The sequence below is a fragment of the Methanosarcina sp. KYL-1 genome, assembly GCF_024372725.1.
In the GTDB taxonomy this organism is placed as follows: domain Archaea; phylum Halobacteriota; class Methanosarcinia; order Methanosarcinales; family Methanosarcinaceae; genus Methanosarcina.
On sequence record NZ_VOUA01000031.1, the window covers coordinates 1 to 46,244 of the forward strand.

The 46,244-nt window shown below is 47.8% G+C and carries 40 protein-coding genes and 3 tRNA genes; 25 read left to right on the plus strand and 18 right to left on the minus strand.

What is annotated here, in order from left to right:
* Positions 1 to 1,306 (minus strand): PAS domain-containing protein (locus tag FTO70_RS15430; protein WP_255336659.1); only part of this gene is annotated, 1,306 nt, incomplete at its 3' end.
* Positions 1,307 to 1,891: 585 nt separating this feature from the next.
* Between FTO70_RS15430 and FTO70_RS15435 the strand changes: the two genes are divergently transcribed.
* Positions 1,892 to 2,260, plus strand: a complete 369-nt coding sequence (locus tag FTO70_RS15435) for a DsrE family protein (RefSeq protein ID WP_255336660.1) — start codon at positions 1,892 to 1,894, stop codon at positions 2,258 to 2,260.
* A 207-nt stretch (positions 2,261 to 2,467) separates the two neighbouring features.
* Here FTO70_RS15435 and FTO70_RS15440 read toward each other — a convergent pair whose 3' ends face one another.
* Positions 2,468 to 2,656 (minus strand): hypothetical protein, encoded by a 189-nt coding sequence (locus FTO70_RS15440; RefSeq protein ID WP_255336661.1) that lies wholly within the window; start codon positions 2,654 to 2,656, stop codon positions 2,468 to 2,470.
* A gap of 175 nt (positions 2,657 to 2,831) precedes the next feature.
* Between FTO70_RS15440 and hmgA the strand changes: the two genes are divergently transcribed.
* Entirely contained in the window at positions 2,832 to 4,088 is a 1,257-nt protein-coding gene (gene hmgA, locus FTO70_RS15445) for a hydroxymethylglutaryl-CoA reductase (NADPH) (RefSeq protein WP_255336662.1), read from the plus strand.
* A 467-nt stretch (positions 4,089 to 4,555) separates the two neighbouring features.
* Positions 4,556 to 4,717, plus strand: a complete 162-nt coding sequence (locus FTO70_RS15450; RefSeq protein WP_255336663.1) for a hypothetical protein — start codon at positions 4,556 to 4,558, stop codon at positions 4,715 to 4,717.
* 156 nt (positions 4,718 to 4,873) lie between these two features.
* On the opposite strand, the gene FTO70_RS15455 is transcribed toward FTO70_RS15450, so the two are convergent.
* On the minus strand, positions 4,874 to 5,068 hold the full coding sequence (locus tag FTO70_RS15455; protein WP_255336664.1) for a hypothetical protein: 195 nt from the start codon (positions 5,066 to 5,068) through the stop codon (positions 4,874 to 4,876).
* 487 nt (positions 5,069 to 5,555) lie between these two features.
* Here FTO70_RS15455 and FTO70_RS15460 point away from each other — a divergent pair, with 487 nt between their 5' ends.
* From FTO70_RS15460 to FTO70_RS15505, 10 genes are all read left to right on the plus strand, one after another.
* Positions 5,556 to 7,295, plus strand: a complete 1,740-nt coding sequence (locus tag FTO70_RS15460) for a 2-oxoacid:acceptor oxidoreductase subunit alpha (protein ID WP_255336696.1) — start codon at positions 5,556 to 5,558, stop codon at positions 7,293 to 7,295.
* The gene (locus FTO70_RS15465) at positions 7,282 to 8,133 is read left to right on the plus strand and encodes a 2-oxoacid:ferredoxin oxidoreductase subunit beta (RefSeq protein ID WP_255336665.1); all 852 of its coding nucleotides are present in this window, start codon (positions 7,282 to 7,284) and stop codon (positions 8,131 to 8,133) included. The genes FTO70_RS15460 and FTO70_RS15465 overlap by 14 nt, the downstream gene beginning before the upstream one ends.
* 480 nt (positions 8,134 to 8,613) lie before the next feature.
* The gene (locus FTO70_RS15470; RefSeq protein WP_255336666.1) at positions 8,614 to 9,201 is read left to right on the plus strand and encodes an archaellin/type IV pilin N-terminal domain-containing protein; all 588 of its coding nucleotides are present in this window, start codon (positions 8,614 to 8,616) and stop codon (positions 9,199 to 9,201) included.
* 101 nt (positions 9,202 to 9,302) lie between these two features.
* Entirely contained in the window at positions 9,303 to 9,941 is a 639-nt protein-coding gene (locus FTO70_RS15475) for a FlaD/FlaE family flagellar protein (RefSeq protein ID WP_255336667.1), read from the plus strand.
* Positions 9,942 to 10,021: 80 nt separating this feature from the next.
* Entirely contained in the window at positions 10,022 to 10,516 is a 495-nt protein-coding gene (locus FTO70_RS15480) for a flagellin (protein WP_255336668.1), read from the plus strand.
* Positions 10,516 to 11,031 (plus strand): hypothetical protein, encoded by a 516-nt coding sequence (locus FTO70_RS15485; protein WP_255336669.1) that lies wholly within the window; start codon positions 10,516 to 10,518, stop codon positions 11,029 to 11,031. The genes FTO70_RS15480 and FTO70_RS15485 overlap by 1 nt, the downstream gene beginning before the upstream one ends.
* 88 nt (positions 11,032 to 11,119) lie before the next feature.
* Positions 11,120 to 11,896: an ATPase domain-containing protein gene (locus FTO70_RS15490; protein WP_255336670.1), complete on the plus strand. Its 777-nt coding sequence runs from the start codon at positions 11,120 to 11,122 to the stop codon at positions 11,894 to 11,896.
* Positions 11,897 to 12,113: 217 nt separating this feature from the next.
* Entirely contained in the window at positions 12,114 to 13,919 is a 1,806-nt protein-coding gene (locus FTO70_RS15495) for a type II/IV secretion system ATPase subunit (RefSeq protein WP_255336671.1), read from the plus strand.
* Positions 13,916 to 15,478 (plus strand): archaellar assembly protein FlaJ, encoded by a 1,563-nt coding sequence (flaJ, locus tag FTO70_RS15500; RefSeq protein ID WP_255336672.1) that lies wholly within the window; start codon positions 13,916 to 13,918, stop codon positions 15,476 to 15,478. The genes FTO70_RS15495 and flaJ overlap by 4 nt, the downstream gene beginning before the upstream one ends.
* 90 nt (positions 15,479 to 15,568) lie before the next feature.
* The gene (locus tag FTO70_RS15505) at positions 15,569 to 16,312 is read left to right on the plus strand and encodes a hypothetical protein (protein WP_255336673.1); all 744 of its coding nucleotides are present in this window, start codon (positions 15,569 to 15,571) and stop codon (positions 16,310 to 16,312) included.
* A gap of 259 nt (positions 16,313 to 16,571) precedes the next feature.
* On the opposite strand, the gene FTO70_RS15510 is transcribed toward FTO70_RS15505, so the two are convergent.
* Both FTO70_RS15510 and hacA read right to left on the minus strand, forming a co-directional pair.
* On the minus strand, positions 16,572 to 16,790 hold the full coding sequence (locus FTO70_RS15510) for a hypothetical protein (RefSeq protein ID WP_255336674.1): 219 nt from the start codon (positions 16,788 to 16,790) through the stop codon (positions 16,572 to 16,574).
* Positions 16,791 to 17,026: 236 nt separating this feature from the next.
* Positions 17,027 to 18,259 carry a homoaconitase large subunit gene (gene hacA, locus FTO70_RS15515; RefSeq protein WP_255336697.1) on the minus strand — a complete coding sequence of 411 codons (1,233 nt, stop codon included), beginning with the start codon at positions 18,257 to 18,259 and terminating at the stop codon, positions 17,027 to 17,029.
* A 943-nt stretch (positions 18,260 to 19,202) separates the two neighbouring features.
* On the opposite strand from hacA, the gene FTO70_RS15520 reads away from it, so the two are divergent.
* Positions 19,203 to 19,613 (plus strand): pyridoxamine 5'-phosphate oxidase family protein, encoded by a 411-nt coding sequence (locus FTO70_RS15520; RefSeq protein WP_255336675.1) that lies wholly within the window; start codon positions 19,203 to 19,205, stop codon positions 19,611 to 19,613.
* 146 nt (positions 19,614 to 19,759) lie between these two features.
* Here the strand turns inward: FTO70_RS15520 and tnpB are convergent, their stop codons facing one another.
* The 4 genes from tnpB to hdrA form a co-directional block, all read right to left on the minus strand.
* The gene (gene tnpB, locus FTO70_RS15525) at positions 19,760 to 20,872 is read right to left on the minus strand and encodes an IS200/IS605 family element RNA-guided endonuclease TnpB (protein ID WP_255336676.1); all 1,113 of its coding nucleotides are present in this window, start codon (positions 20,870 to 20,872) and stop codon (positions 19,760 to 19,762) included.
* A gap of 229 nt (positions 20,873 to 21,101) precedes the next feature.
* The gene (gene hdrB / locus FTO70_RS15530; protein ID WP_255336677.1) at positions 21,102 to 22,046 is read right to left on the minus strand and encodes a ferredoxin:CoB-CoM heterodisulfide reductase subunit HdrB; all 945 of its coding nucleotides are present in this window, start codon (positions 22,044 to 22,046) and stop codon (positions 21,102 to 21,104) included.
* The gene (gene hdrC / locus FTO70_RS15535) at positions 22,000 to 22,716 is read right to left on the minus strand and encodes a ferredoxin:CoB-CoM heterodisulfide reductase subunit HdrC (RefSeq protein ID WP_255336678.1); all 717 of its coding nucleotides are present in this window, start codon (positions 22,714 to 22,716) and stop codon (positions 22,000 to 22,002) included. Before hdrC ends, hdrB begins: the two co-directional genes overlap by 47 nt.
* Positions 22,716 to 25,184: a ferredoxin:CoB-CoM heterodisulfide reductase subunit HdrA gene (gene hdrA, locus FTO70_RS15540; protein WP_255336698.1), complete on the minus strand. Its 2,469-nt coding sequence runs from the start codon at positions 25,182 to 25,184 to the stop codon at positions 22,716 to 22,718. The genes hdrC and hdrA overlap by 1 nt, the downstream gene beginning before the upstream one ends.
* Positions 25,185 to 25,734: 550 nt before the next feature.
* Between hdrA and FTO70_RS15545 the strand changes: the two genes are divergently transcribed.
* A complete protein-coding gene (locus FTO70_RS15545; protein WP_255336679.1) occupies positions 25,735 to 26,136 on the plus strand; it encodes a transcriptional regulator in 402 nt (133 codons plus the stop codon).
* 745 nt (positions 26,137 to 26,881) lie between these two features.
* On the plus strand, positions 26,882 to 27,295 hold the full coding sequence (locus FTO70_RS15550; protein ID WP_255336680.1) for a transcriptional regulator: 414 nt from the start codon (positions 26,882 to 26,884) through the stop codon (positions 27,293 to 27,295).
* Between the two features lie 455 nt (positions 27,296 to 27,750).
* Here FTO70_RS15550 and FTO70_RS15555 read toward each other — a convergent pair.
* Positions 27,751 to 27,827 (minus strand) — tRNA-Ile (locus FTO70_RS15555).
* Positions 27,828 to 27,896: 69 nt separating this feature from the next.
* Positions 27,897 to 27,973: transfer RNA gene (locus FTO70_RS15560), tRNA-Ile, on the minus strand.
* A gap of 226 nt (positions 27,974 to 28,199) precedes the next feature.
* Here FTO70_RS15560 and FTO70_RS15565 point away from each other — a divergent pair.
* The 9 genes from FTO70_RS15565 to FTO70_RS15605 all read left to right on the plus strand — a co-directional run bounded on the left by FTO70_RS15565 (position 28,200) and on the right by FTO70_RS15605 (position 34,763).
* Positions 28,200 to 28,271 (plus strand) — tRNA-Ala (locus tag FTO70_RS15565).
* Positions 28,272 to 28,517: 246 nt separating this feature from the next.
* Positions 28,518 to 29,180, plus strand: a complete 663-nt coding sequence (locus tag FTO70_RS15570) for an SdpI family protein (RefSeq protein WP_255336681.1) — start codon at positions 28,518 to 28,520, stop codon at positions 29,178 to 29,180.
* A gap of 229 nt (positions 29,181 to 29,409) precedes the next feature.
* Positions 29,410 to 29,892: a peptidylprolyl isomerase gene (locus FTO70_RS15575; RefSeq protein ID WP_255336682.1), complete on the plus strand. Its 483-nt coding sequence runs from the start codon at positions 29,410 to 29,412 to the stop codon at positions 29,890 to 29,892.
* Between the two features lie 41 nt (positions 29,893 to 29,933).
* Positions 29,934 to 30,470, plus strand: a complete 537-nt coding sequence (locus FTO70_RS15580; RefSeq protein WP_255336683.1) for a peptidylprolyl isomerase — start codon at positions 29,934 to 29,936, stop codon at positions 30,468 to 30,470.
* A gap of 212 nt (positions 30,471 to 30,682) precedes the next feature.
* Positions 30,683 to 31,153 carry a peptidylprolyl isomerase gene (locus FTO70_RS15585; RefSeq protein ID WP_255336684.1) on the plus strand — a complete coding sequence of 157 codons (471 nt, stop codon included), beginning with the start codon at positions 30,683 to 30,685 and terminating at the stop codon, positions 31,151 to 31,153.
* Between the two features lie 66 nt (positions 31,154 to 31,219).
* On the plus strand, positions 31,220 to 31,651 hold the full coding sequence (locus FTO70_RS15590; protein ID WP_255336685.1) for an OB-fold nucleic acid binding domain-containing protein: 432 nt from the start codon (positions 31,220 to 31,222) through the stop codon (positions 31,649 to 31,651).
* A gap of 39 nt (positions 31,652 to 31,690) precedes the next feature.
* Positions 31,691 to 32,869, plus strand: a complete 1,179-nt coding sequence (locus FTO70_RS15595; RefSeq protein ID WP_255336686.1) for an NDP-sugar synthase — start codon at positions 31,691 to 31,693, stop codon at positions 32,867 to 32,869.
* 135 nt (positions 32,870 to 33,004) lie between these two features.
* A complete protein-coding gene (locus tag FTO70_RS15600) occupies positions 33,005 to 34,060 on the plus strand; it encodes a flippase-like domain-containing protein (protein WP_255336687.1) in 1,056 nt (351 codons plus the stop codon).
* Positions 34,061 to 34,166: 106 nt separating this feature from the next.
* Positions 34,167 to 34,763 (plus strand): diacylglycerol/polyprenol kinase family protein, encoded by a 597-nt coding sequence (locus FTO70_RS15605; RefSeq protein ID WP_255336688.1) that lies wholly within the window; start codon positions 34,167 to 34,169, stop codon positions 34,761 to 34,763.
* Positions 34,764 to 35,646: 883 nt separating this feature from the next.
* On the opposite strand, the gene FTO70_RS15610 is transcribed toward FTO70_RS15605, so the two are convergent.
* The 7 genes from FTO70_RS15610 to FTO70_RS15640 form a co-directional block, all read right to left on the minus strand.
* A complete protein-coding gene (locus FTO70_RS15610) occupies positions 35,647 to 38,163 on the minus strand; it encodes a VWA domain-containing protein (RefSeq protein WP_255336689.1) in 2,517 nt (838 codons plus the stop codon).
* Positions 38,160 to 40,037, minus strand: a complete 1,878-nt coding sequence (locus FTO70_RS15615) for a VWA domain-containing protein (protein ID WP_255336690.1) — start codon at positions 40,035 to 40,037, stop codon at positions 38,160 to 38,162. Before FTO70_RS15615 ends, FTO70_RS15610 begins: the two co-directional genes overlap by 4 nt.
* 3 nt (positions 40,038 to 40,040) lie before the next feature.
* On the minus strand, positions 40,041 to 40,922 hold the full coding sequence (locus FTO70_RS15620) for a DUF58 domain-containing protein (RefSeq protein ID WP_255336691.1): 882 nt from the start codon (positions 40,920 to 40,922) through the stop codon (positions 40,041 to 40,043).
* Positions 40,923 to 41,141: 219 nt separating this feature from the next.
* Positions 41,142 to 42,116, minus strand: a complete 975-nt coding sequence (locus tag FTO70_RS15625) for a MoxR family ATPase (RefSeq protein WP_255336692.1) — start codon at positions 42,114 to 42,116, stop codon at positions 41,142 to 41,144.
* A gap of 344 nt (positions 42,117 to 42,460) precedes the next feature.
* The gene (locus FTO70_RS15630) at positions 42,461 to 43,351 is read right to left on the minus strand and encodes a hypothetical protein (protein WP_255336693.1); all 891 of its coding nucleotides are present in this window, start codon (positions 43,349 to 43,351) and stop codon (positions 42,461 to 42,463) included.
* Between the two features lie 328 nt (positions 43,352 to 43,679).
* Complete coding sequence (gene pheA, locus FTO70_RS15635) at positions 43,680 to 44,654, minus strand: prephenate dehydratase (RefSeq protein WP_255336694.1); 975 nt, start codon at positions 44,652 to 44,654, stop codon at positions 43,680 to 43,682.
* A 180-nt stretch (positions 44,655 to 44,834) separates the two neighbouring features.
* Positions 44,835 to 46,028, minus strand: a complete 1,194-nt coding sequence (locus FTO70_RS15640) for a TrmB family transcriptional regulator (RefSeq protein ID WP_255336695.1) — start codon at positions 46,026 to 46,028, stop codon at positions 44,835 to 44,837.
* Positions 46,029 to 46,244 lie beyond the last annotated feature (216 nt).

Genomic DNA, 46,244 nt, shown 5'->3' on the forward strand with positions numbered 1-46,244 from the left:
CCATATTGTCAAGACTCTGGGCTTCCTCACTGGTCTTACCTGCCTGGGAAGCATAGTCGGCAGACTTATGGGAAGACTCACTGAGTTTTTTGAAAATTTCAGCAGAAGCTTTTACATCGGAAGCTGCCGTACCTGCATGCCTGGAAAGGTTCTCGGAACCGGTGGCGATCTGCTCTGCAGCTGTTGAAATTTGCTGCATGCCAGTATTCATCTGGGAGACGGCTTCTTCGGACTGACGGGCTTCTTCCAGAGTTGTAAGCATGTCTGCTATAGTATTTTCAATGATTGACTTCAGCTTAATTACAAGCTCATTTAACTCATCGAAAGTATTTCCAAATTCGTCATCCTTGATTTTTTCCAGATTAACGTCAAGATCCCCCTCCCCAATTCTTCTGATGCCTTCTCCAAGCTCTTTCAGGCAACTGTTAGTGTAATCTAAAAGGCCCTGAATTTCATCTTCTTTCTCTTTCATCTCGGTCATATCAGTTAAAACCGTGAGACTACCGATAATGACGCCATCCTCATCTTTTATCGGTACTGAAGAACATACTACAAATAGCGCTTTATCTGCACCCGTAAGTTTAACAGATCCTTCAAGGTTATAAACTGCTTCTCCGGTTTCCAACACTTTTTCAGCAAGAGATTTAGTTTTATTAGTACCTTTGGTATTATCTACTAAAGTACTACTTTCTACGATTTCAGAAGGGGACAGGCCGATGAAGTCATCCGCACTTTTAAGGTTGCAGACTTCTACAAAATAATCATTGAGATGTTTTATCTTTCTAGATGAATCTACAAAATATGCAAATGATGGCTTTGGTATGCCATTAACAATCAACCGTTGAGATTCTTCTCGTTGTTTTACATGCCGAGTTGCGTCTAAAAACACCCCATCAATATAAGCCAGGTTTCCGTTATCATCATTCACTAAATGAGCCTGTTCATGAATGAATACTGTATTACCGTCTGATCTTTTGATTCTATATTCAACTTGATAGGAAGTGTTGCTTTTCTTTGCTTTCTGCACAACCTTATCGATTATTGGGACATCCTCCGGAAAAATAAGATCGGACCATGATAATTTTTGGGCAATAAAATCCATTTTAGAATAACCGGTTAGCCTCTCCACATTTTTACTTATATAAAGTATAGCCCATGACGACTCATTCGATACTCTAAAAATAGTTACCGGAAGGCTATCTATTAGCCAGCTTACTTCTTTTGCCTTTGAATCCATATCCTCAATCAGATTTTGGGATGATTTTTTTTGCTCCCTCTTTTCTACATCAGAACCCATTGAAACCATTTTTGATACATCTCCAGATTATTATTATAATCATCGTAATAATAATTAGAATAAATATATAAATGTGTAGGTGATGTGAAAAAACTTCCAACAAGTTGGCATCTCAGATACTATCGGATCAATTCTTCAATTTGTTATGAAAAAAACAAACGAATGAATTCATTCATCTTCTATTGACATGAACAACTCTTATTTATGGAAAACAATTAAAAAGGAAAACAATTAAAAAAACACTAAATACTTATGTGAATTTTTTAGTGATACTGTTCCAAGTTATTCAGAAAAGATTAACCTAATAACTAACCCAATAACTTCAATAATTAGTAAATTTTTATACACATTAGTGGCATAGAAATTAATTGTGTTTAATTTGCCGCCCTACAACATTCAGGTTTCTATAACATTCAAGATATAATTTGTATATAACTCGCATAAAGTAATTTCAGCTTTAATTTTATAGCTGCATACTACCCATTCCTCTATACGATTACAAGAAAATTATACAATTATATATTCCCAATGTGAAACTTTATATACATCCAGGTAATCTGTTTCAGAAAAGTATTATTCGGACCTGGGGTTCTTATGACAAAAGTCGAAAAGGTATTGCTGCTACTCAAAAACATGGTATATGAAAGCACAAGCCCGCAGGAAACTCTCAAATTTGCAAAATATTACCGGAGTAAGGGGCTTGACGTTCTGGTCATCCTCTGGGGGCCAATGGGGGTACTGCTTGCAAAGAAAGACAAGACCAGAGGGTCACCAAAATACGACGCCATGATTCAGGAATGTATAGAGATTGGGGTCGAATTCCGCTGCTGCCAGCTTGCCTCGGACATGATAGGCCTCAAGAAAGAAGAACTGATTCCAGGGATTGAATTCATCTGCTCCAAGGACGTAGCCGAACTTTTCCTTACATACCAGGAAGAAAACCAGTTGATCATAAACTTCTGAGCTTTCGGAACAAAACTCAATATTTTAACTAAAGCCAATAAAACTCAATAATTCACTGGAACTTAAAATTCACTGGAACTTAAAATCTACATTACCCCCTTATTTCCCCTCATCCCTAATTCAGCCCCCTAATTTTCGGGAGAGAATTCCCATCCTTTTAAAACTTTTCAGTACATTGCAGCAACAAATTCCATCAATAGATTCCTATCAATAGATTCTTATCAACAGGTCCCCCAAATGTTGGCCAGGCTTTTCAGCACATTGAATCAACAAGTTTATCAAATTCTTCCCAACGTTTATGTTACATTCAGCCCTTGTCGGGGAAGAGACCTTCTTGCTTCTCCACCAGCACTCTGCTTTTTCCAAACCGATAAAGTTTTTTATGTTTGCGGGCAACTCTTCATTCCCGGTGCAAAAACCAGCCAGAAAATCCGCTTTTAAGGAATAAATTATATGCCAATATGTATATAATTAGCATAAAAGCACCATATTTGAATTCTTGTGCCTTATTTTAGCATTAGAAGGTAATTTATAACTGAAACAAGCAAAGGACCAAAATCTCGGTGATTCCATGTCTTTAGAAGCCTATGAACTAAATGATGAGGAAAAACTTCTTTTACAGAAAATCCTGGCCGGAGAAATCGCTTTTCGCAAAATTGAAGAGGTTTCCGACCCTGAAACTGCCGTAAAGCTCCGGAGGCTTGCCATCCAGGAGTTTGCAAAACTTGAGTTTGAGCACATCCAGAATTTTTCCCTCGATGTGGAAGCTGCAACAAAGAAAAATATAGAAAACATGATAGGAGCCGTGCAGATCCCGCTGGGGGTTGCCGGGCTTCTAAAGGTAAACGGGGAATATGCGGACTCCGAGTACTATATCCCTCTGGCCACAACGGAGGGAGCCCTTGTAGCCAGCGTAAACCGCGGATGTTCAGTCATCACAAGATCAGGGGGAGCAAACGTCCGGATTTTCGAGGATGAAATGACCAGGGCACCCGTATTCAAACTTGAGAGCCTGGACCGCACCAAAAAGTTTTATGACTGGGTCAAAAACCCCGAGACTTTCGAACAGATGAAAGAAGTCGCCGAAAAGACAACCCGTTTCGGAAAACTGCTTGGCGTGCAGCCCTTCGTGGCCGGGACCTACGTATACCTCAGGTTTTCCTATGACACTAAAGATGCAATGGGCATGAACATGGTCACCATAGCCACGGACGCCGTGCTCCACCTGATAGCCGACGAGTTCGGCGCCCAGCCGATTACCCTTTCAGGGAACATGTGCACCGACAAAAAACCGGCTTCCATAAGCACCATCCTCGGGAGGGGAAAGACCGTCGTCGCCGAAGTCACCATCCCTGCGGAAATCGTCAAGGAAACCCTGAAGTGCACCCCTGAGACCATGGTTGAGGTTAACTACAGCAAGAACCTGCTGGGCTCGGCAAGGGCAGGAGCACTCGGTTTCAACGCCCACGCAGCAAACATCATTGCAGCTGTCTACCTGGCCTGCGGACAGGACGCGGCCCATGTTGTCGAAGGCAGCACCGCGATCACAAGCATGGAGCTTACAAAATACGAGGAAGTTCACTGTTCGGTCACCCTGCCAGCCCTGCCGGTGGGGACCGTAGGAGGGGGCACCACCCTTGGGACCCAGAGGGACTGCCTGAACCTCCTGGGCGTTGCAGGCGCAGGAGATGTCCCCGGGACAAACGCCCGGAAGTTTGCAGAAATCGTAGCCTCTGCCGTGCTTGCAGGAGAGATCTCCCTGATCGGGGCCCAGGCCGCCGGACATCTCGCCCGCGCCCATGCCCAGCTCGGCCGCGGGAAGTTCTGAAACCGCCGGAAAATGCCGGGTAAATGCCAGAACCCGGCATCCGGAGAAAAGTAAGAATACAAATTTTTCCCTTTTTTGCATTATTTTTTCCTTTTTCATATCACTTTCTTTCTTTTTTGCATACAGCAATTTCTTTTGATGGTTTCTTTTGACAGTTCATGACCAATCGGGTGGTATTAGTCCAGAATATCCGAAAAAGGAACTGTAAACTCATCGTTCGGACATGAAAACCTTTTTTGATATATTTTTCAGGTACCTTCGTTCTCACCGGGGCCTTCACAGTCTGGATTCTCCATAAATTGAATTGGAATGACAAAAAAGATCCAAAAAAGAATATTCCTGCATCGATATTCTTTGACATTACCGTCAGGAATTATGAAAAATATAGAAGTTATTATACGCCCGTTATTATTAAATTTTTGTACAAAGTAGAAACGCTTATTATTGCCTACACTTCTAAACTTAATATGGTGCCATGCATGAGCAACCCCGTGGACATTCTGGCCTGTGCGGTTACTTCCGCAATTTGCTTTTTAATCCTGTATACCATCCTTCAGATGGATATACTGATACTTGGGATTGTGCTGGTAGGCTGCATACTTTTTGGAAAGACCCTTTACCTTTTCTAAGATTTTTTTATTTTGATTCATTGAGGCCTTTTCAACCTATTTTATAGTCAGCTCACCGTATTTGTCGTCGGTTTTCCTGAACGGATTCCGTAAATACAGAGATCGTCCGGATAGGAAGACTTCCGTGTAAAAGGGAATTTCTCCCGCACAAATTACTTAAAACTCATCTTCGTCCTCGTTTTCAAGGAAATAATCACTTATTGTAAGGAAAAATATTCCTATCACGACCGTGACTCCACCCAGTACTTTATTAATCGCAAACAGGAAAGCTCCTAAAAATATAAGAGGGAAACCTAACAATACCCCCCTGCCTTTAAGAAAGAAATTTTTTATTGACTCGTGAAGTGACATTATGACTCATCTCCTCTCTGCCCGGATAGCCGTGTTAACACCGTTAAGACAATTCTCCGATAAAAACATTCCTTTATTTTACGGGTCAGGAAACCTGAGCAAAAACGCGGATTTTATCCCGTCTGCTATTCCACTGACCCTTATTTTCTCTTATGATTGAGAGTTATTCCTCAACTCAGGTATTTGAATATCACATTTTTTCCGGAATTATTTCCTAATTCAATACCGGGAGCAAGATTATATAAACTTTGATTTTAATATATGATTGGGGAGAATATAAGCTTTTTACGTGTGTAAGTTTTTCCGGAACCTTATCAGTACAAGGATATTGATATGGATGAAAAACTGAAGGAAATAAGCTGAACTCAACTCAAGAAGAGAACTCAGCGAAGGAGAAGAGTACGCATACCGCACGCATATCTTCAGGGTTTCTGAATTCCAATCATAGAAACCTCCGGACCTGAATGAAATATAGTGCCAAAAAATACTGGGGGAAAAATTTCTGGACTATACACTTCGAATAGGGGGAGAAGCCGGACAGGGGCTGCAGACCATAGGAGGAGCACTCGCAAAGGCTTTTTCACGTAAAGGTTTTCACGTATTTACGCACCAGGACTATATGTCCAGGATCCGCGGCGGGCACAATTTTTACCAGATCCGCTACTCCGACCGCAGGGTGACGGCTTCTAAGGATTCAGTGGACATCCTTGTTGCCCTTGACCTGAACACAATCGAAATCCACAGGAAAAACCTCGGGGAAGAGGGGATCATCATCTATGATTCCGAGAGCATAAAAAAGACATTCGAAAGCCCGGAATTCATAGATGTCCCCTTCAAGAAAATAGCCCTTGATGTAGGGAAAAACAGGGTCATGGAAAACACCGTGGCAACGGGAGCCGTGCTCGGCATGCTGGGGACGGGGTTGGACGCCCTTGAGGAAATCCTGAGAACGGCTTTCAAGAAGAAAGGGGAAGAAGTAATCGAAAAAAACATCGCCTGTGCGCATGCAGGCTACGATTATGCCAGGGAGCACTGCCCAGGCTGCGAAAAATCAGGGCTTTCAGAGCCGCAAGACAGGAAACTCATGCTCATAAACGGGCTCCAGGCAATAGGGCTCGGAGCCCTTATGTCAGGCTGCAAGTTCTATTCAGCCTACCCGATGACCCCGTCGACTGGGGTAATGAACTTCCTGGCATCAAAGGCAGAAGAATACGGGATAATCGTCGAACAGGCCGAAGACGAGGTTGCAGCCATAAATATGGCAATAGGAGCCTCCTTTGCAGGGGTGCGGGCCATGACCGGGACTTCAGGCGGGGGGTTTGCCCTGATGGTAGAAGGCCTCTCCCTGGCCGGGATGACCGAGACCCCGATCGTAATTGCAGAAGTGCAGCGCCCCGGGCCGGCTACGGGCCTTCCCACCAGGACGGAACAGGCGGACCTCCTCTTCATCCTCTACTCAGGGCACGGGGAGTTCCCAAGGGTGATTTTCGAGCCGGGAAGCCCGAAACAGGCCTTTTACCTCACAAACAGGGCTTTTGAGATTGCGGAAAAGTACCAGGTCCCGGTGTTTATCCAGTCCGACCAGTACCTGGGAGACTCCCAGTGGACCTTTGAGGACTTCGACCCCGAAAAGCTGCTCTACAACGATTATAGGCTGCGGGAAAAAGACCTTAAAGGGGTTGAGGAGTACAGGCGCCATGCCCTCTCGGAAACCGGCATTTCCCTCCTTGCAGTCCCCGGGGAGGCAGGAAAGCACCTGGTAGTAACCGACAGCGACGAGCATGATGAAGAGGGCCACATCATAGAAGATGCCGAGACCCGGATAGAAATGGTAAGGAAGAGGCTCCTTAAAAAAATGCCCCTTATTAGAAAAGAAATCGAAGCCCCACTGCTCTACGGAGCCCCCTCTCCAAAGGTCGTGCTCGTGGGCCACGGCTCGACCTACGGCGTTATGAAAGAGGTTGTGGACCTCTTTTCGGGGGAGCAGGAGATTGCCATGCTGCATTTCAGCCAGGTCTATCCCCTTCCAGAAAGGGACAGGTTCGATTACATCGAACTCCTGGAAAAAGCAGACCTTGCCATCTGCATAGAAAACAACGCAACAGGGCAGTTTGCAAAACTTATCAGGGCCGAGACAGGCTTCGGTTTCGTACACCTGGTATCGAGATACGACGGGAGGCCCTTTACAGTTGAAAACCTGAAGGAGGAACTGCATGCCTACATTTGAAGCCTATGAAGGCCAGACCCCTACCTGGTGTCCGGGCTGCGGGAACTTCCAGATCCTCTCAAGCCTCAAAAAAGCCCTTGTCGAACTCGGGATCGAACCCTGGGAAGTCCTCCTGGTCTCCGGGATAGGGCAGAGCGGAAAACTGCCCCATTACATGAAGTGCCACACCTTCAACGGGCTGCACGGGAGGACGCTTCCCGTTGCCACGGCTGCCAAACTTGCCAACCATTCCCTTCACGTGATCGCAGTTGCCGGGGACGGGGACTGCTACGGGGAAGGCGGAAACCATTTCCTCCATGCCATCCGGAGGAACCCGAACATCACCCTGCTGGTCCACAACAACCAGATCTACGGGCTGACCAAAGGACAGGCATCCCCCACCTCAGCCCGGGGCACCCGCTCAAAAGCCCAGCCATTCGGCGCCGTTTCGGAACCCATGAACCCTCTTGCCCTGGCAGTCTCCCAGGACTGCAGTTTTGTTGCCCGGGGCTTTTCAGGGGACCAGGAATACCTCAAAGAGCTGATGAAAGCTGCAATCACCCACAAGGGCTTTGCCCTCCTGGACATCCTCCAGCCCTGCGTAAGCTTCAACAAGATAAATACTTTCAAATGGTACCGGGACAGGGTTTACAGGCTCGAAGAAGACTACGACCCCTCAAACCGCCTTAAAGCATTCGAAAAGGCCCTTGAATGGGGAGAAAGGATCCCTAACGGCATTTTCTACAAAAACAACCGGGAAACCCTTGAAGAACTGATCCCGGTCATCCGGGAACAGCCCCTCGTCAGGCAGAAGTTTTCGGTTGAAGAAGTAAAGCGGGAACTTGAAAAGTTTTATTAAACCTTCAACCTCCCCTCACCTTCATTTTTAGCTAATGTATATGAATATAAAAGGAGTTATAATATAGATAAGCCCTTATCTTTTTTAAGAGATGAATAACCGCACGAAAATATTAAAACCCGGATAAAATTTGGATACCCGGGTCAGGAACCAAAAACCTGCTCCTCAAAACCATCCCGGGAATAATTGACCCCTGGCAAGGACATAATTCCCAAATAATTTTTCACAGAAAATTTAAACTCTTTTTAAAAATGTACATTAATAAAAACTTGGTAATTTTTTGGGAAAAGTTAATAAATTAGAAGAGTTATACTATCTCTTGTAAGATTATGGGTAGGTATAGAGGGGTCATTAAATTAGAAACTGCATTAGATTAGCTTTCAGGTTAGATTTCCAGACAGCTACAGCTATATGGGGTTCTTTTGACTTTTCTATAGACATTTTAAGAAAATTAAAAAAGAATATGAGGAGTGAAGCAAAATGAAAGGAATTTTCAGTACATTCAAAAAAGACGAAAAAGCCTTCACAGGGCTTGAATCCGCAATCGTGCTGACTGCCTTCGTAGTGGTGGCAGCAGTATTCTCTTACGTTGTCCTCGGGGCAGGGTTTACCACTTCCGACACTGCCAAGAAAACTATTGATGAGGGTGTCAAACAGACAACTTCCTCCGTTGAACTTTGTGGAGACGTGATCGCAAAAGGAACTGGTTCGACAGATATAGATTATATTCTTGTTACCCTCCAACTTACTGCCGGTCAAGCCCCCGTGGACATTGGAGCAAGTAGTACTGCGGGACTGATGGTGGTATCTTATACTGATAACGCCACCTATGTAAATTCAACAACCTGGACCCAGCACTTTATAGGAGCTGGCGATGGGGACAACGTACTTGAGCAACATGAGAAAGTAGAGCTTAATGTTACCGTTCCTGCTGGCTCAATGCTGAAAACTGCGGCTACTGCAGTTAACAAGGAATTCAGGATTGAGATCAAGCCATCAGTTGGTGCAATCGTTCCGGTATCAAGAGTAACCCCACCACAGATTGACGCTGTGATGTGCCTGAAATAATCTCTAAATAGGGGAAATTATCCCCACCCCCTCTCTTTTTATTACTTTCATTAACTTGAGGGACCGGATGAGGGATAATTACCTTTTTTCAGGTGTTTAGCATGGAACTGGATCGAAGAGTAAACGACCTTGAAATCGAACTCAAAATAGTAAAAGGAGAAGTAAAAGAGTTACTCGTGGATATCAGGGACCTGATGAACAGGACGGAAAACCCGTTCTGCAGCATCCAGAACCAGGGAGCACCGGGGATAAAGGCAGTAAAAAAAGAAGCTTCAGCGGGTAAGGATACTGCTGAAAAGGAAACTGAAAAACCTGACACACCTCCCGAAAATGTTCCGGAACGGATTTCCCCTAAGCCGGAAATGCCTCCGTGTGAACCTCCTTTGTCTTTCAGGAACGGGATAGATACTTTCATGCTTGTGGAACTGATGCGCTGGGTGGACTATTCGGTAAGGACAATCGGGCACGATAACCTGAATGAACTTCTTAAGCTCTATACAATTACAGGACAGCTTTCCGACAACGTAAGGGACGTGATCCAGAATATCGCAGAGCTTTCCACTGAAGAGCCTGCCGAGGAAAAAAAAGTCAGCATGAAAGACAACATAACGGTACTTTCACAGTTGAGTGCAATCCTGAATCCGGGAGAATCCAGGAAGAGAATCCAGCAACTCTATGAAGATGATGCAGGCTGGAACGGGGAAGAAAAAGAGATGAAAAAGGGAATTACTTTCAGCTGAATTAAAAACTGGAATTAACCGAATTTCTGGAATTAACCGAATTTGGGAGAAAACAGAAAAATAAAGCGGGGGGTCGCTAATTGAGTGGGGATTCAATAAGCGCTGCAATTCTAACAACAGCGTCTGTAATCTGTGCTTGTGCATTTATTTCAGCGGTATACCCTTCCGTCATTGCTGCCGGGGACCCGATAATGAGCCGCACGGATGTGATGGGGGACCAGATCCTGACCGACACGAAGATCCTGCATGAAGCGGCCAGTGCTAACGATACGGAGCTTTACGTCTGGGTCAAGAACGTGGGATGCAACCGGATATCCTCGGGTCTGATCCCTGAATCGGACCTTTTTTTCGGGACGTCGGATAACTTTGAATGGATACCCTATGACGAAAGCGGGAGTTTGTCCCCTGGCTGGAGTTATTCCATAGAGCAAAGTGAAGATGGGGACTGGGACAAAGGGGAAACGCTGAGAATCAAAATCAAACCTGTAGAGGCGCTTGTAAGCAGGGAGAAGTACTTCTTCAAGTTCAACGCATACAACGGGGTTTCGGAAGAGGCCTATTTCACGGTGTCATAATGGGGTTCGGGTCGATAATTTCAGCAATGGTTTCGGTTGCAGCCATCCTTCTGGCATCCTACGTCTGCTCAAAAGGAGGTTTTTACATGACAGACGTGCTTGCAGATTCGGTAATGGAAATGCAGGACAACAAAAACGAGATGCTGAAAACGGAAATCGAAATAACGAACATCACAACGGATGGAGTCGACATCCTGGTATCCCTCAACAACACGGGATCAGTAAAAATCGGGGACTTCGCTTATATGGATGTAATCGTCCGGTACTGTAACGCCTCCGGTACAACAAAAACCTTCTGGGTCCCTTACCTGGAAGGCAATGACCCTGCAACGAACAGATGGATTGTAAAGGACATTAATCCTGACCTGGTAAACCCCGACATCCTTGACCCGGACGAGGAGATGGAACTGCAGATCCGGCTGAGTGCCGAAGACTCTCTGGAAAGCTCGAGCACGAACTGGCTTCAGGTAACTGCTCCGAATGGGGTCACGGATTCAGGATATTTCAAAGGATGATTCAGGCATATCTGAAGAAATTAGAGAAATTCAGGCAATTTAGAGAATTTCAGGCAATTTAGAGAAAAAAATGTAGGGTGGAGAAAGTATGAGTGAGGGGGCATTGATTGAAAGCGAAGAGTTCTATGGGGAAATATTCAGTGACCTGGAAATAGAAGAGAAGGTCTCTGTTGAGGTCATATCTTCCGGAAACCTGGAAATTGACCGAAAACTGGAAGGGGGAATCCCTGTTGGCTCCCTTGGGCTGCTAGAGGGAGGAAATGACAGCGGGAAATCTATTTTTCTGCAGCAGATCATGTATGGAGCCCTGGAAAGGGACAAAAAGGTATTCACTTTTACTACAGAAAAATCGGCTAAAGACCTGCTGAAGGGTATGGAAGAGCTGAGCTTCAACATTTCAGATTATTTCATCATCGGAAGGTCCAGGATATTCGAAATTAATGCAAATTATATTGAGGAGAACCCCAGGCTGAGCGAAAACCTGCTCCAGGTACTCCTCGAATGCATCAAAAAGAGTGAAGAAGAACTTATACTCATTGATTCCCTGACAGTTTTCGTTGTGAATTCCTCGGAAAATGCCGTGCTAAACTTTTTTACTGAATGTATTAAGCTCTGCGACGGGGGAAAGACCATTCTCATAAGCGTGCACGGATACGCATTCTCCCAGGCACTGCTCCACAGGATCCGGTCAATCTGCGATACCTATCTTGAACTCAGGATCGAATACGTAGGAGATAAGTGGATAAAGACCATGGAAATCCAGAAACTGAGAGGTGCAAAGAAAATTACCGGAAACGTGCTGAGTTTTGATGTGGACAACGAAGTCGGGCTGAAAATCATCCCGGTTTCAAATGTAAAAGCCTGATTCCGGGAAAAACGGGAATCCGTGGAAAACCAGAAAGATACCCGGGAAAAAATGTGGGACCCTGGAAAGGAAAACGGAGCCCTGGAAAGGAGAAGGGATCCTGGAAAAGAGAAGGGACCCGGAAAACAGGAATGAATAGAAGAAAAGTGAAAGTTCCGGAAGAAGCGAATGAAGCATTTCGGCAGCCAGAAAATGAAAAACCGGATGGGGAATTGAGATGGAAGCTCTGCCTTTTGACCCGCTACCTGATCCGGACAACGGCGGGCGTTCCCGAAAGGAAGTATACGCCAGACTTTCAACTGAAATGCAAGAGTTCGTGGACCGGGAGGAAAACAAGCATATCCTTGACTACGTCTGCAGGCTTCCGCTCGAAGAAATAGGGATTCCGGAATTCCACCCATATATTTCAAGAGCCCTTAAAGGCATGAAACACCCGAATCTCATATATCCCATAGGGGGAGGACTTGCCGTCCACATCTATCCTGACAACGATGATTTAAGAGACTATTACATCCCCATCGAACCCTGTATTTTCCAGGACCTGGAGAGCACCCTTGAAGAAGTGGAATGGCTGCTTGTAGACGTTGTACAGGGCCTGGAAGTTAACACAAAAAATCCGGAAGAAAGGAAAGAACTGTTAGAAAAAGTGCTTGAAAAAATCTGCATCATAAAGAAGAATGCGGAAAGAAAGAAGAAAAAAGGCACAGAGACAAATGAGGAAGATCAGGAAGAGGCCGACTCAGGCCGATTTAAAATCCTCAGCCGGCATTTAAAAGGAATTAATAAAATCTACAAAAATTCAAACATGCCGAAAATTTTGATAACTCCTGAGGAATTCAGGGCTATCAAATACATCATGGTCAGGGACAAGGTAGGGATGGGGGTGTTGCAACCGCTGTTAATGGACAGCAATATAGAAGACATAAGCTGCAGCGGGCTTGGCCGGACCTTTGTCGAACACAAGGTATTTTCCGCCCTGAAGACAACAATCTCATTCCAGGAGATGGAGGAACTTAACTCTTTTGTCATACAGATGTCCGAAAAGGTTGGAAAGCCCATTACCTACCGGGACCCGATAGTAGACACGGCGCTGCCGGACGGGTCCAGGATCAATATCGTCTTCGGGGAAGACGTTTCCAAACGCGGGAGCAATTTCACCATAAGGAAGTTCATGGGAATCCCCATTTCCATCCTCGAACTGATCGAATTCGGAACGCTTGACTACACCATGGCGGCGTATATGTGGATGATGATGAAGGCCGGGATGAACTGCTTCATCTCCGGGGAGACCGCATCCGGCAAGACCACCATGATGAACGCAGTGACCACTTTTCTCCCTCCGAATTCCAAGATTGTTTCCATCGAGGATACGCCTGAACTGCAGGTCCCCCACAAGAACTGGACCAGGGAAGTTACGAGGACCACGCGGGAAGACAGCGGGTCCGATGTTTCAATGTTCGACCTGCTGAAGGCAGCCCTGCGCCAGCGCCCCAACGAGATAATGATAGGAGAAATCCGTGGTGTGGAGGGAAACATAGCTTTCCAGGCCATGCAGACAGGGCACCCTGTCATGTCCACCTTCCACGCTGCCTCCGTTGAGAAGTTGATCCAGAGGCTTACCGGAGACCCGATAAGCGTTCCGAAGAATTATGTGGACAACCTGAACGTGGTCCTTATCCAGAGTGCGGTAAACATCCCTGGAAAGGGGTTCGGAAGAAGGGTCCTGAGCATAAACGAGATCGTAGGCTATGACCCCATTAACCATTCTTTCAATTTTATGGATATCTTCAAGTGGGACCCTGCAACGGACACGTTCAAATTCACGGGAAAGAACAACTCCTACCTGCTGGAACAAAAGATTGCACCCAGCATGGGCATTCCGGAAAAACAGGCCCGGAAAATCTACGTAGAACTTGACAAAAGGGCAAAAATCCTCAAGAAAATTCACCAGGCAAGAGTCATTAATTTCTATGAACTGTTTGAGATGCTGATCCGGGTGGAGGAGGCAGGGGTGATCCCATGAAGCTTATGGAGAATATAAGGGGTGCAAGGCTGGGGGATCTGAAGCCCGAAACGATGAGATGCCTGGAGCTGATAGGGAAACTAAGGGACGTGAAGGTAGTTGAAAGGATCAGCGATGACATGCTATTCATGCTCACGTATATGGCAGCTGTCTCCACCGCGGATATCGAGAGGGATAGAATCTTTGATTACGCCGGGTCCCAGAAGGAATATGAAGCCTCTGCATATTTCAAGCAGATCCACAACCTCGCCTCAAAATGGGGTTATGAATACTCAAAGGCCTGCAAGTACATCTCCCGGAAAGTGACGGACTCGTACCTATCGAAATTCTTCGGAAGAATGGCAAACACCCTCTCCTCCGGAGAGCCGGAAAAAAGGTTCCTTAAACACGAAAAAATCACACGGGAGGAAATATACTCCAACGAATATGAACGCGGCGTGGAATCCCTGAAGAAATGGACCGACGGCTACACTGCCCTGATGGTATCTGTTACTCTCGTTGTCACGATCCTCCTGGTGTCTGTCATGATCTACAATATAAGAAACCTGGAGACCATCGCTTCCATGACAGTCCTGTTAGTCTTATTTGTCTGCGGGCTCGCACTATTTATAATATATAAGGCAGCTCCTGCCGAAAAGAAGGTCCACGGTCTCTACCATAAATCAAAGGAACAGAAGAGAATAGAGGCCTTGAGCCGGGTTTTGCTCCCTCTCGGCGCAGTTACACTCACGTTTCTCATTTCACTTGAAACAGAACTGGAAATCCTCCTGCTGATAGTACCCCTCTTTACGCTTCCCCTCGGGGTCCTTGCAATGATCGATGACCAGAAAATCGATGAGAGGGACAGCTGTTTCCCTGCCTTTGTGAAAACCCTGGGCACTCTTGCCGGGACGACCGGGATTACTATCAGCAGTGCAATGGAGAGCCTGGACAAGGAAACAGTGGGCTGTCTCGAACCGGTAGTTGAGAAACTGTACGTGAGCCTTTCCCTGGGGCTCAAGGCAAGACTCTGCTGGGAAAAGTTTATAGGGGAAACCGGGTCCGAACTGATCAACAGGTGCTCAAAGATCTTTACCGATGCTGTAGAACTTGGAGGGGACCCGGCTGAAATCGGGAGCATTGTCTCGGCTTCAAGCCTGGTAATCGTCCTGCTCCGGATGAAAAGAAAACTGGTAAGTTCCGGTTTCCGGGGGCTTGCCATAATCCTGCACGGGGTTATGGTGGGGCTCCTTATCTTTGTCCTGGAGATAATCACCAAATTCAGCGGCCTCATAGACAGGATGGCAGAGTCACATTCCGCGCTGCAGGGGGGAATGAACGGCATGTCAGGCATGGGGATGAGCATGTTCAACGTAGGGGAGAGCTTACCCTTTCTCTGCAAATTCACCTTTGCCGTGGTAATTATCCTCACTATTTCAAACACCCTGGTCGTGAAGATCGTAGAAGGGGGGGGAAATTACAAGTTATTTTTCTATGGGGGAGTGATGTCGGGGATTTCAGGAATTTGCATGATTATTATTCCGCCGATAGTGTCAAATGTATTCTCATTTCAGATATGAAAAAGAAGAATTTGGGGCCTGAAAAAGAAGCTTTCGGAATCATGAGAAACATAAAACATCTGAGAGGATGAAATGAGAGGATGAAATCAAATGAATGCGCTAAAGAACCTTATATTCGGGGTAAAGCAGAAGAATGATAGTGAAATTGGGAAGTTGATTCAAAGGAAAAAAGAGATCCAGGTAGAGATAAGGGGACTGATGAAGGACAGAAGGGAAATCGAAGTTACCATTGAGAAAGCTCTTATAAACAGGGAAGAAACAGGACAAAAAGGGCAAAACGAGGGAAAGTTGCAAGATAAGAAAGAAGAGATCACAGGAACTGCAGGCACCCTCCGAAAAGAAGGAACTGTCTCCTCAATTCCCACTACCGGGGAACCAGGCCCTTTCAACACCGCTGAAAAAGAAAAGATCTTCCATTTAGGCAAAGGGCTGGAACTTTCTGGAAAAGAAGGAAAAGAAGGAAAAGAAGGAAAAGAAGGGAAGATAGCAATAGCAAAAGAAGGGAAAATAGGGAGAACGGGAACTGGAGTGAAATTGGAAGGAGAAAAAGAACTTATCTCCACGACCATGGAAAAAACAAAGCTTCCAAATACCTTTTTATCAGGGACTGCCGCCGAAAACAATCACTCTCTTCAGAAGAAGGGCAAACCTGAAGAAGAAAAATCTGCAGGAAGCCTTTTTGGGAATAACCTTCTCGAAGAGCTCCTGAACGATGAGGACCTGTATACTGAAGAAGAACAGAGTATTCTGAAGTTTCTTGAAGACGCGGAGGCTTCCGAACTGGTGGAGGACTTAAAAGAGGTAAAGAAATTCCTTGCAGGAGAATGTCTCTGAAATTGCTCCAGAAACAATGAAAAAAATTACAAAGTGATGATTACAAAGTGAGGAAAAGAGATTGTGAACTACCCCTCCCTAAAACCTTCGCCTGATGGCTAAGGCTTTTGAGAAAGGCTTCCTGCCTGTGGAGATCAAAAGCAGGGATGTGAAGGGAAAAGTTCCTCTAAAGAAAAAAGAAAAAACAGGGGGTGTGAAGGGAAAAAGTTCCTAAAGAAAAAGTAAAGGACTAATATCAGATTCGTTGATACTTTCGTTTTTAGTCAAGGTGGAAAAGCCCTTCTTTCGCCTTTCTCAGGTGTTCGTTCGCCTCATCAACTTTTTTGGAGGCCTCAAGGATTTCCTCAGCAGCGTCAAGGAAGCCATCCTTCTTGGCTTTCTGGGCCCATTCTACGAAACTTTTATTGTGGCTTTCGTTGTGCTCGATCCAGTGTTCAATCAGATGTGAAAGCTTCTTTGTATTCAGCTCTTGAGACATATCTATTCCCTCAGAACTTATTATGCAGTTCATTGTATAAATTCCCGCTGGATGTGAGTCAGATCTTCACGCTGTTAACTTTAAACGAAAAGCACGATACAGAAAATGGGAACTGGTTTTCAAAGAAAAAACCTCGGGACTTGACGTCCACCCTGGAAAAAAGGAAAAAGAAGAGAAAGAGGGAAAAAAGAGGGAAAAAAGAGGGAAAAAAGAAAATGAAAAAATCAGGAGGGATTTCAAGCCTTCCTGGGATCCGTAATTTCTCCCGTAAGTGCGGAAGCTGCAGCTGTTGCAGGGGATGCGAGGTAGATGAAGCCGTCTTTTCCCATCCTGCCCTTGAAGTTCCTGTTTGCGGTAGAGACGCAAACTTCTCCTTCCCCGAGCACGCCCTGGTGGGCGCCGAGGCAGGGCCCGCAGCCCGGAGTCGCAAGAGTAACCCCTGCTTTCAGGAGGATCTGCATGGTCCCGTTTTCGATTGCCGAAAGCAGGGTAGTACGGGATGCAGGGATTACGATGGTCCGGACTGCAACCTTTTTTCCTTTAAGGATTGAGGCTGCCACCTCCAGGTCTTCGAGCCTCCCGTTCGTGCAGGTCCCGATAAAGACCTGGTCCACGTGCGTACCTTCAACCTCGCCCACGGGCTTTACGTTATCAACCTGGTGCGGGCAGGCTACCTGGGGCTCGATATCCCCGGCGTCATAGGTGAACTCTTTTGCATAAGCAGCGTCCTGGTCGGCGTAGACCGGCTCATAGGGAGCAGCTGCCCTGTTTCTCAGGAACTCAAAGGTCTTTCCGTCCGGGGGGACGATTCCCGTCTTTGCTCCCATCTCGATTGCCATATTGCAGAGCGTCATCCTCCCTGCAACCGAGAGCCTGGAAATCGCAGGCCCGTAAAACTCGACAGCCTTGTAAGTGGCCCCTGCAATCCCGGTCTTTCCGATCAGGTAGAGGGTCAGGTCTTTTGCATAAACCCCTTCTCCAAGCTCCCCTTCCACGGTCATCCTGAAGCTTTCCGGAACCTTAAACCAGAGCTTGCCCGTGGCAAAGATCTCGGCCATATCGGTTGCCCCGACCCCGGTTGCAAATGCCCCGAAAGCCCCGTAGGTGCAGGAATGGGAGTCAGCCCCCACGACCAGCTTTCCCGGCAGGGCAAACCCGTTTTCAGGCAGCACCTGGTGGCAGATGCCCTCCCCCACCTCGTAAAAGTTGGGGATCCCCTGTTCCTTTACCCATTCCCGGATCTCTTTCTGGAGGGTGGCCGAAGTTTCAGTATTTGCCGGCGAGATGTGGTCGAAGGGGATGACGATCTTTGACGGGTCCCAGACCTTTTCCAGTTCCATTTCCTTAAAAGCGTTTACCGCCAGCACGGAAGTGCCGTCGTGGGCCATTGCATAATCCACGTCCGCCAGCACGAAGTCGTTAGCCTTTGCCTCTGTTCCCGCTGCCCGGGAAAAGATCTTTTCGCTGATTGTTCCCAAAAGTGAATCTCCTCTATAATGAATGGATGATTTGAGTGAGAGTATTGAAGTGAAATTAAGATTCATTTCGAATCGTAAATAAGGTTTCCTGAACTCACAGTAACGGAATATAAATAATTAATGGATTTTTGTGCTGGAAATCAGGCTTACAAAAAACAATGAAAAAATGGGCTCCCCAGAAATCCGGCCCGATCGCCGGAAAAGCCCGGAGTGGGATAGATTCCGGACCCCGATTAAGGCAGGTCTTTATCTTCATATCGTCCCCCGCATTCTCATCATCCGCATCAGCGGGCGGCCTTTTCCGAAATCACTGAAAAAAGTTGCATGCAAAATGAACTGATGAAGAGGAAGCCTTTCACTCCGATTTTTTCTGTCTTGCTTTCTATATCCTGCATTCTACACCTTAATATTCAGCCACCGGAAGGAACTTTTTAGGGATCTAGCTGTACTTTTTCGGTCACTATAATAATCCTTTTAAGTATCCAGCTGTCCTATTCCGGTCACTATAATGACCTTTTTAGGCATCAAGCTGTACTTTTTCGGCCCCCCCAACACTATTTTTATTTATGCGATGTAATCTTTGGAAAAGGCCGGCCTCCTTCGTCGGCAGAGTTGCTGCTCTGCAGTACGCAGTCCTTTTCGGTCACTGCGCTCCCTCAAGAGGACTTGAATTTTAAAATCTGGTCATTTATATTTTATAGGTGGACGGGAACCCGGTGAGAGTGCCGGTACTGAGAAGCAAATCGAAAAAAGGTTTTCAGGGGTAACTCGTATAAGGGATAATCTTCAGGCAAAGTTTTAAACATTCCCACGACTAATATTTATTGCAGATGTAATAAAGCTCTTTCCCGGGCATTACTTTCGGACAGGGAGGCCTGCTCATTCAATTTTTCAGGGGAAGGGTGAAAAAGAAGTTTGTGATAGGGGATTTGATATGACGTCAAAATTGATGGACTACTTCAACAAGCAACCGAGAATTGGAGTTCTCAGCACAGCGAGTAAAGATGGAAAGGTAGATTCAGCCATTTTCGGCTCACCCAATATGATCGATGAAAAGACCGTTGTAGTTGCAACAGGTAAGAACCGCACGTTTTCAAACCTTCAGGAAAACCCTTACGCGATATACCTGATAATGGAACCAGATACGGAATGGAAAGGGATCAGGGTTTATATGAAGATGAAGGAATCTGCGACTTCCGGGGAAATGCTTGATACGATTAAAAGCCAGATCGCAAAAATGGCCGGGGAGGAGGCTGCGCAGATGATGAATGCAACGGTTACCTTCGAGATCATTGAGCTGAGACCTCTCATTGATATGGGACAGGGCTGGGAGAAATCGATCTGAGTTTTCAGAAGTGATGTGAATCAAAGTGAACTCCCCCTCCCTAAAACCTTTGCCTTGCGGCTCAGGTTTTGAGGAAGGGGCTTCCTGCTTCATTCCCCGGAGTAAGCTCCGCAAGTCCACAGGCTCTTCCCCACGTTCCGCAGGTGTCAAGTTACAATCAGATTTTTAGCTTGAAGTGCAAATTTTTTGATATTAATAGCGGCATTTATGTCCCTGTCATGTTTTGTTTTACACACAGGACACTCCCATTCTCTAACATCCAGAGTTATGTTTGAATTGTGATACCCGCAAACGTTACAAAGCTTTGTTGATGGCTCAAATCTCCCTATCCTTAACAGGGTTTTCCCGAACCATTCAGCTTTATACACTAACTTTGTAACAAAACTGCTCCATGAAGAATCACTTATTGCCTGTGCAAGATGATGGTTTTTAAGCATACCATTAACGTTTAACGTTTCCACAGCTATTGCTTGGTTCTCGCGTATAAGTTTAGAGGAAAGTTGGTGCTGGAAATCGTTTCGCTGGTTGCTGATTTTTTCGTGAAGTTTGGCAAGCCTTAATTTGGCTTTTTCCCTGTTCTTTGAGCCTTTCGGTTTTTTGCTTACTCTTTTTTGCAGGACTTTCAGGCGTTTCATAGAGTTTTTCAGGTACTTAGGATTCTCTATTTTTTCTCCTGTTGAGATAACTGCAAAATCCTTGATACCCACGTCAACCCCTACAGTTGTATCAGCCGAAAATTCCTGTTTTTCAGGCAACTCTTCACCATTATCCACAAGAATACTGATATAGTAGATTTCAGTGGAGGTTCTGGAAACAGTTGCTGTTTTTAGTTTTCCCTCAAACCTCTGGTGAAGAACTGCTTTAACTTTACCGATTTTAGGGAGTTTGACAACGTTATTCTCAAAATCGACAGTGTAGTGTTGAGGGACAGGGAAAGACTGTATAGGGTTCTTTCTTGATTTGAAATTAGGGAAACCATTCTTTTCCCTGAAAAACATGGTAAAGGCGGAATCTAAGTTTTTCGTCATTCCCTGCAATGACTGAGAATTTACTTTCTTAAGCCATTCATGCTCTTTTTTCAGTTCAGGAAGCCGTTTGTTCAGGTCATACTGGGATAGGGATCTCCCTTCCTGCTCGTAAGATTTGATTTTCTGTTCTAAAGCCCAGTTATAGACGAACCTGCAGCTACCGATATGGTTAGCTATCATGGTTTTTTGTTCGGCGGCAGGATACAACCTGAATTTATAGGCTTTTAACATCATATCAGTAAACGTTTTACGAATTTATATGTATATAGGCAAGTTAACTAATCGTAGTGCCGGGAAGTGGACGGCTTTCATCCCCTCCTTGCTATTTTCCGGCAAAACCGGAAATGGCGAGGAAGGGGTCTTCTCGCCTTAAGAGATAAAAGATTAAAAAAATCGGAATAAAAAGATCAAAAGAAAAAATGACCGGCTAAAACCTTAAAATGGGGATTAACTCAGGTTTTTAGATTATGCCGGCCTTTTCAAGAAAACCTTCCAGAGGCACGGAATGGGTCTGGAAGCCGCAGACTTTGTATGGGTCCGCACCCATGGAAAGGGCCACGAACTGGGCGATGTTCATGTGCACCATATCGTATTCCACGCCGAACTCCCGCTCAATCACGGGCTGGTAGCGGTCGTACTGGATGTGGCAGTTCGGGCACATGTGGAGCATGAGCTCTACCCCGGCTCTCTGCAGGCTGTCGAGTTTGGTTTTGGTAACCTGAAGCGAGGTATTTTTGTTCAGGTGGAGCTGGGAAAAGCCCATCCCGCAGGTCAGGGTACGGTCCTCGTACCAGCGGACAGGGAAAGCTCCGCAGGCTGCGGCTATAGTGTCTATGAGCTGGGGGTTTTCGGGGTTTCCGACGACGTCCAGGTACTTTACTTTATAATAATGGCAGGCGTGGTGGGCGGCTGCGCGGGTGCCGGCGAAATCGAGCTGCTTTTCTTCCCGGATTCGGTCGGCTTTGCTCAGGAGGATTTCGACGGCGTGGTAGAAATTTGTCCTGGGGTTCATGTCGCCTTTTTCGTAGACCAGGTCATCGAGGCCCTGTTCTCGGAAGACGGAGTTGACTTTGTCCCGGACTTCGTCGTTTGTGTTCAGGAGCTCGCAGGCTTCCTTATTTACGGCATAGCAAGTGGAGCAGAGGCAGGTGATGTTAGGATAGCCGCACCTCCTGGCAACGGCGAAGTTGCGGGCTGCAATGGCTGCGGTGGTAAGGCCTTCAAAGAGGTCTGTGTAGTGGCCGATCCCGGTGCAGCAGGACTGTTCGTCGTTTACCAGGTAGTCTATGCCAAGCCTGTCAAAGACATAGCGTGTGGCACTCTCTACCCCGGGGTACTCATGGGAGACCATGCAGCTCTTAAACAATAAAAGCTTCCTGTCCGGGATATTCTCTATCAGTTTCAAAGCCGAATTCTCCGCTCTTGTCTTCGTTTTTCTCACACCGTACATTCAGGAACTCATGAAGGCGTTTTTCCTGCAGTTTTCCTTTTATCCATTTCTCCCTTTCAAAATAACCTGTACCCTCAAGGATAGCCCGGACTTCCCCGTTGGTGTTCCTGACATCTTTCGGACCGAGCCCGAGTTCGGCCCGGATTGACTCCAGGTTCCGTTTAAACCCTATCCAGTGCTCACCAAGGTCTTTTTCCATGTTCCTGACGCCCGGACCCGGGACTTTGCTTGCCCCGTTTTCTGCCAGGACCTCCCCGATCTCCATAAAGTACTCAAGCCTCTCAAGCCCGATTCCTTCATTTATGGCCATCTGCCTGAGCACCTGCACGATTGTTACCGGGCTGTTGTTCCTGGGACAGCGCAGATTGCAGGAATAGCAGTAGAAGCAGGCCCAGATCATTTCCGACTCAAGCACACTGCGGTCGTTTTCCTGAACCTTCTTTACGAGCTGCCGGGGGTTGTAGTCCGTAAAGCGGGCTGCAGGGCAGGACGCCGTGCAGGCTCCACACTGGATGCAGCGGTCCAGCCCCAGGGAGGTAGGGGTCCGGATGCTTTTTTTTGCGGTCTCTGCAAGGGTTTTACACTCCGGGGTGTCGTATCCGTTTACGTGCGGCATCAATGGCATCATTTGATCATCTCTCCTTCCCGGGAAAGGGTGGTAAAAGTGCCTGCAAGCCCCTTAGTATTCGGGACGTAGGCTTTCTTGAAATGGAGCCTGGAACCGTCTGCTCCGAGTTCCTCTTTCAGCTTTTCGAAATGGCTGGCAACAAGAGGATAGATTATTTCGGCTTTCGGGTTATCGGGGGGGTCTTCCACAAAAAGGACCGAAGCAGCCCCGTGCCTGAAGGCATGCAGCAGCAGGTCCCTGTCCACCACAAGGCCCGTAGGCACCCTGACGAGCTTGACACTTGAGGGGTAGTTAAGCACACTGTTTCCGATGTTGTCGCAGGTAAGGGCAGAAATCCCGCTGTTTACGAAGCTCAGAAGGTCTCCTTCTTCGAGGACCCCTTCAATTTCGGCTTTTAGCTGGGTTTTGGTAAAGCCTGCAACCTGTATTGCTCCGGTTTCACAGTGCCGGGTGCAGTACCCGCAACCTGTGCAGATCAGTGGGTCAACGACCACCCTCCCGCTTTCGGAAAAAGAAAGGGCCTCAAACGGGCAGTCCAGGCAGACCCCGCAGCGGGTGCAGAGTAGCTGATTGATGGCTGCCAGCTCATTCTCAAGGATCTTCGGGCTGTCCGTAATGAACGCCCTGGCCCTGACCGCAGCAAGCCCTGCCTGAGCGATGGCATCCGTGATGTCCTTCGGGCCCTGGGCCGTGCCGCAGACAAAGATCCCGTCCACCGAACTGTCTACAGGCTTCAGTTTGGAGTGCCTTTCCTTAACAAAGCCGTTCTCATCCTGGCTCAGGTTTAAAACACCTGCAATTTCCCTGGTTCCGGGAGAGGGAAGCATGGCCGCGGAAAGCACGACCAGGTCGGCCGGGAGTTCCAGCCTTTTCTGGTTCAGGGTGTCTTCGACCCTCACGACAAGGCTTTTGTCCGGCTTTTCCACGACTTCGGCAGGCCTGCCCCTCACAAAGGAGACACCCATGTCCTGGACTGCACGGTAATAGTTCTCGTAAAAGCCAAAAGCCCGCATATCGATATAGCAGATCGTAATTTCAGTATCCGGATGTTTTTTCGTTATAAGGCTTGCATGTTTCAGGGCAGCCATGCAGCAATACCTGGAACAGTAAGGGCTTCCTCCGGCTTTTTCGTCCCTTGAGCCCACGCACTGGATCATAACTATCCTTTTCGGGACCCCGGCAGCAGGTAAATTATCATTTTGATTCACACATGCACCTGAAACAGATGTACATGAAACAGATGAACCTGAAACAGAGGCACCTGACGCAGAGGCACCTGACCGATCGGCATCTGAAAGCCTGCCGGAATCGGAAGGCCTGAGCAGTTCCCCTTTTGTGGGGCCATTGATCCCCAGCACCCTGGCAAGTTCCATCTGGGTCAGTACGTTTGAAAAAATCCCATACCCGTACTGGGGTTTCTGGGAGGCGTCATATTCTGAAAAACCTGTAGCAACAACGATGGCGCCGACATTTATTTCAAAAAATTCATCCTGCTGCCCGAAGTCGATTGCCCCGCTTCTGCAGGCTTCGGCACATTTCCCGCAGGCTTCCCCATCGCAGGCTTCCCCGTTTAACTGAAGGCAGTGTTCGGGGTCGATGCAGTAAACTTTCGGGACGGACTGGGAAAAGCGCAGGGAAATTGCCTTTTTATCTTTATGCCCGCAGTTGAACTCGTTTTCAACGACAACAGGGCAGACCCGGGTGCAGCGCCCGCAGGCTGTGCAGTTGTCCCGGACATATCTCGGCTTTTTCTTCAGCAAAACTCTGAAGTTTCCGGCACTTCCATTTACCCGTTCAACTTCAGTCCAGGTTAAAAGAGTGATTTTGGGGTGAGCTGCAACCTCGTTCATAAGAGGGCTCAGCGAACACATGGCGCATTCTTCCGCAAGCTTGTCGGGGGAAAAGATCTTGCCGATTTTTGCCATCTGCCCCCCTATGCTTGAGTCTTTCTCAACAAGGAAGGTGGAAATGCCGTTATCCGCAAGGTTCAGGGCTGCCGTAATTCCGGATATCCCCCCGCCGATTACAAGGGCCTGAGGGGCGATGTCCACTTTTATCTCTTCCAAGGGCTCGACATTTTGCAGGCGCCTTAGTTTTCCCCGGAGCAAGGAGATTGCTTTCTCGGTGGCTTCGGCTTTTTCGGGGTGGACCCAGGCACACTGTTCCCTGAGGTTTGCAATTTCGAGCATTGCCCTGTTCAGCCCGGTTTCCTGGATGCACTTTTTAAACAGGGTCCCATGTTTGGAAGGAGTACACGAGCCAATCACGATTCCGTCCAGGCCTTCTTCCGAAATCTTGCCTTTGATCAGTGCCTGGCCCTGGCTCGAACAGAGGTACTCGTAATCAAAAACGGAAATCCCCTCGGATTTCAGGGTTTTTTTCACGGCACTTATATCAACATGTTCGGAAATATTCCCGCTACAGTGGCAGATGAATACGGCGGTTTTCTCCGGGGATGCTCTCATCAATTTAGAATCTGCCCGGGATTCGTATTTAAGGGTTGCCAAAATAGAGGAGGTAAATATCCCATAAAGGACAGTTCCTTGCAAAGATTTGCAACATAAGGACATATTTTTAGGAAAAGGATATTTCATTCACATTCACACCTGATTTTCTCCGCACCGGGAGAGTTCAAGGCAGAAAAGGAAACATAAATTTATGGAAAAAGAAAAACCAAAAAAATTCCGATTTCTTAAACTATTTTATTCCGTTTGAGCTTATTTTGTAGCTCGGAGAGAAGAAGTTCACGCCTCTCCATAGTCAAAAAGTTTTTATGGGCATATAATTATATATATGGAGAGAGAGTATTATTAATAAAATTAGTTGATCATATGCAGCTTTGCGAGAAGCACCGCGTATCCCGGCTCGCGACAATAGAAATATATTATATATGACATAGTACCTGATTATAGTAAGTACATGAGACAGAGTACGTGAAATAGTATACTTCTATTGACCTAACTGGATTGACTGTATACTGGATATAATACTGGAGACATCCGGTATAAACGGCAGATGATAGTTGTGGCAGAGAATGGATTGACAGTAGAGGAGAGCGATTTTAAAATGGAAGATGTCGAATATGAAATGGTTGAGTTACTGAGAAGGCTTAATATCAACAGGCCCGTGGCTCTCACCCTCGCATGCCTCTCGAAAGGAGAGGAGATTTCTTCCCAGTGTATCGAAATGGTATCAGGCCTGAGACAGCCGGAAGTCAGCATTGCAATGCGCTACCTTCGTGAAAACGATTGGGTGGATATGAGGGAAGAAAAGAAAAACCAGGGCAAAGGCAGGCCGGTCAAACTGTACAAACTCACAGTCTCGATGGAAACAATCATCAACACAATTGAGGAAGACGTCCTGGCAGAAAGCAGGACAGTACTCCAGAATATAGAACGCCTCAAAAACCTCTCCTGAAACCTTCCGGTAAAAGCTTTCAGCATGATTCTCAAATAATATTCAGAAAATATCCGCAAATAATCAAAAACCCCCCAACAGTCAAAAATTCAGACGGATCAAACCCTCTAAAACCTTTTTTCTTACGGAAAATCCCCTTTTCGACTTCATTTCCCAAACCTTTGGACCGAGAGAAACAGGACAGAGGAAACAGGATAGAAGGAAACAACACAGGAAGAAAAGGGACACAAAACCGGGGACATAAAACCCACAATAACTCAAGTATTCATAGGAAGAATCACTTCGCCTTCCTGAATACAGGCCATACCCCCGCAAGACTTTCCTCCCAAACAAAATATCAATCTTGCGGCATTTTCACTCCTTCTTAACTGTAATTCTAGCGTCATACCTTATTTTCGTCCTGTGTAAGAATTCACCGCCGGCGTTAGAATTTACCTACTTCATCAGCACCCCCTGATACTGTTTTTAATCACCCCACTCCTGCCGCACTTCCAGAACTCCACCAGCAGACCCTGTTTTTCCTGAAAAAGAGATCCAGACAGACCTGTAAAGTATCTCCCGAATCCGGGAGAGGAAAATGTTAACGCACACCAGAATAGATAAAACAGAATCAAAAGACCTTAAAAATCATTTGTTAACCTGGCCGAACAGTCTAAAATATAAATATAAATCGATAAATATTAAAAATAAAACATAAGCAAATATTTATATTAATTTACTCCATAATACTTCTTCGGGTGATTTAATGGTAGATGAAAGTGGTTTGAACATAGAAACTACTGACATAACGGACGAAACTCCCATCATAATGGGAACAAACGAATATGAAATGATCGAATTATTTAGAAAGATCAACGTCAGCAGGCCCATTGCTCTTACCCTTGCATGTCTTGCAAAAGGAAGGGAAGTCTCTTCCCAGAGCATAGAGATGGTAGCGGGCCTGAGACAACCGGAAGTCAGCGTTGCGATGCGGTACCTCCGCGAGAACAACTGGATTGACATCCGGGAAGAAAAGAAGTCAAAAGGTAAGGGCAGACCGATCAAGCTGTACAAGCTCACCGTCCCCATGGACAACATTGTCAGCACGATCGAACAGGAAATCATACACGAAAGCAGGCTTGTGCTCCAGAACATCCAGCGTCTGAAACTCATTGCCTGAAAGTGTGAAAAGGGGATTGGAGCAGGCAGGGACGCAGGCCATAGTCCGTTCCAGGACAGCGCCTCAACCCGATACTTTTCAAACTGTTCTATCTTAAAGGGGATACCACACCCCCCACCCCCAAATTTTTTCTCTTCAACAGCTTTCCTCTTCAACAGCTTTCCAACAGCTTTCCTCTTCAACAGCTTTCCTCTTCAACAGCTTTCCTCTTCAACAGCTTTTCTCCCATAGATATTTAATCTTCAACCCATCAATGGACCTTATTTTAGCGTGATTCTGCAGACCTATTATCCATATTAAAAGACCACTAAACAATAGTGCTTGAGGGATAGACAAAATCACTCCAGGAAAAGAATAGAAAAAACAGAAAAAGAAACCCGGAAAAAAAATGAAATTGCAGGAGAAATGAAATTTCAGAAAAGTAAGAATACAGGAAAAAGATATTAAAGAAAGTATGGTGGGCCCGCTGCGATTCGAACGCAGGACCTCACGGTTATCAGCCGTGCGCTCCACCAGGCTAAGCTACGGGCCCGATATGAAGGCTAATTTGCCATTGTTGTAAAAAAACCTAGTGGTTCTCTGAAAAGAGACTATTGGATTATGGTGGGCCCGCTGCGATTCGAACGCAGGACCTCACGGTTATCAGCCGTGCGCTCCACCAAGCTAAGCTACGGGCCCAGATGTTAGGTTTTTTTTGAATTACCGGAGTTGAAAGGCTTTTTTCGGGAAAGCATCCCAATCCGACAACACTTCTAATACGCAAATTACTACTTATAACTTTTGCTCGAATTTCAGGGCTCCCGCAGGTTCAAAAAATTATTTATACGAAACCGACCCATGAGGGCGACAGTTTTATATACGATACTGTGATTTAAAGGAAATGCGCGTGGCGCAGTAAATGTATGGGCCGGTAGATCAGGGGAAGATCGCTACCTTGGCATGGTAGAGGCCTCGGGTTCAATTCCCGACCGGTCCATAAAAATTATGTTCTATTTCTTTTCTCTGGTTTTCTTTGTTTTTATCCATTTTTTATCCAGTTTTTTCTGCTCTTCTCTGCTTTTATCCGGTTTTTTGTTCTTCTCTGTTCTTATCCGGTTCTTATCCTGTTACCCCATATGTTTCTGTTTTTTGTATTTTCCCTGGTTTCTTACCTTAGAAAAATTACGCGGCACGCAAAAACACTGCCTGACTTTTAAATACCCGATGAATCTTAACTATTTACATGCGCAAAGCCACTCTTGCAACTATAGGCCTTGTCCTTCTTTCTTTCATTCTCTCAATCTATTTTTACCCCGTCGTGCCCGAGCAAATGGCCAGTCACTGGAACGCAGGAGGAGAAGTAGACGGGTACATGTCGAAGTTCTGGGGGCTTTTTTTCATGCCGCTTATGCTTGCCGGGCTTGCCCTGCTGTTCCTCGCAATTCCCAGGATTGACCCGCTGAAGGAGAATATAGAGAAGTTCAGGAAGTATTATGACGGGTTCATCATCCTTTTCCTTGTGTTTATGCTTGCCGTCCATACACAGGTGCTGCTCTGGAACATAGGGATAAGGATCAGCCCGAACGCGGTGCTTCCGGTGGGGATTGGGCTTCTGTTTTATTACATAGGGATCCTTACGGAAAATGCGGAGAGGAACTGGTTCATTGGCATCCGGACGCCCTGGACCCTGAGCAGCGACAGGGTGTGGAAAAAAACAAACAGGCTGGGAGGAAAGCTCTTCAAGCTTGCAGGGTTAGTGGCACTGTTAGGGATCTTTTTCCAGGAGTTTGCCGTATATTTTATCCTCGTGCCTGCACTATCTGTTGCAGGGTTTACGGTTGTTTACTCGTATCTGGAATATCAGAAAGAACTGAAAGGAAATGAATTGGAAGCATCCGGAGTATAAACCGGGCCTGGAAACAACAGGACCTGGAAACAACAGGACCTGGAAACAACAGGACCTGGAAACAACAGGACCTGATAATCAATATTTTCAGCACCTACGTTGCCCATATAAAAATAATTCCTTATTTCCGGCTCTTCCAGCCCCCGGGGATTGATTTTGAGCCGGTTTCCGGCTCTTATTTCATCAGTACGTTTATCTAACATGCTCTCGTTTTGAATTATTGATTTTTATGGTAGAAGACATCAGAAACGATTCCAGCAAAACTGTTGAAAGCGGGGATACCATTTCCGTTGACTATGTGGGAGAGCTCGAAGACGGGACAGTTTTCGACACATCCGTAAAGGAAGTTGCCGTGGAGGCGGGGACCTACAACGAGATGCGAGGCTATGAACCTCTCACGTTCACCGTGGGCGCTGGCCAGATGATAAAGGGCTTTGACGAGGGCGTTGTCGGGATGAAAGTAGGGGAAGAAAAGACCCTGAAAATCCCTCCCGAAGAAGCTTATGGGGAGTACAGGGAAGAATTTGCCAGGAAACTCCCGGTTTCAGCCGTGGATTTCACACCCGAAGTCGGGATGCAGCTTGCCACGGATAACGGGCTCAGGGGCACGGTTACCGAGGTAGATGAAGAAAGCTTCATGATTGACTTCAACCACGAGCTTGCAGGCAAGACCCTGATTTTCAAAATAAAAGTCGTCTCCGTGGAGGCTTGAGAGGGATGAACAGAGGGAGGGGGGCGATTTTCTTTATATGCATGCTTCTTGCGGGAAGCATGCTCCTTGTGAGCGGGTGTACGGACACCGGAAACGGCGGCCAAGCCGGGGAAACCGACGCAGTCAAACCCGGGGATATTGTCCGGGTGGACTATGTGGGAAAGCTCGAAGACGGTACTGTCTTTGATACCTCAATAGAAGAGGTCGCAACCGAGGCCGGCATATACAATGAAAATAGGGACTACATCCCCCTGGCGTTTGAGGCAGGGGCGGGGCAGATGATCAAAGGCTTCGACGAGGGCGTAATCGGGATGAAGGTAGGAGAAGAAAAGACCCTGACCATTCCTCCGGAGAAAGCTTACGGAGAATACGACGAAGCAAAAGTCCAGGCAATTCCCCTTGAAGATATGGGACTTCCCGAACCTCCGGTAGCCGGACAAAAGCTCTCTACGATTTACGGAACGACAGTCACGGTACTCGAAGTTAATGAAACCCACGCTAAGATTGACTTCAACCACGAACTCGCAGGCAAGACCCTGATTTTTGATATTACCCTTGTTTCTATCGAATCAAAATGAATTTCCGGCAGCCTCTGCCACGAGGCGGCTTTGTTTTACCGTATGCCCATACAGGAACGGAGCTTTGGAGGGGCACCGGCGAGATTGAAATCTGAAAAATTAGCACCGGCGAAATTGAAACCGAAAGTTTGAAAACGGCAAGATTGAAACCGAAAGATTGAAACCGGTAAAATTGGCGCCGGCATAACAGAACGCACGGAGATGAAAAAGAAATGGAAAATTCTCAAGCCGTTGAAGCAGGAAATTACGTGCTTGTGGATTACACGGTGACATTAGAAGACGGAATAGCATTCGATACCACCGTAAAAGAGCAGGCCCTCGAAGCAGGCATATACGATGAGGAAAAGAAATACACCCCCCTGTTTTTCAGGGCGGACGCAAGACAGGTCATAAAAGGCCTGGACAGAGGCGTTCTGGGGATGAAAGAGGGAGAAGAAAAGACCCTTATAATCCCGCCGGTCGAAGCCTACGGGGAGTACAAAGCCTACCTGGCACAGGATATCCCCCTTGAGAGGCTGGAACTTCAGGCACCTCCCGAAGTGGGCGAGGAAATCACTACCCCCGGTGGAAGGGATGTAAAGGTGCTTGCTTTAACCGACACCCACGCTACCCTGGACTTCAACCACGAACTTGCAGGCAAAACCCTCATAATGAAGGTGAAACTGGTCTCGGTTATCAGATAATTAAAAAGAAGGTAGTTAAAAAGAAGGTAGTTAAAAAGGTCTGGATATTGAGAAAGGTGGCGGGTCATGGAAAAGGAAGAAAAAGTAGTGGTAGTGCTGCTCATCATGGCACTGTCCTCCCTTTTTGCAGCATACCTCTGTTTCGGGCCCGGAATTGCGGGTATGGGGAAAAGCCCAGGTGGGGAGAGCTGGCAGTATACCCCGGAAGCAGGGGAAGGGGAGAGGGTATCCCTGGAAGCCGAAGTGTTGAGCAAGCGCTTTACATACACCGGAGAACACCTCCTATTAAAAGTTGACTGCGGTTCCGAAGTCCTGACAGTCTTTGTCCCCAGCGAAGCGGGAGCCGGAGCCCTGGAAGAATCAATAAGTGAGGGGGATATTCTGAGCATAACCGGCGTTGTTTCGGAGTATGAAGGAGAAAGGGAAATAAAAGTGGCGAAAAAAGAGGATATTTCCCGAATAACCGTTATCAATAACCCTGAAGACAATAAAAAGTAGATCGCTAGTAATATATCCATAGACAACATTTGAGAAATTATGAAAGCATGTATCATGTGCGGAGGTGCCGGGACCCGGCTCAGGCCGCTGACCTTCAAGCACCCGAAACCGAGCATTCCGATTCTTAACAAGCCTTCCGTCCTTCATCTGATTGAACATCTCTCAAAAGAGGGATTCAATGAGATCGTTATGACCCTCGGGTATATGGGAGAGCATATCGAAGAGCAGCTAGGGGACGGGCATATGTTCGGAGTCCACATTGATTACGTGTACGAAAAAGAAAAGATGGGAACTGCGGGCGGGGTCAAGAACGCCGAGAAATACCTCAAAAACGGGCCGTTCATAGTGCTCGGAGGCGATCACGTCCTGAACCTTGACCTCAGGGAGATGTACCGCTTCCACGAAGAGAACGATGCCATCGTAACCATAGGGCTCCTTTCCATTGACGACCCCAGGGAGTTCGGGATTGCGGACATGGACATCAACAACAGGATCCACCGCTTCCTGGAAAAGCCGAAATCCGGCCAGATTTTCAGCAACCTTGCAAGCACGGGCATATACGTCTGCGACCCCGAAATCTTTGATTGGATACCGGAAAACACGAAATACGATTTTGCAAAAGACCTTTTCCCGGCCCTCCTTGCCGCAGACGAAAAGATCAACGGGATGCTAGTCCGGGGAAAATGGACCGACGTGGGCAGCTCTGCAGCTTACAGGCAGGCCCAGCGCTGGATGCTTGACGCCCTCCCCGGGACCACAATAGAGGGGAACTTCACTACCCGGAACGCAAGGATAAGAGGCCCCCTGTCCATAGGAAACAACGTGTCCGTGGGCTCGAATTCATCCCTTGTAGGGCCAATCGTCATCGGGGAAAACACAATTATAGGTGACAATGTCCTTATAGGGCCCTACAGCGTAATAGGCGCAAACTGCATTATCGAAAACAACGCAAAGATCCTTTCCTCTTACCTCTTCGACCATGTGCGCATAGGGAAAAACTCCAACATCTCGGGAGCAGTCGTGGCAGATGACACAATCGTCGGGGAAAGCTGCAGCCTGGAGAACGGGACCGTTATCGGGCACAAGGTCATTATAGGAAACAATTCCACCATCCATTCCGGAGTCAAGGTCTGGCCCGAAGCTATTATCAGCAAGGATTCCAGCATAAAAGAAACCCTCATCAACCCTGAATATGACACAGCCAATGAAGGGTCCTGAACACCGGGTCCTGAATGCTATTTAAAATAGATTCTTAAAAAATAGGTTCAACCCAAAAACAGATTTCAATTAAAAATAGGTTCAACCCAAAACAGATTTGACTCAAAAAGGATTCAAAAACCCCAACCGATTGGCATGAACAGGTACAAAAAATGGTTAGCCGCCTCACTGCTCATAAGTGCGGTATCGATTGCAATAGTCCTTGGTTTTACCTTTGACCCGGAAACTCTGGAAGCCCTGAGAAAGATCAAAACCGAATACATAATCGCTGCCGCCCTTCTGCATGTGTTTTCTTATATTGTATGGGGTTTTCGGACCCGGACCCTCTGCAAAGCCCTGGGTTACGAAATCGCCCCCTTAAAAACCATTGAGATCGTAATTTCAAGCGTCTTTGCAGCCGGAATAACCCCTTCTTCGGCAGGTGGAGAACCTCTCAGGGTCCATATGCTGCACCAGAATAAAATCCCTCTCGGGCGAGCCACGGCAATAGTTGTGGGAGAACGCCTTTTAGATGCTTTTTTCATCTTTGCCTCCCTGCCTTTTGCCCTTTCCATTTTCGGGGATATGTTTTCGAACTATGAATTCGACGCAGCTTTCCTGACCGCAAACACCCTTGTATTCATCATCCTTGCCTTCTTTGTTTACGGGGTCTGGAAACCTGAAAAAGTGAAACTCATGACCCACCGTACCGTAGAAAGGCTTACCCCTCTTTTTGGGAAACGGACCGATGCTGCCATATCCCATCTCATGGAACAGGCCGACCGGGAAATAGACCATTTCCATGACAGTGTCCTGGTCTTTCTCTCGGAAGGAAAAAAAGGGCTGCTCTGGGGCGTAGCCTACACATTCGTGTTCTGGGTAACAGAATTTTCCCTGCTCGTCCTGGTCCTGCTGGGCCTTTCCCAGCACCCCTCAATCCCCACGGTCTTTGCAGCCCAGGTACTCCTGGCCGTGATCATGATCGTGCCCGCAACCCCCGGAGCAAGCGGAGTAGCAGAACTGGGAGCAGCCTCCATCTTCTCTGTCTTCGTAAACTCGTCCGTCCTGGGGATAACCGTCATTGCCTGGAGAGCCCTGACCTACCACCTTAACCTCCTTGCAGGAGGCTTCATGAGCCTGAAAGTCCTAAAAGACATGGACGTCATCAAAAAGCTGGTCGGAGACCCTGCGGAAGCCCCGGAAATCGCCTGAAAAATTCCCTTGTAATTTCCTTTCAGGCTCTTCCGGCTTAACCTTTCTCCTTCTTTCAGCCCTCTAACATATACTTTATATCTGATCCTGCAAAACTTCTTCTACCATGTCTTCCGGAGAAATCCTGTTCGAAATCCTCAGAAAAAGCGTGCACCTGGTTTCAATCCTGATCGTGCTCATTTATGAATTTTTAGAAAAAGAAGCGGTTCTCTGGGTGCTCATGCTTTTCCTTGTTATCGTCCTTGTCCTTGACTACTTCAGGCTTGAGCACGGCGTGAAAATCCCCTTTTTCCATACCATGTACCGGGAAAAGGAAGAGTGCAGGCTTGGGGGCCACATCTATTTTGCACTTGGGTCAGTTGCCGTAATATGCCTTTTTTCCAGGGAAATCGCCTATGCCGCAATCCTTATGACAACCTTCGGAGACATGACCGCCGCCCTGATCGGAAAATCTTACGGGAAAAGAAGAGTATTTCACGAAATATTCAATAACGACAAGTCCCTTGAAGGCTCAGTCTCCGAATTCATAGTGGACTTCCTCGTAGGGCTCCTCATAATCGGAAACCCTGCCGTCTCCCTGATCATGGCCTTTTTTGCAACCCTTTCCGAAACCGCAGTTAACCATATAGACGACAACCTCGTGATCCCCATCTTTTCAGGCTTTTTCGGCCAGGTAACCTTCATCCTGCTGGCCTACCTGTAAGCCCCACCTGCGAAACCTTCTGTGCTGCCTCAAAGAGCCATTAAAAGCCATTAACAGCAAGCCGGCCAGAGATATTCTAATCCTGAATACCCAGGCCTGAATACCGGGCCTGAATACCGGGCCTGAACCAATCCTGAATACCCAAAACAGGCAGAGAATTCAAGCAAATAATTTTGCAAGGCTATGTAACGAATAAACGGAAGCTGAAAGTAGGGATTCATTAGCTGAACAGAAACAACCGGAAGATGCAAGCATGAGTTTATGATAGAAACCAAAACAACCGGAATAATATATTCAAACCGTTTTTGTTCCGCTCGCTTGCGAGCGGCGTTTTCCTTAAAATAGTAGAAGAAGATGGTACTGAACAAAAAAAGAAATCATAAGAGTAGACTGAAAATGCACTAACTGAAGATCTGCCAACTGAAGACCTACAAACTGAAAATATAAAGTCTGAAAATATACCCTGGATATTTTAACGTACTTTATAAATATTAAATCACATTTAAAGGTTATTGAAATGCACTTTAAAGTGATTCCAGTAAACATAACAGGCATTTGAATGCACTTTTTCTATAGTCCAATGACTGAAGGACACGAACAATACGCATATCTATTCAAGTATCGCAGCCATCATGTTATGAAAAACTCAATCTCTCACAATTCCCTGAAATACAATCATGAATAAGTCTGGATTTAAGCGGAAAAAATTCCTACCAGGCCATCTGTGGAAATTTCTTGCACTTTTTTAGTTTTCAGGAAAAGGCCGGTCGTCACGGACGACCGGTGAGAGTCCGGGGTTCTGCAAGCAGGTACGAACTCCGGTTACTTTTTTGCTCAAAAAGGAGAGAACTGACGTCTTATCCCTGAAATTGAGAAGAAGATTTTATTCTCCTTCCACTGCCGATTCTGCTGCCGGCGTTTCTCCTGTTCCCGTAGCTGCCTGCATTTTCCTGAGCCGCCTCATTTCCTTTATGCGCCTGACGATGATTTCGCTGAGGTAGAGGAGGAGGGCTGCGAGGAGCACGTATACTTTCAAGCTTACGGGCTCGTTTACTTCCCTTTCGGAGTTCTGGCGGGCATCTTTCAGGAGGAGGGCTCTTGCTTCCCTTGAATCGTAGATCTTCCCGCCGGTCGCAAGGATGAGGGGCTCTATATCCCTGTTGATCCCCACGTCCCTAAACTCCAGAGGGTAGTTTACGGCAAGGGGATAGCCTGAGATATCGTAGATCCTCATTTCGTCCGGGTTCACGGTGGCTTCGTAAGTGTTGCGTCCGGTAAGGGCAAGGTTGATAGGCTCCCCGTCGATTTTCAGCTTAGGGACGCCTTCATCGTACATTACGAGGGTCAGGTCTGCAGGGGTCCCGAGCCAGGTGTCAGGGGCGTCAAGGACGGCTCCTTCTTCAGCCCGGGGGTTTCCTATAGCCCAGTTGGTCATGCCCGAGATGAGTTTGGCATTCTGCCCGGTATAGAGGACAGGGCTCCAGCGGCTTCCCTCGCCTTCCCCGTTGTCCGTGGAAAGGGCTGCAACCCTCCCGAGCCCGAAGCGCCAGGTGGTGAGCACAGGTTTTCCGGTAACCGTGATGACAAGGCGTTCGGACCCGGCTTTCGGGGTCACGTCATTGTAGCCGGTGATAGTGCCGGAAACGTTCCCTTTCAGGTTTTTCGTGATGAAATGGTCAGGGGAGTACACGAGGAGAGGGTAGGCGTCAAGCTCAATTTCTTCTTCCTCGCCTTCCTCGGGGAGCTTTTCGATCTTCTCGAATTTGATGTTTGCCCTTTCTCCCTGCTCGATGTGGAAATAGTTCTTCTCCAACTCCAGTTCCTGCATCAGCCTCTCGGCATAATAGGTTCTGGTAGTGAGATCAGTCTGAGAAGGGGCAGGAGAGCGGATATGAATAAAGTAAATGTTTACCCCCATATCCTGCAGATCCCTTGCAGCTTTAAGGCTCTGGTCATAAGATTTCTCTATACCTCCGTCCGATATTACAATGGCATCCAGCTCGCCATCTTCACTTTCTAGCATCTCTTTTGCGGTCTCAAGCCCCTGGTCCAGGGAAGTCTTGCTCTGTTCGTCAGGGGTCAGCTGCGAGATTTTATCTTCCAGTTCCGCCAGGTTCCGGGGCTGCCCGAGGAACACAAACCCGTCAGAAACGTCTACTCCCTTGCTCCCAAAAGCAATAACGCCGGCATTTGCATCTTTGAGGTTTTCGTTCCTGAGGATGTAGATAGCATTACCAAGGAGATCTCCCAGGGTTTCGTGCTTTTCCGTGCTCGGGGAAATGTCCAGAATAAGGACGATATTCCTGCCTCCCTTAAACTCGGAAGGCTTCGAGACCACAGGCAGGATTTCTTCTAAGGAAGAGTTGAGGTAATCCCCGTAGTCGTATGCCTTTTCCCCTCCCACGACAATCAGCCCGCCTCCGTCGCTGACGTATTTCTTGATCTCTTTTACCTCGGCTTCGGAAAGGGTGCTTATGAGCCGGTTGTCAAGGACCAGGGCCTTGCTGTCTTTGATTTTTGCAATTCCGGGGTAATCGGACACTACCGAGACATCATAGAGGTTTTTAAGGACCAGGCCCAGGGGAGCTGAGGGTTCGCTGCTTACGAGGGTGAGCTTGGGTTTCGGGACCACGTAGAGAGCTTTTGAAAACTCGTTATTGAGGTCGTTTAAGTCTTCTCCCGAGGGGGTGATCCTTACCATTATGTTGTGGGCGCCGAGGGAGTCGAAAGCCCAGGTGATAGGGATAACGTTCGTCCTTTCCTGCTGGGAAAAGCTCTTGCTCCTTTCAAGATTCCCGTCCACGTAGAATTCAAGGAAGTAGCTGACGCTGTCCTCTCCGGCTTGCTGGACAACGATTTCAAACTCATTTTCGTTTTCCACAACAACGGCCTTGTCCCCCAGCACCTCGACACTGAGGTCGTTTACCTCGAGTTCGGGCTCGACCAGGTAGACAGGGGTATCGGTTTCTTTTGCAAATTCCAGGGCATCCACAAGGCTTTTTCCGGCGTTGTTGTTCCCGTCGGTCACGAGCACGACCTGGGTGCCGCTCCCGGCGTACTGGAGGACAGCGTCGCCAAGGCTTGTCTTGTCCCCGGTAAGCTGGATGAAAGTGGTGGGGGTCTTTGCGGTAAGGGCTTCGTAGAGCTCGGTTCCTGTCCCTTCCTGGAAGATCCCCATGCTCGAAGTCTCGTCCGAGACCACAACAAGGGACGGGTTATCCTCACTTACAGTCTGCGGGGCCGTGGTAAAGGGGGAGGCCAGGGCCAGGACCAGGAGGAAGGCAACAAGCATCCTCCATTCCACAAGCTTCGTCTTTGTCTTCCGCAGGAGGTAAAAGCCTGCAATAAGGACCGGGATAATGAGGAGGAGCATCTCGGGGTGTGCAAGGGAGACGTTCACAGCTCACCCCTCCCGCGCACGATCAGGATCTCAAGCAGCATGAGCAAAAACAAAACTCCGATCAGGTAGTTGGTGATCTCTTTTTTGGCGGTGTAGGAGTCAGCCCGGACCAGCCTTGGCTCGTCGTTTGCCACAGCCCGCTGGATCAGTTCCGATGCGTCAACTGTAGTATCGGACTCCCTGTCGTCGTAGAGGTTGACTGCTATCTTCTTGCCGGAAATTGCGTAGACTCCGGCTTCGTCAAAGAGGATACGGTTTCCAGTCAGGGTTTTAGAAGGCGTCTGGATTTCCTCGGTCTTCGAAAGGGAAGTCAGGGTGCCGGTTTCCAGGTTGTATTCGGAAATGTCCCCCGTGCCTCCGAGCCACTCAATGAGCTTTATCCAGAACATGGGATACTCGGGCAGGTTATGGAAGTTGTTCCAGGCCCCGTCCCCAAGCTCATCGTTTAACCCGAGGTAGAAGACGGTCCCCTCTCCTACCTGCCAGTAGCTCATAACCGGGACATCGTTTTCAAGGGCTGCCAGGGTTGTGGAGCCGGTCCTCTCTGTTGCGTTCAGGTACTTGCGGGCAGAAATCTCTTCCACTTTCACATCCTGGGTAATGCTGCTCTCCGTGACTTCTTCGACCTCAAGCCCGTCTTCGGCTTCCTCCACTCCAATTGGTTTTACCGGCAGGAGCTTTATGAGGTCAACATCCGTCTTTTCCGGGACAAGGGCGCCGCTTGCAATGAAAACGGCATTTCCTCCTCCTTTAACGTAGTCTTCGATCCTTCCTACTGAACTATTTGCAATCGGAGTCTCTTTCTGGGCAAGCACCACAAGGGTGTAATTCCCGAGGTTTGAAGGCACGGATTTCCAGACCTTTATGTCACTGTTGGGGAGCAGCGAGAGTGCGGTTTTGGAGGGCAATTTCCCGTCATCGGTAATAAAGAGGATCTGCTGCCTGGCAGTTTCCGGGATTGAGATGTAGGCGCTGTTGTCCACGGGGAAGTCGTCCTCCTCCGCAAGCTGCACACGTGTGATCCCTGGCCCGAGGTCCTCGAGGGTAAACTGGTTGGTTTCTCCCGCAGGGACATCAAGGGTAAAAGACTTTGAGGCGCTTCCGGTAATTCCCCTGCCTGTTTCGAGCTCCACCTTCCGGTTCGTGTCCATGTAATTCTTGACCACGCAGGTATAGGTGTAAGCCCCGTCCACGGCTTCGATCCAGCCGTTGATGATACCCACATTGTCTGCAGGCTTTCCGACCTTCACGAAATTGACCTGGAGCCCGTAGGACTCGGCCAGGTTTTTCGAGGCAACAGGGTCATCCCCTTCCCAGTTTGTGAAATCCGAAATTACGATGATCCTACCCCCTTCGTTAGACAGGAGGCGCATCCCTGCGCTGATCGAGGCGGAAAGGTCGGCAACCCCGGCTCCGGGCCGGACATCTTTAAGGATATCCTTTGCAGCCGAAGAGCCTTCGCCCTCCAGGACCAGGAGGGGCATGTTGGAAGCCAGGATGATACTGTTTTTCTTGCTCACGTACCCGTCGGCAATGTCCACTGCATCTTCAAAGCGGGAGTCCACCTGCATGCTTGCCGAACTGTCCAGGATGAGTACCGTATGCTCCCCGCTCAGGGGCTCTTCTGCAGTATAATAGTACCCTGCGGCTGCAATGGAAAGGAGGATAAGCATGAGGAGCTGGACAAGGAATAGGGGGTCTTTTACGATCTTTGTGATCGAGGCGTAGACCCGTTTTCGCTCCCTCTCGAGTTTCAGGACGAACATGAGGGAGGGAATAGAAAGCACCGAAGGCTTCGGGCGGAGCATGTAAAGGATGATAAGCGGGATTACGCTCAGGAGAGCGGCAAGGGCAAAGGGGTTTTCTAAAGGCATTTTTTAGCGCCTCCTTCTCCTGATAGTATGGTAGAACGCATCAAAGATAGGGGTGTCGCTCGTAAAGGTGTAGAACTCGGCCCCGACCTTCATGCAGGCTTTTTTAATCCGGGCGCTGTGCTCATCGAGCTTTTCCGTGTAGCGTTCCTTGAACTTTTCACTTACGTATGTCCTGACCTCTTCCCCGGTCTCAAGGTCAATGAGCTTGCTGTTTCCCTGCAGTGGAAGCACTTTTTCCGTGGGGTCGAGCACCTGGATCAGGATCAGGTCATGGTCAGAAAGCCTGTATACGGCCGTTTCTATAGCCTGCGGGTCCTGCAGGAAGTCCGAGACCAGGATGACAAGGGAACGGGACTTGATTTCCCGGCTGTACTTCGTGACGCACTCGTCAATGGCAGTGCCCCCGGAAAGCTCGAGTTCGCTCAGGCGGTCAATTGCCCGCATGAGGTTCTTCTTTCCCCTGCGGGGCTTGTTGATGTCAAGCTCCTGCGTAAAGGTGGAAATGGCAAACCTGTCGTTGTACTTGGTTACCATGTAAGCATAGCCTGCCGCAAGCATGGCTGCGTATTCGAACTTGGAAATCCCCTTCTCAGGGTAGTCCATGCTTTTGCTGGCGTCCAGGAGGATGTGGGTGGTAAGGGTCTTTTCTTCCTCAAACTGCCGCACGTAGAGTTTTTCAGTCCTTGCATAGGCTTTCCAGTCGATGTCCTTCAGTTCGTCGCTCTGGTCGTACTCTCGAAACCCTATGGTATCGATGCCGTGCCCGCTGCGGGTGGACGGGCGGTTTCCGGCATAGACCGTAGACACCCTTTTCCGGACCGAGAAGGTAAAGCGGTCAAGCTGCCTGAAAAAATCCGTTTCGATTTTCTGTCTTGTGCGGGTCATTCTGGATCTTCAATTAAAAAGCCCGGTGCCTTCCCGGGCCCAAAAACCCTTAAAGGGAACCTTATTTCCTAATCCGGCCTCTTGCTTTTAACTCAAGCATTCGGCTTTACAGGATCAATCCGACTTAACGGGACCACTCCGGTTTTATGAAACCAATCAGACTTAATGGACAAGTCCGATGTTACCGGACAAATCAGATTTTGCCGGACCTGTCAGATTTTATTTGACCTTCTGGAGGATTTCCCGGACAGCCTCGTCGGTGGTCATTCCGCTCCTTTCGGCTTCGAAAGTGAGGATGAGCCTGTGCCGGAGGACCGGGTATGCCATGGTATCGACATCCTCCTTGCTCACAAAGTTCCTGCCCTGGATCAGGGCCCTGGCTTTTGCGGCGAGGATGAGACCGATGGAGGCCCTGGGGGATGCCCCGTATTCAATGTTCTCTTTGTCTTTCCGGGTCATGGCCACAATGGAAAGGACGCGCTGTTTGAACTCATCGGAGATGGGGACCTGCCTGGTGAGTTTCTGCAAATCGAGGAGTGTGGTTTTATCCAGGCCCCGGGAAATCTCAGGGGCTTCGGACTTCGTGTAGCGATTTATGATTTCCATTTCCTCTTCGTAGGAAGGATAGTCCAAAAGGATCTTTAAGAGGAAACGGTCGAGCTGGGCTTCGGGCAGGGGATAAGTGCCTTCCATTTCAATGGGGTTCTGCGTCGCAAGGATGAAGAAAGGTTTGTCAAGGAGATAGGTATCATTGCCCACGGTTACCTGCTTTTCCTGCATAGCCTCAAGCATTGCCGACTGGGTCTTCGGGGATGCCCTGTTTATTTCGTCCGCGAGCACGATGTTTGCAAAGACCGGCCCGGGCTCGAACCTGAACTCTTTTCCCTTTTCCCCTTCCTCGATAACATTGGTCCCCGTGATGTCCGAAGGCATGAGGTCAGGGGTACACTGGATCCTGCTGAATTTCAGGTTCATGGCCTTTGAAATGGTGGAGATCATGAGGGTTTTTCCAAGCCCCGGGTTGCTCTCCACAAGGGCGTGCCCTCCGCAGAGGATTGCAATCACGATCTGTTCCACTGCTTCCTTCTGGCCTACGATCACAGTCCCTATCTCTTCAAAAAAACTTTTAAAAATTCGGCCCGCGTTCTGGTAGGTCACGGAGGCCTGCTCCGAATTGATGTTATTCTCGTACATTTATGCTTCACCCTTTGCACTTCTGTTTTTCCTGCGGGTCCCAAAAACCCGCATCCTCTGAACGTTACCCGCTCCAGTACAGCATACAACAGTTTGCCGTTCAAAATACAGCCTGTTTATCAAAGCCTGTTAACACAGCCTGATTATCAAAGCCTGCTAATGCAACCTGATTATCAAAGCCTTTTAACACAGCCTGTTATTCAAAAATTCCGTTCTAATTATTCCGTTCTATAATTCCGTTCTATAATTCCGTTCTGATTATTCCGTTCTGATTATTCCTTTTTGATGAGCATGATCAAACTAATAACAATAGATAAACCCGAAACTTAGATAAATTTTTCATTTCACTCTTCTGCCAGTTCCTCGAAATAACTCTGGATAATACTCCTGTACCCTTCCGGAAGGTTCTCATAATAAGCCTGGGAGGCGATAGCTTCAGGGTCGTAAGCTTCGGACTGAGTGAAGGTCTCGTTCCTCTCTTCACCTTCTTCCCTGATGGTAAAGCCCTGCCCTGCCCCTGGCGGAATCTTCAGGTCCACTTCCGTGCCTTCCACAACAATGACTGCGGGCTCTCCGAAGAGGTCTTCTCCGGGCTCCTTCTCCCCGGCAGTCCCACCGTTTTCCCCAACCGGGAAAAGTTCGGACCCACCCGGGAAGGGGATGTCTTCGATTACCTCATCCAGGTCCGTGGGGCTGAAAGGGGGCTGATATCCGGTTTCTGCAACGTATATCAGGAGGGAGACCGCAAACACGATTACAAATAAGTTTTTCGCAAGCTTCTTCCGGTTGAGCATTGCCGAAGACTTCACAGGCTTTGAATCGGTCACGACGCTGCCTATAAGGTCCCGGACAATAATATTGTCCTCTTCCCGATTGTCGTAGGCGGTCCTGAGCCTCTCCCTGAGCAGGGGATATTTTTCTTCGATAAGAGCGATTGCATCCTTCTTTTCAGCCCGGTAATGCCTGATGGCCGTGAATGCGAGGGAGAGGATAAAAACCACAACAAGCAGCCCGAGGGTCTCAAAAACAATTTCAAAACCGAGAATATCGTATTTTGCACCCGTATAGGGCTCAAAAAAAGTCAGCATTAAAAAGATGTCCTGCATATTGAGGAGCACGAAGAGGGAATACAGGACCATGAACGTTGCAATCAGGTCCGTAAGGACATAGAAGCCTCTATATTTCTTCAGGGCCGATTCGTATTTGTTTACGACATTATCGATTTCCAGAGCCATCTCCTTCCTCTTTGCCAGACAGGGTACACCTTTTCCGGATGCAGCTGATTAGAACCTGATTAACACCCGATCAGCATCTGATGACATCCGATTAGAACCTTGATTGGAACCTTGATTAGAATCTTATTAACATCTTATTTGTTTGAAATCCTTATCTTTACACCTGATGAATTTGAAATCCTTAAATTTATCCGATCTACAGGTATACGGTCCTTATTTTTCTACTTACCTATACCATTTTCCCTGGACATTTCCAAAACATATATGTTTTTTTAGGTTTGTTGAGGTCCTGCCAGGCTCCTCCGAAGTCTCGTTAAATGCCAGCAGTTCATGCCTCAAGGCCAGGATTTTTGAAAGCCGGATAAGAACCCAGGACCTTTAACATATCAGCTTTTCCCTTTATATCTTCTAAGGCATCTTTTATAAGTGCATCGCTGGTATGTCCCTCGAAATCAATATAAAAGTAATAGTCTCCGAGTTCCTTCTTGGAAGGCCTGGACTCGATTCTGGTAAGGTTGATCCCCCGCTTTGCAAAAACCCCGAGCAGCTCATAAAGCGCCCCAGGCCTGTCCTTTTCGAGGTAGACGATAAGGGAGGTCTTGCTGGGACCGCAAGCCGGAGAGCCGGACTCCTGCAAACCGTGACCATAAACCTGTAAGCCGGAGCCTGAATCTTTTAAACAGGAGCCTGAATAGTTTAAGCCGGAGCCTGAATCCCGTAAACCGGAACCTGATCCCTGCAAGCCTCTTTCTCCGGGACCCTCAGCCTGTACGACAATAAAGCGGGTATGGTTTTCCTTCCGGTCCTGGATGTTTGAGACCAGGATATTTAACCCGTAGCGCTCCGCAGCCTCCGGGGCCGCAATTGCCGCCATTTCCTCAAAATCCCTTGCCAGCCGGGCCGCGTGGGAAGTACTGCCCGTGCTCCTGAGTTCTGCCTCAGGGAAATGCCGCTTCAGGAAATGCCGGCACTGGGCAAGGCCCTGAGGATGGGAGAGGATGACCTTTACCTTTTCGGGCCCTCCTTTGGAGAGCAGGCAGTGCTCTATTTTCACCACGACCTCCCCGACTATCACGGCAGCCTTCTCAAGAAGGAGGTCAAGGGTAACACCTACGGATCCCTCGATAGAGTTTTCGACCGGGACCACGGCGATATCCGCTTTTCCTTCGGCCGCGGCCGTAAAAGCATCCTCTATGTCATCAAAGTACCGCAGCTCCGAGCCCACCAGCCCGCATTTCAGGACCAGGGTCTTTGCCGCTTTTTCCGAATATGAGCCCTCAGGGCCCAGCACGCCAATGATCATCTGAGGGGTTAATTGGAGGGATGGTAATAATATTTTTTGATGGCCATAAGGTGCACCGGAGAGAAGCCGGAAATCCGAAGATCAGGACGAGAAACTGCCCGGGAACGAAAAACACATAGAAAAAACGGGATGATGTTTATGGTAATGGTAAAAGACAACGACAGGGAGATGAAACCAAAATCAGGCAAAAGAGCCTGAATTTTTAATTCGCTCAAGCTTTTCTTTAAGTTCAAGTTCCTCTTCCGGGCCTAGCCCCTCCTCAAGGTCAAGGTCATCATCCAGGTCAAAACCTTCACCAAGATCAAGATCTTCTTCCAGGTCAAAAACTTCTCCAGGGTCAAGTTCTTCTTCCAGATCAAAAACTTCTCCAGGGTTAAGTTCTTCTTCCAGGTCAACATCTTCTTCCAGGTCAAAAACTTCTTCCAGGTCAACATCTTCTTCCGGGTCAAAAACTTCTCCAGGGTCAAGTTCTTCTTCCGGATCAGGTTCAGGTTCAGCTGCAAACCCGGATTTTTTTCCCGGACCGGGGACTTCTTTCAGCTTTCTGGAAGCTTCCATCTGCAGCTTTTCTTCAAGGTCGATCCGCTCTCCGGCATCCCACATTAACTCAAATTCCTCATTCAGGTTTTTTGCAAGCCCCGCGTCCCAGATTTTTACAACCGAGAGGACCTGGTCCTTGTCCTTTGGGTGAGGCTGGAAGAGAACCACAATGCTTTCGTCCACGACCCCGAAATAGGAGTCGAAGTTCGGGTTCATCCTGAGTTCCAGGCCTTTTTTCAATGTTGCAAGGGTTTCTTCTTCCTGCAGGGATAGCACTGAGACAAGAGACATGAAACGCGGAGAGATAAGGAGACGTACTCGGACTCCCCTGTCAAGGGCCCTTGTGATTTCCGGTATCAGAAAGGCGATGACGGGCATGCCCAGAGCTGGCGGGATGACTGAGAGTGATTTTTTTACTTCCCTGTAGACGGAAGTGGCAAACTTTTTGATTTCGGATTCCGTGATGGCAGTTGTCCAGAAAACCTCATTCTTCCTCTTCTGGGCCGGGACAGCTTTCAAAGCTTCCTTTGCCTCCTCGACTGCGCCTTTCAAGACCGCCATCTCCCTTTCAGCCTGGGCTTTCCTTTTTTCAAAAAAAGCATCCAGAGCCAGTTCAGGGTCAATGCCCCGGAACTTTTTTGGCCTTGATTCCTGGACTTCCACAAAACCCTTCCCTGCCAGGGACTCGAGGACAGTGTAGATCTTGCCGTAAGGCACCTCTGCGTCCCTGTAGACTGTGCTGGCGTCCGAAACCCCGAATTTCAACAGGGAGAGGTAGGCAGCTGCTTCATAGGCATTCAGGCCGAGGTCCTGGAGAAGCTTCTTCTTTTGCATACAGGAATTTGAGCCCTGATGGCTTAAAGAAGTTTCGAAAAACAAATCATAGGTATGCAACTGCACAGATCAAAGCCAATCCGGTTAGGAAAAATCAAATTGCGGGCGGCCACCCCACCCTAAAGGATGGGGTATGCTTCGGGCCGCCCGCCCGGTTTTTTGGGAACTCAGAAATCGTCGAGTTTCCGTTGCCCAGATATCTTAAATTTATGAGAT

Excerpts from the sequence above, each read along its gene's own strand:
- FTO70_RS15625 (WP_255336692.1), bottom strand. The coding sequence starts at position 42,116 with ATGTACGAGAATAACATCAATTCGGAGCAGGCCTCCGTGACCTACCAG.
- FTO70_RS15550 (WP_255336680.1), top strand. The coding sequence starts at position 26,882 with ATGGTAGATGAAAGTGGTTTGAACATAGAAACTACTGACATAACGGAC.
- FTO70_RS15435 (WP_255336660.1), top strand. The coding sequence starts at position 1,892 with ATGACAAAAGTCGAAAAGGTATTGCTGCTACTCAAAAACATGGTATAT.
- hdrA (WP_255336698.1), bottom strand. The coding sequence starts at position 25,184 with ATGAGAGCATCCCCGGAGAAAACCGCCGTATTCATCTGCCACTGTAGC.
- FTO70_RS15615 (WP_255336690.1), bottom strand. The coding sequence starts at position 40,037 with ATGCCTTTAGAAAACCCCTTTGCCCTTGCCGCTCTCCTGAGCGTAATC.
- hmgA (WP_255336662.1), top strand. The coding sequence starts at position 2,832 with ATGTCTTTAGAAGCCTATGAACTAAATGATGAGGAAAAACTTCTTTTA.
- FTO70_RS15640 (WP_255336695.1), bottom strand. The coding sequence starts at position 46,028 with ATGCAAAAGAAGAAGCTTCTCCAGGACCTCGGCCTGAATGCCTATGAA.
- FTO70_RS15450 (WP_255336663.1), top strand. The coding sequence starts at position 4,556 with ATGGTGCCATGCATGAGCAACCCCGTGGACATTCTGGCCTGTGCGGTT.
- FTO70_RS15505 (WP_255336673.1), top strand. The coding sequence starts at position 15,569 with ATGAATGCGCTAAAGAACCTTATATTCGGGGTAAAGCAGAAGAATGAT.
- FTO70_RS15485 (WP_255336669.1), top strand. The coding sequence starts at position 10,516 with ATGGGGTTCGGGTCGATAATTTCAGCAATGGTTTCGGTTGCAGCCATC.
- FTO70_RS15630 (WP_255336693.1), bottom strand. The coding sequence starts at position 43,351 with ATGGCTCTGGAAATCGATAATGTCGTAAACAAATACGAATCGGCCCTG.
- FTO70_RS15455 (WP_255336664.1), bottom strand. The coding sequence starts at position 5,068 with ATGTCACTTCACGAGTCAATAAAAAATTTCTTTCTTAAAGGCAGGGGG.
- hdrC (WP_255336678.1), bottom strand. The coding sequence starts at position 22,716 with ATGCCATTGATGCCGCACGTAAACGGATACGACACCCCGGAGTGTAAA.
- FTO70_RS15580 (WP_255336683.1), top strand. The coding sequence starts at position 29,934 with ATGCTTCTTGCGGGAAGCATGCTCCTTGTGAGCGGGTGTACGGACACC.
- tnpB (WP_255336676.1), bottom strand. The coding sequence starts at position 20,872 with ATGTTAAAAGCCTATAAATTCAGGTTGTATCCTGCCGCCGAACAAAAA.
- FTO70_RS15605 (WP_255336688.1), top strand. The coding sequence starts at position 34,167 with ATGTCTTCCGGAGAAATCCTGTTCGAAATCCTCAGAAAAAGCGTGCAC.
- FTO70_RS15585 (WP_255336684.1), top strand. The coding sequence starts at position 30,683 with ATGGAAAATTCTCAAGCCGTTGAAGCAGGAAATTACGTGCTTGTGGAT.
- FTO70_RS15495 (WP_255336671.1), top strand. The coding sequence starts at position 12,114 with ATGGAAGCTCTGCCTTTTGACCCGCTACCTGATCCGGACAACGGCGGG.
- FTO70_RS15490 (WP_255336670.1), top strand. The coding sequence starts at position 11,120 with ATGAGTGAGGGGGCATTGATTGAAAGCGAAGAGTTCTATGGGGAAATA.
- pheA (WP_255336694.1), bottom strand. The coding sequence starts at position 44,654 with ATGATCATTGGCGTGCTGGGCCCTGAGGGCTCATATTCGGAAAAAGCG.
- FTO70_RS15465 (WP_255336665.1), top strand. The coding sequence starts at position 7,282 with ATGCCTACATTTGAAGCCTATGAAGGCCAGACCCCTACCTGGTGTCCG.
- FTO70_RS15600 (WP_255336687.1), top strand. The coding sequence starts at position 33,005 with ATGAACAGGTACAAAAAATGGTTAGCCGCCTCACTGCTCATAAGTGCG.
- FTO70_RS15470 (WP_255336666.1), top strand. The coding sequence starts at position 8,614 with ATGAAAGGAATTTTCAGTACATTCAAAAAAGACGAAAAAGCCTTCACA.
- FTO70_RS15570 (WP_255336681.1), top strand. The coding sequence starts at position 28,518 with ATGCGCAAAGCCACTCTTGCAACTATAGGCCTTGTCCTTCTTTCTTTC.
- FTO70_RS15595 (WP_255336686.1), top strand. The coding sequence starts at position 31,691 with ATGAAAGCATGTATCATGTGCGGAGGTGCCGGGACCCGGCTCAGGCCG.
- FTO70_RS15520 (WP_255336675.1), top strand. The coding sequence starts at position 19,203 with ATGACGTCAAAATTGATGGACTACTTCAACAAGCAACCGAGAATTGGA.
- FTO70_RS15620 (WP_255336691.1), bottom strand. The coding sequence starts at position 40,922 with ATGACCCGCACAAGACAGAAAATCGAAACGGATTTTTTCAGGCAGCTT.
- FTO70_RS15510 (WP_255336674.1), bottom strand. The coding sequence starts at position 16,790 with ATGTCTCAAGAGCTGAATACAAAGAAGCTTTCACATCTGATTGAACAC.
- FTO70_RS15545 (WP_255336679.1), top strand. The coding sequence starts at position 25,735 with ATGATAGTTGTGGCAGAGAATGGATTGACAGTAGAGGAGAGCGATTTT.
- FTO70_RS15575 (WP_255336682.1), top strand. The coding sequence starts at position 29,410 with ATGGTAGAAGACATCAGAAACGATTCCAGCAAAACTGTTGAAAGCGGG.
- FTO70_RS15590 (WP_255336685.1), top strand. The coding sequence starts at position 31,220 with ATGGAAAAGGAAGAAAAAGTAGTGGTAGTGCTGCTCATCATGGCACTG.
- flaJ (WP_255336672.1), top strand. The coding sequence starts at position 13,916 with ATGAAGCTTATGGAGAATATAAGGGGTGCAAGGCTGGGGGATCTGAAG.
- FTO70_RS15475 (WP_255336667.1), top strand. The coding sequence starts at position 9,303 with ATGGAACTGGATCGAAGAGTAAACGACCTTGAAATCGAACTCAAAATA.